This window comes from Canibacter oris (genome assembly GCF_014197205.1).
In the GTDB taxonomy this organism is placed as follows: Bacteria; Actinomycetota; Actinomycetes; order Actinomycetales; family Microbacteriaceae; genus Canibacter; species Canibacter oris.
The window spans coordinates 1-56,945 of the sequence record NZ_JACIFD010000003.1 but is presented as its reverse complement, the minus strand read 5'-3'; the positions used below and the strand labels follow the sequence as shown (position 1 = coordinate 56,945).

54 protein-coding genes and 1 tRNA gene (1 of these 55 running past the window's edge) are annotated in these 56,945 nt (G+C 58.3%); 37 read left to right on the top strand and 18 right to left on the bottom strand.

Translation table 11 applies throughout. The features are described from left to right. Together F5897_RS01850 and F5897_RS01845 are read right to left on the bottom strand one after the other, a co-directional pair. Positions 1-695 carry the 5' portion of a MurR/RpiR family transcriptional regulator gene (locus F5897_RS01850; protein WP_124825213.1) on the bottom strand. It extends 139 nt beyond the left edge of the window, so the window shows 695 of its 834 coding nt (coding positions 1-695); its start codon is at positions 693-695; its stop codon lies beyond the left edge, outside the window. Positions 696-890: 195 nt separating this feature from the next. Continuing rightward, complete coding sequence (locus F5897_RS01845) at positions 891-1,595, bottom strand: TM2 domain-containing protein (protein ID WP_183304270.1); 705 nt, start codon at positions 1,593-1,595, stop codon at positions 891-893. A 229-nt stretch (positions 1,596-1,824) separates the two neighbouring features. Here F5897_RS01845 and F5897_RS01840 point away from each other — a divergent pair, with 229 nt between their 5' ends. The 4 genes from F5897_RS01840 (at position 1,825) to F5897_RS01825 (ending at position 6,801) form a co-directional block, all read left to right on the top strand. Continuing rightward, positions 1,825-3,036, top strand: a complete 1,212-nt coding sequence (locus tag F5897_RS01840) for an MFS transporter (RefSeq protein WP_183304269.1) — start codon at positions 1,825-1,827, stop codon at positions 3,034-3,036. Positions 3,037-3,054: 18 nt separating this feature from the next. Beyond that, positions 3,055-4,515: an aldehyde dehydrogenase family protein gene (locus tag F5897_RS01835; RefSeq protein ID WP_183304268.1), complete on the top strand. Its 1,461-nt coding sequence runs from the start codon at positions 3,055-3,057 to the stop codon at positions 4,513-4,515. A 196-nt stretch (positions 4,516-4,711) separates the two neighbouring features. Beyond that, entirely contained in the window at positions 4,712-5,203 is a 492-nt protein-coding gene (locus F5897_RS01830; RefSeq protein ID WP_124825216.1) for an Lrp/AsnC family transcriptional regulator, read from the top strand. A 161-nt stretch (positions 5,204-5,364) separates the two neighbouring features. Then, positions 5,365-6,801, top strand: coding sequence for an ATP-binding protein (locus tag F5897_RS01825; RefSeq protein ID WP_183304267.1), 1,437 nt, complete (start codon positions 5,365-5,367; stop codon positions 6,799-6,801). Between the two features lie 192 nt (positions 6,802-6,993). Here the strand turns inward: F5897_RS01825 and F5897_RS01820 are convergent. From F5897_RS01820 to F5897_RS01810, 3 genes are all read right to left on the bottom strand, one after another. Beyond that, positions 6,994-7,067, bottom strand: a tRNA-Gly gene (locus F5897_RS01820). 59 nt (positions 7,068-7,126) lie between these two features. After that, positions 7,127-7,738 carry a response regulator transcription factor gene (locus tag F5897_RS01815; protein WP_221221247.1) on the bottom strand — a complete coding sequence of 204 codons (612 nt, stop codon included), beginning with the start codon at positions 7,736-7,738 and terminating at the stop codon, positions 7,127-7,129. Between the two features lie 5 nt (positions 7,739-7,743). Then, positions 7,744-9,150 carry a sensor histidine kinase gene (locus F5897_RS01810; RefSeq protein ID WP_183304266.1) on the bottom strand — a complete coding sequence of 469 codons (1,407 nt, stop codon included), beginning with the start codon at positions 9,148-9,150 and terminating at the stop codon, positions 7,744-7,746. 143 nt (positions 9,151-9,293) lie between these two features. Here F5897_RS01810 and F5897_RS01805 point away from each other — a divergent pair, with 143 nt between their 5' ends. The 3 genes from F5897_RS01805 (at position 9,294) to F5897_RS01795 (ending at position 12,418) form a co-directional block, all read left to right on the top strand. Further along, a complete protein-coding gene (locus F5897_RS01805) occupies positions 9,294-10,382 on the top strand; it encodes an FtsX-like permease family protein (RefSeq protein ID WP_183304265.1) in 1,089 nt (362 codons plus the stop codon). 103 nt (positions 10,383-10,485) lie between these two features. Further along, on the top strand, positions 10,486-11,661 hold the full coding sequence (locus F5897_RS01800) for an ABC transporter permease (RefSeq protein ID WP_183304264.1): 1,176 nt from the start codon (positions 10,486-10,488) through the stop codon (positions 11,659-11,661). A 55-nt stretch (positions 11,662-11,716) separates the two neighbouring features. Beyond that, positions 11,717-12,418 carry an ABC transporter ATP-binding protein gene (locus tag F5897_RS01795; protein WP_221221239.1) on the top strand — a complete coding sequence of 234 codons (702 nt, stop codon included), beginning with the start codon at positions 11,717-11,719 and terminating at the stop codon, positions 12,416-12,418. 158 nt (positions 12,419-12,576) lie between these two features. Here F5897_RS01795 and F5897_RS01790 read toward each other — a convergent pair whose 3' ends face one another. After that, the gene (locus F5897_RS01790) at positions 12,577-13,845 is read right to left on the bottom strand and encodes a serine hydrolase (protein ID WP_158608088.1); all 1,269 of its coding nucleotides are present in this window, start codon (positions 13,843-13,845) and stop codon (positions 12,577-12,579) included. Between the two features lie 122 nt (positions 13,846-13,967). Between F5897_RS01790 and F5897_RS01785 the strand changes: the two genes are divergently transcribed. Beyond that, positions 13,968-15,041 (top strand): biliverdin-producing heme oxygenase, encoded by a 1,074-nt coding sequence (locus tag F5897_RS01785; protein WP_343048738.1) that lies wholly within the window; start codon positions 13,968-13,970, stop codon positions 15,039-15,041. A gap of 91 nt (positions 15,042-15,132) precedes the next feature. Here F5897_RS01785 and F5897_RS01780 read toward each other — a convergent pair whose 3' ends face one another. After that, entirely contained in the window at positions 15,133-16,443 is a 1,311-nt protein-coding gene (locus F5897_RS01780; RefSeq protein ID WP_124824975.1) for an ATP-dependent DNA helicase, read from the bottom strand. Between the two features lie 208 nt (positions 16,444-16,651). Between F5897_RS01780 and dnaK the strand changes: the two genes are divergently transcribed. The 5 genes from dnaK (at position 16,652) to F5897_RS01755 (ending at position 22,084) form a co-directional block, all read left to right on the top strand. Further along, positions 16,652-18,490: a molecular chaperone DnaK gene (gene dnaK / locus F5897_RS01775; protein ID WP_124824974.1), complete on the top strand. Its 1,839-nt coding sequence runs from the start codon at positions 16,652-16,654 to the stop codon at positions 18,488-18,490. Positions 18,491-18,492: 2 nt separating this feature from the next. Next, positions 18,493-19,173, top strand: a complete 681-nt coding sequence (locus F5897_RS01770; RefSeq protein WP_183304263.1) for a nucleotide exchange factor GrpE — start codon at positions 18,493-18,495, stop codon at positions 19,171-19,173. Next, positions 19,166-20,119 (top strand): DnaJ C-terminal domain-containing protein, encoded by a 954-nt coding sequence (locus F5897_RS01765; RefSeq protein ID WP_124824972.1) that lies wholly within the window; start codon positions 19,166-19,168, stop codon positions 20,117-20,119. Before F5897_RS01770 ends, F5897_RS01765 begins: the two co-directional genes overlap by 8 nt. Before the next feature lie 188 nt (positions 20,120-20,307). Then, a complete protein-coding gene (locus F5897_RS01760; RefSeq protein WP_233574376.1) occupies positions 20,308-20,742 on the top strand; it encodes a heat shock protein transcriptional repressor HspR in 435 nt (144 codons plus the stop codon). 148 nt (positions 20,743-20,890) lie between these two features. Further along, the gene (locus F5897_RS01755; protein WP_183304262.1) at positions 20,891-22,084 is read left to right on the top strand and encodes a glycosyltransferase; all 1,194 of its coding nucleotides are present in this window, start codon (positions 20,891-20,893) and stop codon (positions 22,082-22,084) included. 209 nt (positions 22,085-22,293) lie between these two features. Here F5897_RS01755 and F5897_RS01750 read toward each other — a convergent pair whose 3' ends face one another. The 5 genes from F5897_RS01750 to F5897_RS01730 all read right to left on the bottom strand — a co-directional run bounded on the left by F5897_RS01750 (position 22,294) and on the right by F5897_RS01730 (position 27,288). Beyond that, complete coding sequence (locus F5897_RS01750) at positions 22,294-22,932, bottom strand: lipase (protein WP_124824970.1); 639 nt, start codon at positions 22,930-22,932, stop codon at positions 22,294-22,296. Between the two features lie 108 nt (positions 22,933-23,040). Continuing rightward, positions 23,041-24,603 (bottom strand): amidase family protein, encoded by a 1,563-nt coding sequence (locus F5897_RS01745; protein WP_183304261.1) that lies wholly within the window; start codon positions 24,601-24,603, stop codon positions 23,041-23,043. Positions 24,604-24,666: 63 nt separating this feature from the next. After that, complete coding sequence (gene dcd, locus F5897_RS01740) at positions 24,667-25,272, bottom strand: dCTP deaminase (protein WP_183304260.1); 606 nt, start codon at positions 25,270-25,272, stop codon at positions 24,667-24,669. Between the two features lie 30 nt (positions 25,273-25,302). Beyond that, the gene (gene lplB, locus F5897_RS01735; protein WP_124824967.1) at positions 25,303-26,358 is read right to left on the bottom strand and encodes a lipoate-protein ligase small subunit; all 1,056 of its coding nucleotides are present in this window, start codon (positions 26,356-26,358) and stop codon (positions 25,303-25,305) included. Next, entirely contained in the window at positions 26,359-27,288 is a 930-nt protein-coding gene (locus F5897_RS01730) for an alpha/beta fold hydrolase (protein WP_158608087.1), read from the bottom strand. Positions 27,289-27,444: 156 nt separating this feature from the next. Between F5897_RS01730 and F5897_RS01725 the strand changes: the two genes are divergently transcribed. The 4 genes from F5897_RS01725 to F5897_RS01710 all read left to right on the top strand — a co-directional run bounded on the left by F5897_RS01725 (position 27,445) and on the right by F5897_RS01710 (position 32,686). Next, positions 27,445-28,383, top strand: coding sequence for an NAD(P)-dependent oxidoreductase (locus tag F5897_RS01725; RefSeq protein ID WP_183304259.1), 939 nt, complete (start codon positions 27,445-27,447; stop codon positions 28,381-28,383). Between the two features lie 102 nt (positions 28,384-28,485). Next, positions 28,486-29,868: a glycine--tRNA ligase gene (locus tag F5897_RS01720; RefSeq protein WP_124824964.1), complete on the top strand. Its 1,383-nt coding sequence runs from the start codon at positions 28,486-28,488 to the stop codon at positions 29,866-29,868. 114 nt (positions 29,869-29,982) lie between these two features. Continuing rightward, a complete protein-coding gene (locus F5897_RS01715; RefSeq protein ID WP_183304258.1) occupies positions 29,983-31,266 on the top strand; it encodes a CPBP family glutamic-type intramembrane protease in 1,284 nt (427 codons plus the stop codon). Between the two features lie 49 nt (positions 31,267-31,315). Then, positions 31,316-32,686 (top strand): hypothetical protein, encoded by a 1,371-nt coding sequence (locus F5897_RS01710; protein ID WP_183304257.1) that lies wholly within the window; start codon positions 31,316-31,318, stop codon positions 32,684-32,686. A 175-nt stretch (positions 32,687-32,861) separates the two neighbouring features. Here the strand turns inward: F5897_RS01710 and F5897_RS01705 are convergent, their stop codons facing one another. The 4 genes from F5897_RS01705 to F5897_RS01690 form a co-directional block, all read right to left on the bottom strand. After that, entirely contained in the window at positions 32,862-33,644 is a 783-nt protein-coding gene (locus F5897_RS01705) for a uroporphyrinogen-III synthase (protein ID WP_183304256.1), read from the bottom strand. Between the two features lie 127 nt (positions 33,645-33,771). Beyond that, positions 33,772-34,032 (bottom strand): hypothetical protein, encoded by a 261-nt coding sequence (locus F5897_RS01700; protein ID WP_124824960.1) that lies wholly within the window; start codon positions 34,030-34,032, stop codon positions 33,772-33,774. Next, entirely contained in the window at positions 34,029-34,487 is a 459-nt protein-coding gene (locus F5897_RS01695) for a phage holin family protein (RefSeq protein ID WP_124824959.1), read from the bottom strand. The genes F5897_RS01700 and F5897_RS01695 overlap by 4 nt, the downstream gene beginning before the upstream one ends. A gap of 74 nt (positions 34,488-34,561) precedes the next feature. Further along, entirely contained in the window at positions 34,562-34,816 is a 255-nt protein-coding gene (locus F5897_RS01690) for a hypothetical protein (RefSeq protein WP_124824958.1), read from the bottom strand. Positions 34,817-34,963: 147 nt separating this feature from the next. Between F5897_RS01690 and F5897_RS01685 the strand changes: the two genes are divergently transcribed. After that, on the top strand, positions 34,964-35,419 hold the full coding sequence (locus F5897_RS01685; protein WP_183304255.1) for a 23S rRNA (pseudouridine(1915)-N(3))-methyltransferase RlmH: 456 nt from the start codon (positions 34,964-34,966) through the stop codon (positions 35,417-35,419). Positions 35,420-35,458: 39 nt separating this feature from the next. Further along, a complete protein-coding gene (locus tag F5897_RS01680; protein ID WP_124824957.1) occupies positions 35,459-35,818 on the top strand; it encodes a hypothetical protein in 360 nt (119 codons plus the stop codon). A 106-nt stretch (positions 35,819-35,924) separates the two neighbouring features. On the opposite strand, the gene F5897_RS01675 is transcribed toward F5897_RS01680, so the two are convergent. After that, positions 35,925-36,245, bottom strand: coding sequence for a helix-turn-helix domain-containing protein (locus F5897_RS01675; protein WP_124824956.1), 321 nt, complete (start codon positions 36,243-36,245; stop codon positions 35,925-35,927). Positions 36,246-36,884: 639 nt separating this feature from the next. Here F5897_RS01675 and nrdH point away from each other — a divergent pair. From nrdH to F5897_RS01585, 18 genes are all read left to right on the top strand, one after another. Further along, on the top strand, positions 36,885-37,115 hold the full coding sequence (nrdH, locus tag F5897_RS01670; protein ID WP_124824955.1) for a glutaredoxin-like protein NrdH: 231 nt from the start codon (positions 36,885-36,887) through the stop codon (positions 37,113-37,115). A gap of 68 nt (positions 37,116-37,183) precedes the next feature. Then, on the top strand, positions 37,184-37,615 hold the full coding sequence (nrdI, locus tag F5897_RS01665) for a class Ib ribonucleoside-diphosphate reductase assembly flavoprotein NrdI (protein WP_124824954.1): 432 nt from the start codon (positions 37,184-37,186) through the stop codon (positions 37,613-37,615). Then, positions 37,570-39,726, top strand: a complete 2,157-nt coding sequence (gene nrdE / locus F5897_RS01660) for a class 1b ribonucleoside-diphosphate reductase subunit alpha (protein ID WP_281375767.1) — start codon at positions 37,570-37,572, stop codon at positions 39,724-39,726. The genes nrdI and nrdE overlap by 46 nt, the downstream gene beginning before the upstream one ends. 100 nt (positions 39,727-39,826) lie before the next feature. Continuing rightward, the gene (gene nrdF, locus F5897_RS01655) at positions 39,827-40,807 is read left to right on the top strand and encodes a class 1b ribonucleoside-diphosphate reductase subunit beta (protein ID WP_124824953.1); all 981 of its coding nucleotides are present in this window, start codon (positions 39,827-39,829) and stop codon (positions 40,805-40,807) included. A 237-nt stretch (positions 40,808-41,044) separates the two neighbouring features. Then, complete coding sequence (locus F5897_RS01650; protein WP_183304254.1) at positions 41,045-41,440, top strand: hypothetical protein; 396 nt, start codon at positions 41,045-41,047, stop codon at positions 41,438-41,440. Positions 41,441-41,556: 116 nt separating this feature from the next. Then, positions 41,557-42,012: an excisionase family DNA-binding protein gene (locus F5897_RS01645; RefSeq protein ID WP_183304253.1), complete on the top strand. Its 456-nt coding sequence runs from the start codon at positions 41,557-41,559 to the stop codon at positions 42,010-42,012. A 168-nt stretch (positions 42,013-42,180) separates the two neighbouring features. Continuing rightward, a complete protein-coding gene (locus tag F5897_RS01640) occupies positions 42,181-43,428 on the top strand; it encodes a Fic family protein (protein ID WP_183304252.1) in 1,248 nt (415 codons plus the stop codon). Positions 43,429-43,527: 99 nt separating this feature from the next. After that, positions 43,528-44,382 (top strand): hypothetical protein, encoded by an 855-nt coding sequence (locus F5897_RS01635; protein ID WP_183304251.1) that lies wholly within the window; start codon positions 43,528-43,530, stop codon positions 44,380-44,382. Between the two features lie 11 nt (positions 44,383-44,393). Further along, entirely contained in the window at positions 44,394-44,639 is a 246-nt protein-coding gene (locus F5897_RS01630) for a DUF2997 domain-containing protein (protein ID WP_183304250.1), read from the top strand. Further along, positions 44,636-45,178 (top strand): hypothetical protein, encoded by a 543-nt coding sequence (locus tag F5897_RS01625; protein WP_183304249.1) that lies wholly within the window; start codon positions 44,636-44,638, stop codon positions 45,176-45,178. The genes F5897_RS01630 and F5897_RS01625 overlap by 4 nt, the downstream gene beginning before the upstream one ends. Next, positions 45,179-46,234, top strand: a complete 1,056-nt coding sequence (locus F5897_RS01620; protein ID WP_183304248.1) for a ComEA family DNA-binding protein — start codon at positions 45,179-45,181, stop codon at positions 46,232-46,234. After that, on the top strand, positions 46,227-47,900 hold the full coding sequence (locus F5897_RS01615; protein ID WP_124824946.1) for an AAA family ATPase: 1,674 nt from the start codon (positions 46,227-46,229) through the stop codon (positions 47,898-47,900). Before F5897_RS01620 ends, F5897_RS01615 begins: the two co-directional genes overlap by 8 nt. 31 nt (positions 47,901-47,931) lie before the next feature. Then, positions 47,932-48,654: a 4Fe-4S single cluster domain-containing protein gene (locus F5897_RS01610; protein WP_246332188.1), complete on the top strand. Its 723-nt coding sequence runs from the start codon at positions 47,932-47,934 to the stop codon at positions 48,652-48,654. 114 nt (positions 48,655-48,768) lie between these two features. Further along, positions 48,769-49,848, top strand: coding sequence for an NADH:flavin oxidoreductase/NADH oxidase (locus F5897_RS01605; RefSeq protein WP_343048732.1), 1,080 nt, complete (start codon positions 48,769-48,771; stop codon positions 49,846-49,848). Positions 49,849-49,880: 32 nt separating this feature from the next. Beyond that, positions 49,881-50,642, top strand: coding sequence for a LamB/YcsF family protein (locus tag F5897_RS01600; protein ID WP_124824943.1), 762 nt, complete (start codon positions 49,881-49,883; stop codon positions 50,640-50,642). Positions 50,643-50,664: 22 nt separating this feature from the next. Further along, positions 50,665-52,473, top strand: a complete 1,809-nt coding sequence (locus F5897_RS01595) for a carboxyltransferase domain-containing protein (protein ID WP_183304247.1) — start codon at positions 50,665-50,667, stop codon at positions 52,471-52,473. After that, entirely contained in the window at positions 52,470-53,966 is a 1,497-nt protein-coding gene (locus F5897_RS01590; protein WP_183304246.1) for a biotin carboxylase N-terminal domain-containing protein, read from the top strand. Before F5897_RS01595 ends, F5897_RS01590 begins: the two co-directional genes overlap by 4 nt. 163 nt (positions 53,967-54,129) lie before the next feature. Next, the gene (locus tag F5897_RS01585) at positions 54,130-55,215 is read left to right on the top strand and encodes a zinc-dependent alcohol dehydrogenase family protein (protein ID WP_124824940.1); all 1,086 of its coding nucleotides are present in this window, start codon (positions 54,130-54,132) and stop codon (positions 55,213-55,215) included. Positions 55,216-55,310: 95 nt separating this feature from the next. Here the strand turns inward: F5897_RS01585 and F5897_RS01580 are convergent, their stop codons facing one another. Then, complete coding sequence (locus F5897_RS01580; protein WP_183304245.1) at positions 55,311-56,618, bottom strand: D-alanyl-D-alanine carboxypeptidase family protein; 1,308 nt, start codon at positions 56,616-56,618, stop codon at positions 55,311-55,313. Positions 56,619-56,945 lie beyond the last annotated feature (327 nt).

The window sequence follows — 56,945 nt, the reverse complement described above, 5'->3', positions numbered from 1 at the left end:
CCTGTTACGACTTCCGCGGGAATAACCGCGTCAGAAAAACCGGTGATTGGGGAGAGCCACTTGTCTGTAAAAAGCAGGAGTTTTAACCCTTGATTTTTTGCGGCTTGTGCAATTTGCAGGGTGTGTTTACTGTATCTACGAACGTCATAGACGCAGAGAACGTCTCCTTTTTTAGCATCGCACAGTGCGGCTGCTGCCAAAACGGATTTAACCGGTAGCTCACTGACATGAGGCCTTAATTGGGTAAGTTGTAATACGAGATGTGCAGCAGCAATTTCTGAGTAGTCGCCACCCACCGCAAAAATTCTACGCTTTGCGTCACTTAAGTACTGGACGGCCTGATTTAAATCTTTTAACGGAATAGTGTTTAGTGAGGATGCGACTGCTGAAACGAGAGTTTGAGTCTGCGAGTTTTCCTTTTGGTGGGTGACTTGTTGCAGAGTGGAGGTTTCCCGTTCGCTGAGTTCAACTCTAAGCGCATCCTGAAAATCTTTAAAACTATTGAACCCAAGATCTTTCGTGAAGCGAATAACTGTAGGGCCGCTAACTCCCGATACCTCTGCCAATTCTGCGACAGTAGAAAGCCCCGCGGCAGGGTAATTAGCAAGCAGAGCTCGCACAATTTTTTGTGCGGAACGTGTAAGTTTTAGTTCGCCTGAAACTAGTTTCAACGCGATGTTCGAGGATTCGCTCACCTTATCTATTATGCCGTTTAAGTATTAAAATCTGTTCTACTAGGGAAAACTACAGTGCTGGTTGATGCTTGATTTGAGCTCCATATCACCAAGATAGGGTTGGTGAGTTAATAATATTAGGGCACCCCTCCTCGCACGGAAGGGGCGCCCTAGTTGTTGGCCGTGGATGCCGCTGCTGCGCAGCGGAGCTTGAGGCTAGTCTTGCAGTTCGATGCCTGCTGCGTCGCGGTGCCAGTTGTCACCCGGCTTTGAGACCAGGATGAGAATGCCCTCAATCAAGCCCCAGATTGCTGACACGAATGACAGCATGCCGATGCTCAGCACGGTAATCAACAACTGAGCTACTGCCTTGCCAGTGAAGCCGAGATAGAAGTTATGCACACCGAAGGTGCCGAGCAAAATACCCAGGATGCCGGCGACAATCTTAGACTTGGCGTTGCTCGCAGCGGGGGCAGTTTGCGCGTAGCCCTGAGCAGCTTGCGCGTAGCCCTGGCCAGGCTGCGCGTAACCCTGTGCCGGCTGCTGATACTGTGGCGCGGCCTGCTGATACTGTGGCGCGGCCTGCTGATACTGTGGCGCGGCCTGCTGATAGCCCGGTGCGCTCGGTGTTGTCTGCGGCTGTTGGTAGTTCGCCCCTGCCGGAGGTGCCGCGTACTGTGGCGCAGCAGGTGCTGCAGGAGGGGTTGGCGCAGCAGCAGGAGTCACTGGCTCCTCAGCTGGCGCAGCGGCGGCTGCCGCGGTTGTTGCAGGTTGAGCCGCTGCCGTGGTCCCGGTGGAAGCTGCTGCTGCGGTTTCCGGTGCCGCGGTTGCTGCAGAGGTAGCGACCTCCGGGGCTGTTGCCGCCGCTTTCTGTTTAGCCGCCTCAGCAGCGTCAGGGGCGTGGTTTTCGTTGACAGACATAAGAACTCCTAAAAAACTTATTACCCAGATTCTATCCCGTGAGTCTGGGTAGCGTAAAGGGCTCGGCGGCGCTGCGAAACTGTTGTCACAGCCCGCCTAAAATTAAGAAATCCACAAAATTTAATAAAAATGATTGACATATAAGCAACCATAGGAGTATCTTCTTAGGTAATTCAGCAAAGATTGCTGGATGGTGCTAAGCATCTTAGTGCAACCGAAGGATTCGACGATGAAAACAGTAAAACCCGCAACCAAATGGGTAATGCTCGCGATTTCCTACGTCATTCTGGTGACCTGCTTCGTGCCATACATCAGCTGGGGCTTGCACCTGACGGAGATCCAACAAGAAATCGGCCTGTCTGACTCACAAGCAGGCTTGCTCAACTCCATAACCGCGCTGTTTGGCGGGGTTATCCTCCCGTTCGCAGGCATGATTGGTGACCGCATCGGCATCAAGAAAATCATCCTGCTGGGAGTCGCAGCCGCGGCACTCGGGCAGTTAGTGTTCGCACTGGCACCCAACTTCGCGCTGCTGCTCACCGGGCGCGCCATCACCGGCATCGGTGTCGGGCTGCTGTTTGTTGGCCCCTACACGATGGCGGTTAATTGGTTCGAGCGTGAGCGCAAAAACGGTGTCGCTCTCGGCATCATGTTCACCAGCGACGGAGTCGGCACCGCTTTCGCGTTCTATATCTTCGCGCTGCTGCTGCTGGCGCTCGGGTGGCGACAGGGCGCACTCGCTGGCGCCGGCCTGATGGCGGTGGTCTTCATTTTCGCGCTGCTGCTGCAAGACGCGCCCAAATATGACGCGGGCGCTACAACAGAGCAGCTGTCTCTGCCGCAAATCTTTTCGAGCCGCAACGTGATTGTTGCGGCTTTGTTCTTTATCGGGGAGTGGGGCATCTTTGCGATGGTCGCCACCTGGATGCCGACAATTCTCACTGAAAATGCCGGCTGGGATGCCGAACTCGCCGGCCTCTTCTCCTCCCTCTACGTGCTCATCGGCATGATTACTGCAATCGGCTTCGGGCTGTTCTCAGACCGGCTCGGCGCCCGCAAAATGCTTATCGTCGCCGCCGGAGCTGGCATGACGCTGTTTATGCTGCTGCTCACCCTCGCGGTGCAGGCAGAAAACTACAGTCTCGCAGTAATCGCTTTGCCGCTCGTCGGCCTCGCCGTCTACACCGGAATGCCGCTCGCGCTGGCTCTCGCAGCTGAATCAGTGCCGCAGGGGCAAGCCGGCGGAGCGACCGGGGTGATCCTCGGTATCGGCTTCGTCGTGGGCGGTGTCGTGTACCCATACGTAATGGGCCTCATCAAAGAAACCACCGGAGAATTCACCATTGGTTTCTTCGCCATAGTCGCGGCAACGTTCGTGCTGAACTTCATCGCCGCTATCTTCGCTAAAAACACCAGGTTGCCGCAATCGCAGGCAAGCTAAACATCGAAGGAGATAACAATGCACACCACAATTCCTACCCCGGTAGAAAAACTGTTTATTAACGGGGAATACACCCTCGGTAAAACAACAGACCGTTACGATGTCATCAGCCCCGCAACCGGCGAACAAATCGCGGCGCTGCCGGTGCCAACCGCGGCGGATCTTGACGCTGCCATCACCGCAGCCCGCGCCGCGCAACGGGAATGGCGCAAACTCAGCGTCGCAGACCGCGCCAAAATCTGTCACCGCGTCGGCGATAAAATCGCAGAGCACGTCGCTGAGCTGGCGGCGCTGCAAACCCTCGAACAGGGCAAACCCCTCGCCGAATCAATCGCCGACATTAGCGAAGCGGCAGAGCTGTTTCACCTGCACGCGGAAGACGCGCTCAGGCTGTTTGGGGAAACCATCCCGTCGACTGATCCACAAAAAGTAATGTACACCTGGCATCAGGCGGTCGGCACCTGGGCGATTATTACGCCGTGGAACTTCCCGTTCCTGATGTTCGCCGAGTTTGCCGCGCCGGGACTCGCAACCGGCAACGCCCTCGTCGTGAAACCGCCGACGCACACCTCCCTCACCGTGCTTAAAGCCATGGAGCTGCTCGTGGAAGCGGGTGTGCCGGCAGGGCTCGTAAACATTCTGCCGGGCGAGGGCGATTTCGGTGCGAAGCTCGTTGCACACCCCGGCATTGACGCGATCGGGTTTATCGGATCCTCCGCAACCGGCGCGAAAATCCAGGCGCTCGCGGGGTTGAAACGTTCCGTGATGGAGTGCTCCGGCAACGGCCCGGTCGTGGTGCTCGAAGACGCCAACATGCAGCGCGCCGCCAAAGCCGCGGTAGACTCCGCTTTCTACTGCGGCGGCCAGGTGTGCTGCGCCACCGAGCGAGTCATCGTGCACAAAGACGCCCAAGATGCCTTCTTGGAGGCGGCAATCGCATACGCCACAGACACCGTCAAACTCGGTGACCCCTTCGGTGAGGGAGTGAACCTTGGTTGTCTCAACAACGAAGCGGTTGCGGCGAAGATGGATCGGCACCTCGCCGAGGCGCGCGACCGCGGCTTTGACATTGTGATGGGCGGGGGCCGCGCCGACGGTTTCGCAACCAACCTCTTCTACGAGTTCACAATCGTCAACAATGTCGCCGAAGACTCCCTGCTGTCACGGGAAGAATCATTCGGGCCAGTGCTGCCGATTATCGTCGCAGAAAACGACGATGACGCATTGCGGATCGCCAACGCCGACGCGCTCGGTCTGCAATCGGCGGTGTTCACCAACGACATCAACCGCGGCTTCCGCTTCCTGCAGGAGCTGGAAACCGGACAGGTGCTGCTAAATGAATCCAACGGCTGGTGGGATATCAACATGCCGTTCGGCGGTGCCGGTGGTAAAGGCACCGGCTGGGGGCGCATCGGCGGCATTCACACGCTGCGAGATATGACAGACCTGCGCACCTCCATCATCCATATTGGAGACTAGCAGCTAACGAGGCCGCCGCTGCGGCACAAGGCTACAGTGTTTGAGTGGGGCAACGCAGTAGCGCCGCAGCGGCTCAGCATAAAAAGTGTGGCAGGGAGGGGTCATCCCCCTGCTACGCTTTTTATGTACGAACCCAAACCGGGTCGGCTGATCCACACAATAATTACCCTGATTTACAACCCCGAAGCGTAAAACGATGAACACCCAGAACTATAAAACCGAGCCGCTCGCGTTAGACGAAATCGACCGTAAAATCATTGCGGCGCTGCAAAAAGACGGCCGTAAGCCGTTTAGCGTGCTCGCGGAAGAGCTGGGGGTGCCGGCATCGTCGGTGCGGTACCGGCTGCAGCGGATGCAAGACACCGGGCAGTTTCAGATTGTGGGCATCGCCAACCCGCTCAACATCGGGTTTGAGCGGCTCGCCATGCTCGGCATTAAGTGCGAAGCTGGCAAAGCCCCCGAAATCTGCGAAGAAATCAGCAAGTTTGCGGAAACCAGCTACGTGGTGCTCGCCAGCGGCACCTTCGACGCGATGGTTGAGGTGGTGTGCCGCGACATCGAGCACTTCACCGACTTCCTGTTTAACCGGCTGCAAAAAGTGCCGGGAGTTGTCGGCACCGAAACCTTCTTCGTGCTCAAAGCATACAAGCTCTCCTACGGCTGGGGAGTTGCGGATCAGCACGACTAAGCCAAAACAGCGGAAAATCAAGGTCTGCAGCCGAACTCCTCCAGGTAGTGACTACTAGTAGTGAGTAGGTAGTGACTATATGGGGGAGTTGCGGTATAGTTGTGTATACGGCATCGTGTTAGTCACCTTGAGTGATTGGTGAGGGCGTAAAGGAGAGTGCGATGCGGGCACAGGAAATCCAAGAACTGGTTGCACACCTGCGGTTGATTGGTAAAGATACCTCAAAAATCGAGGTTAAAAGCGGGGTTGGTAAGAGTATTCTAGAGACCCTGAGCGCTTTCTCAAATACCACTGGTGGGTTGATAATAGTGGGACTGAGCGAACATGACGGGTTTCAACCGGTAGCTGGGTTCGAGGCTGCAAAGGCAGAAAATCAGCTGCAAACAATGGCTCAGAAGTTGCATCCACCAGTGCACGCGGTGATTGAGAGGGCGGTGTTAGACGATGCCACAATAGTGGTGGCAGAAATCCCTGAAATGCCGCAGTACGATAAGCCTTGCTATGTGAGAGACAGGGGGATGTATGCTGGCAGTTATAGGCGCAGCAATGATGGCGATCAGCGCCTAACAGAGTATGAAGTAAACCGCTTAAAAGAGGAAAAGACACAGCCGAAATGGGATGAAGAGCCTGTTTTAGCGGCCGACATTGAAAAACTCGATGCGGCGGTTTTAACAATGTTTATGCGGCGGGAGCGTCGTGATCGCCCAAACACTTTTAAAAACGGTGACACGGTTGCGCTGCAGCGGTTGGGAGTTTTGCGGGAGGGGGCACCAACACTTGCAGCGCTGCTCGCGATGGGAGAGTATCCGCAAGAATTTTTCCGGCGCTTAACCGTGACCTTTGCGCTTTACCCGGGCACAGATCGCGGTGAAGTGCTTGCCGGGGAGAGGCTTTTAGACAGCAAAACCCTCGCCGGGTCAATTCCTGAACTGGTGGAGCAGACACTGGCGCTGGTGAAGCAAAATATGCGAGTTGCGGCGTATATGGAGAATGCACAGCGTAAAAATATTCCTGACTATCCGATGGAAGCAGTGCGTGAAGCGATAGTAAACGCCCTGATGCACCGTGACTATTCACCACAGGCGCGAGGGTCGCAGGTGCAGGTGGATATGTTTGTAGATCGCCTGGAAATTCAAAACCCGGGCGGCCTTTACGGCGCAGTTACGGTTGATCGGTTAGGCAACGAATCGGTTAGCTCAACCAGAAATCAAACGCTTTCCTACCTGCTTGAAAATATTAAAGACGCTGACAATCGCTTAGTTGCGGAGAACCGCGGCTCCGGCATAGCGGTGATTAACAGAGCATTGCAGGATTCACTCATGCCGCCCGCGAAAATTGAAAGCAATATTAGCTTTTTCAGAATCACTTTCTATAAACGGCGGGTGGCGCTAACCGAGCGGCGGGCAACCGCAAAAGACTATATTTTGCGACAGCTGGAAGAGCGTGCAAGTGTCAGTGTTGGTGAACTGCTGGCAGGTGGACAATATAGCCGCGGCGGCCTCCAAAAAGCACTCAGTGAGTTAGTGGCGGCAAAGGTGATTGAAAAAACCGAACCCAGCCGCAGCCCAAAACAGCGGTATCGCATGAAAACTAACTAGGCTACGGTGTTTGCGGTGCCGCTAAAGGCGCTTTGGCGCCGACCTGTTTTGCTGTGCCGTACTGAACACTTCGTAAAAGATGCAAAACCCAGGAAAATCAAGGTCTGCAACTGAACTCCTCCAGGTAGTGACTACTAGTAGTGAGTAGGTAGTGACTATATGGGGGGAGTTCACCTTATCACAACCAGTAAATGGAGCCGATGACGAGAATCGAACTCGCACTCTCAGCTTGGGAAGCTGATGTTCTACCACTAAACTACATCGGCGGGCTACCGTCACCGCTTCGCGCCGCAGCGCAACTGTGACCAGTAACTTAACCAGTGTATCAGGTAATTAAACCCAAGTCACGCGCCTTCACCAGCGCCGCGGTGCGGCTCGTCACTCCGAGCTTCGCGTAGATCCGCGCCAAATGCGTTTTTACCGTGGTCGCCCCGATAAACAACTGCGCGCTAATCTCCTTATTGCTCGCCCCACTCGCCAGCGCCCGCAAAACCTCCAGCTCCCGCTGCGTTAGCTCCGGTTGCGGATCACGCATCCGATTCACCAGCTTCTCCGCCACCAGCGGCGCAATCACCGAGCTCCCGCTCGCCGCTGCCCGGGCCGCGCGCAATAACTCCGCAGGCGCCGCGTCTTTCAGCAGATACCCCTGCGCGCCCGCGGCAATCGCCTCCACAATATCTGTGTCGTCGGCGTAGTTGGTGAGCACCAAAATCGCCGGTGGCTGCGGCAGGCTGTGTAGCTGGCAGATCGCCTCAACCCCGCTTAACCCCTCCGGGAAGCGCAGATCCATCGTCACGAGATCCGGCTGCAGCTCCGCCACGAGCGGGAGTGCGGCGGCGGCGCGATCCGCCTCGCCCACAACCTCGAAACCCGGATCCTGCGCGAACACCGCCTGCAGGCCGCTGCGCACAATCGGATGGTCGTCAACAATAATCATGCGAATCACAGTGAACCTCCAGTCTGCTCTGCCGCAAGTGGCAGCGTCACCGAAATCAAGCAGCCGGCACCCGGCTCCGTAATCACCGCCAGATTGCCGCCGAGCAACTGCACCCGGTCAGCCAAAAGCTTCAACCCCCAGCCGCCGTCAGGCTGCACCGCCGCGGTCAGCTGCTGATCGTAATCAAAGCCCACGCCATCGTCGTCAATCTCAAGGTGCACCTCGCCGTCACCCGCGGTAAGCCGCACCTCGCAGTGCTGCGCCGCCGCGTGCTGCACCACGTTTTCGAGCGACGCCTGGCAGATGCGTAGCAGTGTGGTGTCGTACGACATGGGCAGGGAGTGGCCGGTGAGGTCGCAGCGCAGTGTGAAAACTGTGGGTGTCGCCGCTGTCAGGGTACCGGTCGCCGCTGCCAGGGCGCCATCGGGCGCACTCGCGGCGCTGAGCGCAGTCGCGGTGGCCTGCGCGGCGCGGGCGGCGCTGTGCTGGGCGGCGCGATCCACCACCTGCTGCAATGCCGCGGGCAAAGAGTTACCGCTTAAATCAGCCGGAGCCTTCAGCTCGGAGATAAAGCTGCGGGTTTCGGCGAGGGAGTGTGCGGCGGCGGCGCGGGCGAGCTCGATGTTTTTGGCGGCGTGCTGCGGATTGCTCGCCGCCAGCTGCAGAAACAGTTGAATACTCGATAGCGACTGCGCCACGGTGTCGTGCAGCTCCGCCGCGATGCGACTGCGCTCGGCCAAAACCCCGGCACGATGCTCCGAATCGGCGAGCTGCTGGCGGGCCGCGGTGAGCTCCGCCAGCGCCCGAGATTTAGCGTCACCCGCGGTCAGCAGGCTGCGCAGCAAAACCGACAGCAGTGTGATAACCGCGAAGGCGATAAGTGGCCCGAGCAGGGTAAACGGCGACCAGCTGTGGTGCATCAGCTCCCCGCCAATGGTGCCGACGGTCAGCACCGCGGCCGCGATGAAACCCGGCACGGGCGGCAACAGCCAGTAGCTTTTCAGCACCAGCAGAAACAGTAGATAGCTGGCGTAGGGGCTGTCGGCAATCACCATGGCCCATAGCGAACTGAAGATTACGAGGTACACCACAACCCGCCAGTTGGTGCGGGTCGCGGGGCGCAGCAGCGAAACTCCGTTGCGCGTCAGCCAATAGCTGCCCAACAGGAGTTGCAGCGCGCTTAACAGTGAAAAGGTCAGGATTCTCAGGCGCTGTGGATCCGCCTCCACAAACGCTAGTACACTCGGCAGTGACAGCAGCGCCACCGCACACGCGAGCATCGCAATCTCCCGCAGCCGGGTCGCGGTGGCTGTTGTGCTCCCGGTAGCAGCGGTCGCTGCAGACGTGTTGCCTGCGATACCAGTGGCGGTTGCAGCTGCCGGAGCTGCTGTGCCGAGGAATCTGTGAGACATATTCTCAGCCTAGCTGGCTTGTAGTTGCAGTTGCCACCGTAAACAGTGCAAAAATCCTCCGTGAACCTGGAAATCACCCAAAAGTATGACGTTTTGCGCAATTTTGCGGGTATCCCGCAGCAAGCGCCCGGAAGAATTAGAGCATGTATTTAGCGCTGCGGGAATTTAAGTTTGCCAAGGGACGTTTTTCTCTGATCGTGGTTGTTGTTGCCCTGATGACCCTCCTGGTTGGGTTCTTGACCGGTATTGCCGGAGGGCTTGCAGGTCAGAACATTTCTGCATTGCTGCGCACCGGGGCCGACCAGGTTGTTTTTGCTGCTGCGACAGAGGAGCGGAAAATGTCGTACGCAGAATCAGTAATTTCTGCAGACGCAGCGAAGCAATGGGAGGAGATTGATGGCGTTCGGGCAACTCCGTTAAGCATTGTAAACGGTGCGATTGAGGCGGGCAACGCAAAGAAAGCCATCGCGCTGTTTGCGGGGGTGGATCCTGACGGCGCCGCGGTGTCTAAGGGCAGCGACATTGTGCTCGGCACTGAAACCGCCGCAGCGCTGGGGGTTGTCGTCGGTGACAGCGTGACCTTGGCTGGTGCAGAACTGCGGGTAGCCGAGGTGACCACTGATGAATTTTATTCCCATTTGCCGGTAGCCTGGGCTTCTCTAGAAACCGCTCAAGAGTTTTCACAGAGCACCCGCCAGGAAATTCCTTATGCAACCGTGATGCTGCTGCATCAAGAAAGTGACGCAGCTAATTCTGCGGTTGCGGTTGCTGACGTTGCTGCAGCGACTGAGACGCAAGCAGAGCCGATACTTTTATCACTGCTAACCCTTGATGCTTTTAAGGCACAGCTGGGGTCTTTGGGTATGATGATCGGCATGCTGATTGCGATTGCCGCTTTGGTGATCGGGGTTTTCTTCCTGGTGTGGTCAATGCAGCGGCAGCGGGACATTGCGGTTCTGAAAGCACTGGGAGCCAAAACCTCGTGGCTGGTGCGTGACAGTATCGGGCAGGCGTTGCTGGTGCTGGTGCTCGGCGTGCTGGTGGGCGCCGCAGCCAACTTCGCGCTGGGAGCCGCGGTTAGCAGCAGCAACATTCCTTTTGTGTCCGGCGTGCTGCCGGTGCTGATCCCCGGGATTTTAATGATTATTGCGGGTCTTTTGGGGGCGCTGGTGTCGCTTAGGCAGATTGTGAAAGCTGACCCGAATGCTGCTTTGCAGGCATCCGGCGGCTGAACGCAGATTGACGTGATCCACCACCAGATATCCTCCAAAAGGATGACCTTAAACCGGCCTTTTTGCGGTTTTCGGCAGCTTCGCACGCGAGCAAACTGGAAGTATGTTTCTAGCAATTCGTGAATTAAAGTTTGCCAAGGGTCGGTTTTCCCTCATCGTCACAGTTGTTGCGCTGATGACGCTGCTGGTCGGTTTCCTCACCGGACTCACAGGTGGTCTCGCCAGCCAAAACATTTCAGCCTTGTTGCGTACCGGCGCAGATCGCGTGGTGCTGAGTGCGCCGACCGCAGACAAAAAACTGTCTTACGCAGAGTCTGCGATTTCCGCTGATGCCGTCGCCGAGTGGCAGCAAGTTGCTGGAGTCGAGGTAACTCCGCTGAGCATTGTGAACGGTGCTCTAGAGGGAGAAACAGCTAAGAAGTCGTTGGTGCTTTTTGCGGGTGTGGATCCTGATGGCGCCGCAGTTGCCGCCGGCTCTGAAGTGGTGCTCGGTGAGGGCACCGCCGCCGAGCTCGGTGTTGCAATTGGTGACAGCGTGACGCTCGCCGGCACTGAGCTGACTGTGGCCGATATTACTCGTGACGAGTACTATTCGCACCGCGAAGTAGCTTGGGTGTCACTTGAGGCCGCGCATGAGTTTCAACAGCGCACTCGCCAAGATGCAGGTTACACCTCAGTGCTGTTGCTGCGGGAAACCGGGCAGGTCGGTGCGGTAGCAGCGGGCGTTGAAGTTGGTGATACTGCGGCTATCGACAGTGCAGCGACGCACTCCAGCGGCGCTGCGGCGCTCAGTGCTGACCAGGTTGCGACGCAGCTTGCCGAAACGCAGGCGCTCACCGCAACTCAGGCGGAGCCGCTGCTGATGTCACTGTTAGCTCTGGAGTCTTTCAAATCAGAAATTGGTTCACTGGGTATGATGATTGGCATGCTGGTGGTTATCGCTACCCTCGCGATCGGGGTTTTCTTCCTGGTGTGGTCAATGCAGCGGCAGCGCGACATTGCGGTTTTGAAAGCACTGGGAGCCAAAACCTCGTGGCTGGTACGTGACAGTATCGGGCAGGCGTTGCTGGTGCTGGTGCTCGGCGTGCTGGTGGGCGGCGTTGCAAACTTCGCGCTGGGGGCAGCGGTGAGCCAGAGTCTGCCGTTTGTTTCTGGGCTGTTACCGGTTGCGCTGCCGGCCGCGCTGATGGTGATAGCCGGGCTTTTGGGAGCGCTGGTGTCGCTGCGGCAGATTGTGAAGGCGGATCCAAACAGCGCACTGCAGGCTGCGGGAGCATAGGTCATCAACACTCAGGGTACAAACACCTCTTTACAAAATAAGAAAGAAGCATATAATGCTAAAGATTAAAGACGTAGAGCTAATCTACCCCGACGGTAACAGCGAGATTGTGGCGCTTAAGCGGGTGAGCTTGCAGGTTGCTGCAGGGGAAATGGTGGCGATTACCGGCCCGAGCGGTTCGGGTAAGTCAAGCCTGTTGGCGGTTGCGGCAACGCTGCAGCAACCAAACAGTGGCAGTGTCGAAATTGCTGGCATTGATACCACCGGGATGAGCAGCGCAGAACTGTCAAAGCTGCGCCGCGAACAGTTGGGTATTATTTTTCAGGCCCCGAACCTTATCCCGTCGTTGACCGTCGCGGAGCAGCTGGAAATTGCGGCTGAATTGCGTGGGGCGCAGCGCGGCACGGAGGCACGGGAAGCGGTGCGGGAGCGGATTGCGGAGCTGTTGCGGGCAGTGGATATGGCGGATCACGCCCGAAAGCGCCCGAGTGAACTTTCTGGTGGGCAGCGGCAGCGGGTGAACATTGCCCGGGCATTGATGAACTCGCCTAAGGTTTTGTTAGTTGACGAACCGACCAGTGCGTTAGATAGCGCGCGCAGTGAAGCGGTGATGGGTTTGTTAAAGCAGCTCACTGTGGACTTTAATCTCGCAACCGTGGTGGTTACTCACGATCGTGAGCAGCTGCACTGGTGTGACACCGAGTACGTCATGATCGACGGGGTGCTCACCCCGGCAGCGCAACCTGCAGCTGCCTAGCCGGGTATACGCGGCTTCCCGGTATGAATGCCGTGGCGCGGTGCTAACTCGCGTTATAGGTAAAGGGCAGGCATCGCGGCGCTTAGCGATTACCGCGGAAATGATTGGGGCGGCCCGCTTCGGGCCGCCCTTTTAGCGACTGAGGAATTTGGGTGAGCCTATTGGCAAACTTTCATGGAGTTAACGCGCTCACGTGCAACCTCAGCTGTCCACGGCACGGTGACCCCGGCATCGCCGAGCTCTGCAGCTAGCAGCAGCGCGGTTTCCCGGGCGTAACCGTCAGTGACCCCGGAGTTATTGAGCTGGATGCTGACAGTGAAATTTGTTTCTGGGTCGTGGAAAGTGGCGCCGACTGCGCCAGGCAGCCAGCTGGAACGGCCATAAAGCGGGCCAATCTTTTCAGCGGCGAGAGCTGTTTCGCTGTAAGGCACCTGACCCGGATCCGCAACCGGACCCTCCTCGGTGATGTTGCCCGACTCATCGCGCTTCGGATTTGCCAGGCTGTGCGGGGTGTTTAGCTCCGCAAACAGGCGTTGGTTACCATAGTGCCCATCAAATAATAGGGTGTAGAAGTTTTTCAAATCACCCACTGTGGTAATGGTTGCGCCAGCACCGGCGAGGAAGCTCGGGGAGACCTCGGTGAGCTGCTGCGGTTCAACATCGCAGCTAGGTGCGCCCGGGGCGCCCGGGTAAGCCAGCGGGGTGAGGCTCTGCTCTGGCAGAGTGGCGTTTTTCAGCTCCGGGTAGTAAGTGGAGTGCATGTTAGCTGGTTTGAAAATGCGAGTCTCGAGCAGTTCGCTGCTGGATTGTGAGCTCAGGGTACGTGCCAGCTTTAAGCCCAGGACAGCGTTGGTATCGCTCAGGTGATAGTCAAGACCAGCGTGCGGCACCGGGGAGTGCGCAGCAGACTCGGCAAGCAGCTCATTTTCACTCCACGGGCGAGCCGGGGTGTTTAACACCTGTGGCAGCAGCTTGCCTTTGTAGTCAGCGAAGCGGCTATTGCCGTCACACAGCTGGCGGTAGGTGGTGTCAGCCAGCAGAGGCTCCTGCCGTGGGGTTTTATCGGTGATTTTCTCGTCGAATCCGAACAGTTTATCGTTGGCGAGTTCTAACAACAGTGCGCAGGTCGCCGGGGCGGTTTGCTGCCCGGCACGAACCAGAGTTTGCGCGGAAACCCCCTCACCGTAGCCTCTCACATACGCGGTTCCGTCGGGGAGCCACACTCCTACAATTGCCTCGGTGGCGTGCGCCCCGGTGAGAGCGTCGTTCACAATCGCGTCGACTTTTTCTTGCACTGCGGCGCTCGCGGTGGTGACCTCGGCGGCGCCGGAAGTTTGAGCTTCACCATTGCAGCCGGAGAGAACCAGCGCGAGGGACGCGGCGCCTGCGGTGACCGCGGTGCGGATGGAAGTTTTCGCTACTGACACAATCTCGCCTCTTCTGAAACGTACATATTCTCACAAAATTCTACCCTGTAACCCTAGTAATTCGGCGTGTATTTCGTCAGATGATGCTGCGCTAAACCTAGCACCCTGGCTATTGTAGTTGTGTGGCAGTATTTTCAGACGAAATTGTGGAGCGCGTAACCGCGCATATGAATGACGACCACAGCGCTGACAACTTGCTGATTGTGCGCGCTAACGGATACCCGGAAGCAACCTCAGCAACCATGACCGGCCTTGACGAGCACGCGGCTTTTTGGCGGGTCACTGACGCAGCTGGGGAGCACGAGTTGCGGGTTGCGTGGCCGAACGGTCCGATTAGTGAGCGCCCAGAGATTCGGCGTGAGGTTGTGGTGCTGTTTGAGGCAGCAGCTGAGGCTTTAGGAGTAAAGGTGGAACCACGCGAAGAGCATGCACACGGCGAGCATGGAGCACACGACGGTCATGAGCATGGCGGTCATCACCGACATGGCGCGCATGGTGCAGCAGCGGGAGCTCCGGCAGATGGCAGTGAGCTGGCGGGGGAAAAGCCGTTTTCTGTGGTGATTCGCGAGAGCAGCTGGAGCGCGCACGGCGACAGCGAGGGCGCCGACTTTATGGCAAATATTATGCGGGGAGTCGCGCCGCTGGCAGATTACGAAGAGCTGGTCGCGCAGCACTACCCACTGTATGTTGCCCTGGAAGAAACCGGTGAGCTGTTGCTGCAGGACGAACGCACCGCAAAGTTTATGGCACCTGGCCTGACTAACCGCGCCGCGGCGCTGGAAAAAGACCTGGAGCACCTCTGGGGCGCCCAGTGGCGCGAACGCGTTGAGCCGGTGCAGTCAACCGCTGAGTACGTTGCGCGGATTCGTGAGATTGCCGCGGAGGGCTGGCTGCCGGGCATCGTGGCGCAGCACTACACTCGCTACCTCGGTGACCTCTCAGGCGGACAGATGATTGCTCGCCGGATGCGTAAACAACACGGCTTTGAGAGCGACGGAGTAGCGTTCTATGAGTTTGATGAGCTCGGTGATTTGACGGAGTTTAAAGAGCAGTATCGGGCTTGGCTGGATGAGCTCGGTGCGAGCATGGATGAGGAGGAACGGCAGCGCTTCTTAGCGGAGGTGCAGCTTGCCTATGACTTCAACACCCGCATGTTCATTGATCTGGCTGCGAAGAAAGCTGCGGCAGCAGAATAGCAGCTGTGGTGAGCGACAAACGTAAAGCTGCGTCGTGTAAGCGCACACGGTACTGCCGGCTCGGAGCATTGGCTCCGGGCCGGAGTGCGTTTTACGAGAGGCTGCGTTGGGGGATCTCGCCCTCTAGCCGAGTCAGATTTTCGCGGATAAACCGCTGCACGCTGGTGTCGATAATGATGTCGCGCGGCGCCAGCGGGCGGGTCAGATAGATGCCCTCCAGGCTGCGCACCCGACTGAGCGCCACATAGGTTTGCCCGGCTGAGAAAACCCGGGTGCCGAGATCAATAATGGCGCGGTCATAGGTGTGCCCCTGCGATTTGTGAATTGTCACTGCCCAGGCGAGCCGCAGCGGAAACTGCTCAAACTCCGCAACCACCTCTTTTTCTAGCTTTTTGGTTTCGGCGTCGTAGTGATACTGGTTTCGCTCCCAGCTGGTCGGCTCCACCTCGTGAATATCGCCGTCAACCTCAACCCACACGTTTTTATTAATGCGTGACACCACGCCCAGGGTGCCGTTCACCCACCGCCCCTCCGGGTCATTGCGCAAAAACATCACCTGGGCGCCGACTTTGAGCCGCAGTGTTTCGTCGGCGGGGTAGCTGTTTTCACTAAAACTCCCTGTGACCTCCGCTTGCGCCTTCAGCTCTTTACCCGGCAGCTTTGCGAGCTCGCGTTCATTGATTTCTTTCACCGCGCGGTTCGTCGTGGCGAGAGTTATGGTGCCCTCCACGGGCGCCGGTCGTGCCCCGGCCGCATTCAGCTCCGCTGCCATTGCAGAATCGACCTGGCCGATCCGCACCGCATTCAAAATTTCCTTAAAACGATCATCGCGCTGTCGCAAAATTTCGGTGAGTTCTACCACGCTAACCGGCGCGTCATGCCATACCTTGGCGTCAAAAAACCACAGCGACGGGTAGGTGTCTTTGTAGTATGCGATTTCGTGCGGATCGCGCGGCTGCACGGGCGGTAACTGGTATGGGTCGCCGAACATTACAATCTGTACCCCGCCGAAAGGGTCGAAAGGTTTTTTGCGAGCCTGACGCAGCGCGCGGTCGATGCCATCCATGAGGTCAGCTGAAACCATCGAAATCTCATCAATAACCAGGGTTGTCAGTGCTTGCAGCAGTTTCTTCAGCTCCCGGGTTTGAGTCAGTTCATGATCGGCGATAACCCCGGTCGGGAGTTTCAGCAGGGAGTGGATTGTCTGCCCGCCAACATTCAGCGCGGCGACACCGGTGGGGGCGCAGATTGCCAGGGTTTTACTGGAGTTTTGTGCGAGATGGTTAAGCAGCGTGGATTTTCCGGTACCGGCGCGTCCGGTGATGAAGAGGTGTTCCCGGGTGGTTTCGATGCGGTTGAATACGGCCTGCTGTTCGGCCGTGAGAGTAATTTTCTTCCGCATAGTGTTAATGGTAGCGCGCGGTGGCGAGATCCACACCCTAAAGCTTAAAGTTGAGTGAGAAAGGCTCAAGTTTTTGCCGCTCAAACTTGACACGGATTGACTCAAATGTGAGAATTGAGTGTGTAAGGCTCAACTTAGGAGCCCCGAGAGCACTCTCGGCCAGTAGCATTGGTCGCAGCGCGACCGCAGAGAAACAAGGAGAAAACACATGTCACGTGCAGTAGGCATTGACCTCGGAACCACCAACTCGGTAGTTGCCGTACTCGAGGGTGGCGAGCCAAAAGTAATCGCAAACGCAGAGGGCGCCCGCACCACCCCATCAATCGTGGCGTTCGCAAAAGATGGCGAGGTGCTGGTTGGTGAAACCGCAAAGCGCCAGGCCGTAACCAACGTTGACCGCACCTACGCCTCAGTAAAGCGCCACATGGGCACTGACTGGACCACCACCGTAGACGACAAGACTTACACCCCACAGGAAATCAGCGCTCGCACCCTGATGAAGCTGAAGCGCGACGCTGAAACCTATCTCGGCGACAAAGTCACCGACGCGGTTATCACCGTGCCGGCATACTTTAACGACGCCGAGCGTCAGGCAACCAAGGAGGCCGGCGAAATCGCGGGCCTGAACGTGCTGCGCATCGTTAACGAGCCAACCGCAGCGGCGCTCGCTTACGGCCTCGACAAGGGCAAAGAAGACGAGCTGATTCTGGTCTTCGACCTCGGCGGAGGTACCTTCGACGTGTCCCTGCTGGAGGTAGGTAAAGATGACGACCTGTCAACCATTCAGGTGCGCGCAACCGCAGGCGACAACCGCCTCGGTGGTGACGACTGGGATCAGCGCATCGTAGAGTGGCTGATTGCGCAGCTCAAGAGCAGCACAGGCGTTGACGTTTCCGGCGACAAAATTGCGCTGCAGCGCCTCAAAGAAGCTGCTGAGCAGGCGAAGAAAGAGCTGTCAAACAGCAGCCAGGCAAGCATCCAGTTGCCATACCTGTCAATGACCGCTGAGGGTCCAGTAAACCTTGACGAAACCCTGACCCGCGCAAAGTTCGAGGAGCTCACTCGTGACCTGCTGGAGCGCACCAAGAAGCCATTCCACGACGTTATCGCAGAGGCCGGTGTGACCGTCAACGACATCGCACATATTGTGTTGGTTGGTGGATCCACCCGCATGCCAGCGGTGACCGAACTGGTGAAGCAGCTGACCGGCGGCAAAGAGCCAAACAAGGGTGTGAACCCTGATGAGGTTGTAGCCGTTGGCGCGGCACTGCAGGCAGGTGTGCTGAAGGGTGAGCGCAAGGACGTGCTGTTGATTGACGTCACCCCGCTGTCACTCGGTATCGAGACCAAGGGCGGCATCATGACCAAGCTCATCAAGCGCAACACTGCGATTCCAACCAAGCGCTCAGAAACCTTCACCACCGCGGAAGACAACCAGCCGTCAGTATCTATCCAGGTGTTCCAGGGCGAGCGTGACTTCACCCGCGACAACAAGAACCTGGGCACCTTCGAGTTAACCGGTATTGCTCCAGCGCCACGCGGGATTCCGCAGATTGAAGTGACCTTCGACATCGACGCCAACGGCATCGTGCAGGTTTCCGCAAAAGACAAGGGCACCGGCAAAGAGCAGACCATCACCATCTCCGGCGGCTCTAGCCTGTCGCAGGAAGACATCGAGCGGATGGTGAAAGACGCTGAGGAGCACGCGGCAGAAGACGCGAAGCGCCGCGAAGCCGCGGAGAACCGCAACAACGCTGAGCAGCTGGCCTACTCTGTAGATAAGCTCATCAGTGAAAACAACGACAAGCTCCCAGAGGATGTCAAGAGCGAGGTTGAAGCAGATCTGGCGGCGCTGAAAGAGGCGCTCGCCGGTGACGACGATGATGCGGTGAAGACCGCGGCAGACAAGCTCGCAGAAAGCCAGGGCAAGCTCGGTCAGGCAATCTACGCAGCAGCGCAGGCTGAGGAAGCAGCAGCCGGCGACACCGCAGCGGAAGATGATGTCGTAGACGCAGAGGTTGTGGAAGACGACGAGGACAAGAAGTAAACATGTCTCACGAGGAACAGCGCCCAGCAGGTGACGAGGTTCCACAGCAGGGCGAGCCGGAGGTAAACACCTCCGGCTCTGCCGCAGCTGCGGAGGATCTCACCGTGGAAGATATTTTGGCTGCCGCACCAAACGCAGCGGCCAAGCAGCAGGATGCTGCGGAGCAGAGCGCCCCAGCGTCAGATACTGCAGACAGTGCAGCTGCCGGTGCTGCCGAGCCTGCAGCAGACGGCGCAGCAGACAGTGCCGCGGGCGACAGCGCCCAGGCGAACGTCTACCTTGAGGATCTGCGGCGCCTCACCGCCGAATACGCTAACTACCGCAAGCGCACCGAAGAGAACGCCGAGCTGGAAAAACAGCGTGCCGCGGCACGGGTTATCACTCCGCTGCTCGCGATTCTCGATGATTTCGAGCGTGCCGCAAAGCACGGTGACCTCCCAGAGGGCAGCGCCGTCGCGGCAATCGCACAGAAATTGCAGGATACGCTGAGCCGGCAGGGGCTGGAAAAATTCGGTGCGGTTGGCGAGGAGTTTGATCCACAAATCCATGAAGCAATCGCGCAGGTGCCAGCCCCCGGAGCTGAGCCAAACACCGTGCTTGACGTCGTCGAGTACGGCTATCGCTTAGGAGCCGTAGAGCTGCGCCCTGCCAAAGTAGCAGTGGCGGTGGCACAAGATGGCTAGTCAAGACTGGTTAGAGAAAGACTTCTACAAGGTACTGGGGGTTGACTCCGAGGTTTCGGAGAAAGAACTCACAAAGAAATACCACAAGCTGGCGCACAAGTATCACCCAGATTCAAACCCGGGTGATGCTGCGGCAGAGGCGAAGTTCAAAGAAATTAGCGAAGCGTACAGCGTGCTGAGCGACAAAGAGCAGCGCGCCGAGTACGACCAGATTCGCGCGATGGGAGCCGGCGGAGCGCGCTTTAGCGCGGGCGGCGGCGGTTTTGAAGACATGTTCGGCGGCTTCGGCGGGCAGAACATTCGCTTCGGTACCGGCGGCGGTGGTTTTGAAGATATCTTTAGTATGTTCGGGGGCGGTGGATCAGCCCACCCCGGTTTCGGCGGCTTCGGCGGCCCGCAACCGGGGCGTGACATTACCGCCACCACCACCGTCGATTTTCGCACCGCGGTGCTCGGCGACACCATCAGCGTGACCGGTCCGACCGGGCAGCTGAAGGTGCGCATCCCCGCCGGTATCGCAGACGGCAAGCGGATTAAACTGCGCGGCAAGGGAGAACCGAGCCCGCAGGGCGGCCCCGCAGGTAATTTGCTGCTCACCGTAAAGGTGCGCCCGCACCCGGTGTTTGAGCGTGACGGCAACAACCTCCGGGTGAAGCTGCCGGTGACTTTCACCGAAGCGGTTTTCGGCGCCACCGTGGAGGTCCCGACACTGCAGGGCAGCCCGGTGAAGCTGAAGCTCGCTCCGCACACCCCGAGTGGCCGGGTGCTGCGCGTGAAGGGTCGCGGAATTGCCACGAAAGCTGGCACCGGCGACCTCCTGGCGGAGGTGCAGATTGCGGTTCCGGCGCACCTGAACAGCGCACAGCAGGAGGCGCTGGAGGCGTTTCAGGCGGCGGAGCCAGACGAGAATCCGCGCGCTGATCTGTTGGCGCGGGCGCGAGTTTAGTGGCGGGTCCGGCGGGCCTCCGCTGCGCGGATCGGCATGCCGGCGGCAGCGGCTCACCCTGGGCTTCGCTGCCGTTTTGCACAGCGCCGTTGGGGGTTGGATTCGGGAGGCGGATCCACCCCCAGCACTCGCGCCGCACCCGGTAGCGGCGGAGTGCGTAATAAAATAAGTCTTAAGGAGGCAGCAAAATGCATGAACAGATGGACCGATACTCGCCTGTTTTTGCGATTGCGGCTGCCGCGGAACTAGCACAGATGCACCCGCAGACACTGCGGCAATACGATCGCATCGGACTGGTGAATCCGCAGCGGACCCGCGGGAACACCCGGCGGTATTCGCTGCACGACATTGAGCAGCTCAGGCAGGTGGCGCAGCTATCAAACGAGGGTCTGAGCCTGGAGGGTATCCGGCGGGTGTTGCAGCTGCAGAACGAGGTTGACCGCCTGAAGCTGCGGGTGCGGGAGCTGGAGCGGGCTTTCGCAAACAAACAGATGGCCGAAGATCGGCGGGTTTTTGCGGCCGGCGCGAGCGGCGAGGTTATCACTGTGGTGCGCGGCAAGCGGGTGCGGCGCAGCGGCGAAGTCATGGTGTGGCGTCCGACCCCGGACACCAGGCGACGCTAACCCCCTGTCTTTATTGAAGCAGTGTCACGGTGAATCGCGTCCGGGCAGTATTCCGCCGTGTGAGAGCTCATACCCTGGTTGGAAACTCTGCTGATACTGCGTTGCAGAACTGTTTTCTGTGGCAAACTCTAATAGACTCTAAGGTGCTATGACAGAACAGAAAACCACCAATGCAGCTCTGCCGGCGCAGCGCCCACTGCGTGTGATGCTAGGGGTTGACACTTTCACGCCTGATATTAACGGGGCTGCCCGTTTCTCAGAGCGTTTGGCAGCCGGTCTCGTGGAGCGTGGGCACGAGGTGCACATCGTGGCTCCTGCAGCTAATAGCACTGACACCGGAGCTATTTATGAGATTGTGGAGGGGCAGCGGATGCTGGTGCATCGTTTGCCGTCTGTGCGCTTTAAACCACACGAGTGGTTGCGATTTGTGTGGCCGTGGGTGTGCCGGGTGGCAACTCGTAAACTGGTGCGAGAGATTCAGCCTGACGTGATTCACATTCAATCTCATTTGATGATCGGGCGGATGCTCACGAAAGCTGTTAAAAACAACGGTAATGTGCAAAAAATCGCGACGAACCACATCATGCCAGAAAATATTGTGGATCTCGCCAATATGCCTCGCTGGGTGCGGGCGCTAGTGGTGAAGTGGGGTTGGCACGACGCTTACAGTGTGCTGCGGCACATGGATGCGATTACCACACCGACTCGCCGTGCCGCAGACTTTTTGGAGCGCTACACTCCGGTGCGGAACGTGTATCCGATTAGCTGTGGTATTGACGCCTTACAGTACACCCCTGATCTCACCCCGCGCGCGCAGCGGCGGGTGGTGTTTGTGGGTCGTATGACTCAAGAAAAGCATGTAGATGTTATTGTGCGTGCGCTGGCGCTGCAGGACGTTGATGTGCAGCTTGACCTGGTGGGTCCGGGTGATCAGGTGCCGCAGTTGCGAGACCTGGCTCAGCAGTTGGGCGTTGCAGATAGGGTTACCTTCCACGGTCGGGTGAGTGACGCGCAGCTGCGCGCGGCTCTGACCGGTGCGAGCGTTTTCGCGATTGCGTCGGTCGCAGAGCTGCAATCGATTGCCACCATGGAGGCAATGGCTTCTGGCTTGCCGATTCTCGCGGCAAACGCGATGGCGCTGCCACACCTGGTTGATGAGGGGGTGAACGGCTATCTTTTTGAGCCGGGCAACCATGAGCAACTGGGGGCCCAGCTGCGGCAGATTCTGGAGCTGCCGCACGAGGAGTTTGTGGCGATGCAGCGTGCTTCGCTGGAGGGTGTGAAGGCGCACGACATTAACACCACCCTTGATACTTTCGAGCGACTGTACCGCGGCGAGTAGTTGGTGCGCTGCGGCCCCGCAGCAGTTAGGTGCACGGGAGGCAACCTGGGGTGCTTAACGTGTGCGCGCGGCAAGACCGGATTCGACAGCGAGTGGCGCCGGCGGTGGGAACGCCTGGCAAACATATATTGGAAACGCAAAGGCGCGGTCTAGCCGCGCCTTTTAGTGCTGCAAGTTTTAGTTACAGTGTTAGCCACTACAGCATGGTTTTAGAAACGCCAAGCAACGGCCTGGAAACCGGCAGGAGGGGTAATCTTGAAGTTCAGCTCTTCTGTAACCAGGCCAGCCCCGCTAAAGTTTGAGTGAATGATGTGGTAGGTGCCGTCATCATTAACGCCTACAACCAGCATAGTGTGCACGCCGGTGGCCCAGCTGTCAGGGTAGGCGAGGTTTTCAAACTGAATCACATCGCCTGGCAGCGCAGCTGACAGAGGCAGACGTTTTGCCTGGCTGTAGGTGGTTACCGGTGAGCCACTGCTAACCCAGTTAGAACCGCCTGCGCGAAGCCAACGGTTGGCGCTGATCACGCATTCACCAGGCTGAGACCAGCCGGTCGGGCGGCTAGTACCAACTTCGCTTTTAGCCGCGGCAATTGCTGCGGCTACATCGAAGGTGTGAGTTGCTGCAACCGCATCAGCGGTGGTTGCGAGCGAGAGTGCATCAAGAGACTCAGTTGCAAGGTCGCTATTGCCAAGGTTTAGTGCTTGAGCGTTGGCTGCAAAAGCAGTGTAGGAAGAGCGATCTGAGAAATCTAGGGTAAAAGTTTGAGCGTGTACCGGGGTTGCTGCAAACGGGGTTAGCAGTGCTGCAACAGCGCCGATAATCAGCGCTTTAGTTTTTCCTAGCAATGCGTCTCCTTCAGAATTTTCCGATTTGTGCTGAGTTTGACCTAGTCAAAAGCTCCTTAATAATTATGCGTTACTTTTCTGTTACAAAGCAAATTAAAAATAACAATTTTATAAACTAGGCTCCTGACCAGGGATTTTATCTCCCGATAAGATGCTTTCGAGATTCGCTCCCAGGGTTAACAGCAAAGTTTCCTGACCACTTGGAGCTGCTAACTGCACTCCCACCGGAGTTGCAGTTGTGGGCGGATCCGACTCAAAAATATAGCTGTGAGTCGGCACCGGTAGTGCCAAAGCCGCCCACCCAGCAACGTTAAACACCGAGGTGTAAGGCATCGCTTCGCACTGTAACCGGAAATTTTGCGCTGGATCAGCCCGCTCAAAGAACCCCACCGGCCGGGGCGCAACATTCAACGTTGGTGTCAGCACTGCGTCAAATTCCTGCCACTGCTTTATCGCATCAGCCACAATCTTGCGCAGCCGTTCCGCAGCGGTCTGGAACTGGGTAACGGAAAGCTGCTGTCCGCGGCGATAACTGTGCTGAGCGTAAGGAGTAAATTCGGCGATGGCGCTCGGCGCGAAGGAAGCTTGTGCGAAATTCCACTGCCAAAAATTCTCGAAGGCCGGGTAGTAGCCGGATAGGTAGTCAAAATCTACGAACTGCACCCGATGTCCGAGCTCGCGCAGCGCGGCCGCGCAGTCGGTCACCGCCCGGATCACCTCAGGAGCAACCTGAATGTCGAGCTCCGAGGTGAAAACCGAAGCGAAACTTACGCCAATGCGCAGCGACTGCGAGCTCCCGCGACGCACCGCCCAGAGGTTTGCTTCGGTAGCATCTCCGAGCATAGCGTCGTACAGCATAGCCGCATCTGTAACAGAACGCGCTAGCGGCCCCTGCGCCGTTAGCGTGAGCGCCGCCGCTGCAGCCTGCGCAGCTGCCAAGCCTGTTTGAGCCGCTGTGCCGGCTTTAGACGCGGTAGCAGCAGGTTGGGCTGCCATCCGGACCGCAGCCATGTCTGCCGGGATACGGCCACGGCCCGGCTTCAAACCCACAATGCCACAGCAAGCAGCGGGAATGCGGATCGACCCGCCCGCGTCACTGCCCGGCGCAAACGGCAGCAACTGTGCCGCAACCGCTGCAGCCGCGCCGCCCGAGGAGCCGCCGGCAGTGTAGGTGGGGGCAGCCGGGTTACGTGCTGGATCCGCAATTAAATTCTCAGAGTGGCCAGACAAGCCGAACTCTGGCACCTGGGTTTTACCGAGACACACCGCGCCGGCGCGGTGCAGCTGCGCTACCAGCGGATCATCCTGCTGCGCCGGGGAGCTACCGAAAGCGCGAGAGCCGTGGGTTGTGGGCACTCCCGCAACATCCACCAGATCCTTGTGGCCCAGCGGCATTCCCCATAGCTGGTCGAGCGGCCGTGAGGGGTTTTGGCGGCGAGCCGTGTCAAGCGTCAAAGCCTGTTCAAGCGCGAGCTGGGAAGTGACCCGGTTAAAAGCTCCCAGCTGCGGATTCAGGGCAGCGATTCGCTCCAAATACCAAGTAGTGACCGCGGTCGCACTGCACGCGCCCGCTCGCAACAGCTGCCGCAGCTGCACGGCACTAACCCTTTCGGGGAACGGCTCGGGGCTCAGCGCCCGCGACGGTTGCGATGTCACAGAGTAACCAGTCACAGCTTAATCCAGATAAGACAGACACCGCACCCACCGGCCTATCCGGCCCGTGGCGCGCAGTGCTTAGTTGCCGCGCTCCCCGGCAGCGGTGATGGTGACATCGGCGCACTCCCAGTTAAGGTAGCTGCGGCTCGCTGTCGGGCCGCGCTGGCCGTGGTAGCGGCTGTTAGTGGCGCCGGCGCCGTAAGGCTTCTCTGCGGCACTAGAAAGTTGGAAGAAGCACAGCTGACCGATTTTCATCCCCGGCCACAGCCTAATCGGCAGCGTCGCCACGTTTGACAGCTCTAGGGTGACGTGGCCTGAAAAACCAGGATCGATAAAACCGGCGGTCGAGTGGGTCAGCAGCCCCAACCGCCCCAGGGAACTTTTACCCTCCAAGCGGGCCGCGATATCGTCGGGGAGCGTAACCATTTCGAAGGTTGACCCCAGCACAAACTCGCCCGGGTGCAGCACGAAGCCTTCAGCCGGGTCAACTTCCACCAGGCGGGTGAGATCCTCTTGCTGGCGAGCCGGGTCGATCTCAGAGTACTTGTGATTATCAAAAAGCCGGAAATACCGATCCAACCGCACATCAACACTGGAGGGCTGCACCAGGTTATCATTGCTTGGCTGTAACTCGATACGTCCCGCAGCTAGTTGCGCCCGAATATCTTTGTCTGAAAGTAACACTCTAAATATCCTATACTTTCGCGCGATTACCTATGCCACCCGGCTGCGCCAAGCAGGGGTGTCAAACTTTTCAGCAACCAGCCGCTCGGCCTCCGTCAGCTCTGCAGCGGTCACCGTAGACATCGTGCCACCGTGCCGCAGCTGAAACACTTTCACCAGGTGCTCGATAATCGCTTCACGGCTCATCCCGGTCTGCGAGCGCAGCGGATCCACCCGCTTCACCGCGCTCTTAATGCCCTTATCGCTGAGTTTTTCACGGCCAATGCGCAGCACCTCGGTCATTGCCTGGGCGTTCATATCGTACGCCATGGTGACGTGGTGCAAAATTCCGCCAGAACCCAAACGCTTTTGTGCCGCACCACCGATTTTTCCGGCCGGCCCGGTGATGTCGTTCAAGGGCAGATAGCGAGCATCAATGTCGAGCTGCTGCAGCGCCTCGATAACCCACTCGTCGAGGAAAGCGTAGCTGTCCTCGAAAGTCATGCCGCGCACCAGCTCCTCCGGCACGTGCAGAGCATAGGTGATGCAGTTTTCGGGCACCATATACATGGCGCCACCACCACTGATACGCCGTACCACCTGCACCCCCTGCGCTGCGGCGGCGGTGAGATCCACCTCATTCTTCAGCGACTGGAAACTGCCGATAAACACCGCGGGGGCAGTGCTCTGCCAGATGCGTAGCGTCGGTTTGCGGTTCCCGGAGCCCACCTGCTGCGTCAAAACTTCGTCGAGCGCGGCATTCAGCAGCGGGCTAACCGGCTCTCCGAGAATAATTTCCCACTCGAAATCACGCCAGCTCGCGGCGTTGGTGAGAGCCCGCCGCACACTCGTGCCGATAGCTTCCGGGGTGATACCGATCATCCCCGGCGGATGCGTCACTTCGGCGCGAATAGCCGTGGCGATATCCGCAATGGAACTTGCCGCGCTGAGCCCCGAAACTGCGGCGTTAATTTCCTGTAGCAGTGAATCTGGCTCCAGGAAAAAATCACCTGACAGCTTAAAATCAATAATCTTGCCGCCAACAACATCGAAGTCGCACACCACCAGCTTGCCGCCGGGAACCTTGTATTCACCGTGCCAAGACATTTATATCGCAGCCCCTTCCAGTAGTCGATCAGTTAACCAGGTGATCAAATCCGCAATCACCTCATCGCGGTTAATCTCGTGAATCAGCTCGTGGCGGGCGCCCGGATAAAGCTTCAAAGACACGTCTCGCACCCCGGCTCGACGATAGTCGTTAGCTAAAAGTGTTAAGCCGTTGTGCTTATTAAGAGCATCAGCACTGCCACTGGTAATCAGAATCGGCACCTGCGGTGCGAGCGGCGCTTTCGGCGTGCCGAACAGTTTTGCGGCATTCACCACTCCGAAGGTTTTTAAAACATCAACGTTGCAGTTCAACTCATCATTCTCAAAGTCGATTGCGACCTGCGGATTACGGCTCAACCAGTCGCGCCCGTGCGGCTCTCCGAACTCTTTGTTGAGATCATCGGCGTTCATGTGGCGTGGGGTGCGGTAGGCTGTGCCAGCCAAAATAACCGCGTCCCACATCGCAGTTGCACCAGCGCGCTGTAAAATCCGCTGCGCCATCAGCGACCCCCAGGAGTGGGCGAAAACAGCGAGCGGCAAATCCGGGTGGTGTTCGCGAATTAACGCGGTGAGTTTAGTGATGGCGTCTTCGGTGGCGCGCAGCCCGCCTTTGCCAAGCTTGCCGAGCTTCTTACGATTGCCCTCGTGCTGCTGCATTCCGGTCAGACCGTGGCCGCGGTGATCCTCCGCGTAGACAATAAAACCGGCAGCGGCAAGCTCCCGCGCAAAAGCATCGTAGCGACCGGAATGCTCGCTAATGCCGTGCACCAGCTGCACCACACCGAGCGCGGCATCATCCGCGAAGGAGGCACGGTCGCCGGCCACCGGCGCAGTAAAGCTCAGTGACTGCGCATCAGGCACCCACTTTTGGGCGTGAATCGTGATGCCGTAGTCATCAAGGTAAGTAAAGCGTTCATGCTGCACAGACATAGTTCTATTGTGACAGTTTTTAGCCAGATATCGCTGATATTGAGCTGACATGCTGGGCGCAAAATCAGCTTCCACGCTTAAAATTGGAGCAGTAACGCGAGTATTTAAGCGCCGCGGCAGTCGCCCGCGTGCAACACCCAAGAAGATGAGGCGAAGATGCGCAAAATCGTAGTTTCAGTGCCAGACGAAGAACTCTTGCAGAGTGTCAGGCAGCGGGTGGATCCAGCCACCGTCGAGCTGCTGCTGTGGGATATGCGAGAGGCGGCCCCGCGATCCACAATCGATATTGTGGTGCCACCCTATCTCAACGCGGAGCCGCTGCTAACCCGGCTCAACGGGGTTGCGACGCAGCTGGTGCAGTGGCAGTCGATTGGTTATAACGCGGTAGGGCAGTATTTGCCGAAGGGGCATCGGCTGGCGAACGCTGCGACTGTGCACGAGACCGCAACCGCGGAGCTGGCAGTGGGGTTAGCGATTGCGGCGCAACGGGAGTTACCACGGTTTGTGCGGCAACAAGGGCGCGGGCAGTGGCACGGCGGCACGACGCGGGCGCTCGCTGACCGCCGTGTGCTGCTGGTCGGCTATGGTGGCGTGGGTAAAGCGATTGCGCAGCGGCTGTGGGCTTTTGAGGTGGATCTCACCTGCGTCGCTAGCACCGCCCGGCTTGAGGAGCTGCCCGGCGGTGACACGGTGCAAGTGCACGGCATCACAGAGCTGCCGCAGCTGTTACCGGAGGCGGAAATTGTGATTTTGGCGGTGCCACTAACGACGCACACCCGGGGATTGTTGGGGGCTGCGCAGTTGGCATTGCTGCCGGATGATGCGCTGTTGGTGAATGTTGCGCGGGGCGCGGTGGTGCACACTGCTGAACTGCTTGCCGAATTGCGTACCGGGCGGATTCGCGCGGCTTTAGATGTGGTTGATCCGGAGCCGCTGCCGCCGCAGCATGAGCTGTGGCAGCTGCCGAATGTGCTGTTGACTCCGCACGCCGGGGGCGACGCAGACGTGATGCTGCCGCGAATCACCGCGCTTGTGGTGCGGCAAATCGCGGCCTTGCTTGCGGGGGAGCAACCAGAAAATATTGTGACACCGTAGAATAGTGTAGAGATGCCGGCCCGCTGCGCGTGTGCCCGGCAGCCTCGCGCACCGCCGGTGTGCGATCCAAAGATCCCCGGATGCACCTTGGAGAAAAAGAGAATGGCAACTGCGACACAGCTTGATAAGGTAATTTCGCTCGCGAAACAGCGCGGCTTTGTGTACCAGGCTGGCGAAATCTATGGCGGCTCCCGGTCCGCGTGGGATTACGGCCCGCTCGGCACCGCCCTGAAAGAGAACATTAAGCGGCAGTGGTGGCGCACCATGGTGCAGAAGCGCGCAGATGTGGTGGGGATCGACTCTAGCGTTATCCTCCCCAAGCAGGTGTGGGAGGCGTCGGGGCACGTTGATGTTTTCACCGACCCGCTGGTGGAGTGCACCAGCTGCCATAAGCGTTTCCGCGAGGATCACCTGTTGGAGGCTTTTGAGGAGAAGAAGGGTCGCGCCGCTGAGGGGATGACCGAGATTGTGTGCACCAACTGTGGCACTCGCGGGGAGTGGACTGAGCCGCGTGCGTTCTCGGGACTTTTGAAGACTTTCTTGGGGCCTGTTGATGATGAGGCGGGGCTGCACTACCTGCGCCCGGAGACCGCGCAGGGTATTTTCGTGAACTTTGCGAACGTGCTGCAGTCAGCTCGCATGAAGCCGCCGTTTGGCATTGGCCAGATTGGCAAGAGCTTCCGCAACGAGATTACCCCAGGTAACTTCATTTTCCGCACCCGCGAGTTTGAGCAGATGGAGATGGAGTTCTTCGTAGAACCTGGCACTGATGAAGAGTGGCAGGAGTACTGGATGAACGAGCGGATGGCGTGGTACACCGATCTCGGCATCGATCCAGAAAATTTGCGCTTCTACGAGCACCCGCAGGAAAAGCTGAGCCACTATTCTAAGCGCACTGTTGATATTGAGTACCGCTTCGGTTTCACCGGCGGCGAATGGGGCGAGCTGGAGGGCATCGCAAACCGCACTGACTACGATCTGTCAACCCACGCGAAGGCCTCCGGCAAAGACCTCAGCTACTTCGATCAGACCAAGAACGAGCGCTGGACTCCTTACGTGATTGAGCCGGCGGCTGGCCTGACACGCTCGCTGATGGCGTTCCTGGTTGATGCTTACCGTGAGGAGAGCGTCACCAACGCGAAGGGCGGCACCGATACCCGAGTGGTTTTGGGGTTGGATCCGCGGCTGGCACCTGTAAAGGCGGCCGTGCTGCCGCTGAGCCGCAACGAGAAACTCAGCCCGCTGGCGCGCGAGCTTGCGGATCAGTTGCGTGACACCTGGAACGTGGACTTTGATGACGCCGGTGCAATCGGCCGTCGCTACCGCCGTCAGGATGAAATCGGCACTCCGTTCTGCATCACCGTAGACTTTGATTCACTTGAGGATAACGCGGTAACAGTGCGCGAACGCGACACTATGGAGCAGGTGCGTGTACCGATTACGGAACTTTATGGCTTTATGGCGGAGCGGTTGCGCGGCGCCTAGTCGGTTTTGAAGCCCGGTGTGCAAATCTGCCCCGGGCTTCGTTTTCGCTACCGAGTATCGGAAGCAGCACTTGTTTTAACCACAGTTAGTTTTGAAGCAGGATAGAAAATTATCATGACTGAGCAGAATCTGAACCCGCAACCGCAGCCTGCGGCACAGCCACAGCCACAGTATGCGCCGCATCCCGCGTCGCCGCCGTCGCAACCGCAGTACGCTCCGCCGTCCGCGTCGCAGCCTGCGCAGTCACCGCAGTTTGCGGTGCCGCAGTCTGTGGCTGGGCAGCAGGCGACCGCGCCGCATCCGTATCAAGTAGCAGCTGCGCCAGCACTAGCGCCGATGGTGCAGCAGGGCGCTGCTTACCCTTGGGCTGTGGGTCCGGAGGTGTGGGTGCCGGAGCAGACCGAGCCGCTGGAGTACCACCGTTTGCTACGTGGAATGAAACGCTACGAGTGGTGGAAGCCGCTGGTGATGTCAATCACCGGTGCCGCAGTTTATCTGTTTGGTACCCTGATACTGTTTATGGCGGGGGCGCTAATCTTCCTCGTGATTGCGGGCCCGGAGGTGCTAGATGACCCGCTGTTCCAAGAACTCAGCGCAAATCCGGAGGCCGCTAACCAGATTCTGAATGATGCGGCTACCCACCCGGCTATTATTGCGATAATGTTGCTGAGCGTGATTACAATGATGCCGGCAGCCTGGCTCGCGATGCGAATTTTCGGGAAGGGCATCTTCAGCCGGGTGTGGTCTGTGGCAGCTCGTATTCGCTGGGAACTAATCCTGTGGTTTACTCTTGCAGCGCTACTGATTTACGCGGTTGTGCAGGGGGTGGGCTTGCTGCTCGGTACCGGCGGCGAGATGATTTATCAAGAGCCGCAGCAGTCAACCGGGATGCTACTGCTGACCTTGTTAGTGATTGTGTTGCTGGTGCCGTTGCAGGCTACCGCCGAAGAAGTCGTGTTCCGAGGTGTGTTGCTGCAGACTTTCGGGTCTTGGCTGCGCTCCCCGGTGCTAGCGGTGATTGTGACGTCTATGCTGTTTGGAGCAGCTCACGTACAGTACAACATCTGGGGCATGTTGGTCACTGGCATGATGGGTTTGTGTATGGCAATCTTAACCATTCGAACCGGCGGTCTGGAGGCAGCGATGGCATTGCATACCGTAAATAATGTGGTGGTTTTCACCATTAACACCTTCGGGTTTGTTAGTGATCCTGACCAGATTGGTCCATTCTCACTGCTCTCAGAACTGGTGATTCTGCTGCTGTTCACCGCGGCTGTGGAACTTATTTGGCGCCGCGGTAAAGCCCGCGGTAAAGCCTGGTACCGGCACCGCATCGATTGGATTGAGGTGCGCCGCCCGCTGGCCACCGTCCAGGGCATGCCCTTGCCCACTGCTTAAGCCCTGAGTGCCTGGGCGCTGCCCTAAACCCGTTGAGAGAGAAGCTGAGATGACGCACCAAGCACATCGTAACCAATCCGGAACGAAGATTGTCATCGCGGGCTCCACCCCCGCAGTTTTGCAAGCGGCGCTTAGCTTGGCGCAGGTAAATCTTGCGGTGGAGCTGTGGGTGGATCACGCCGCCCACGCAGCCCACACTGCGTGGCCCTTGACCGCGGCCGCAGATCCGGAAAAAGCCCTCGCGAAGCTGTATCAAGCGGCGGCAGAGGTGGTGCACAGCAAGGCGCTGCAGAGCGTCGACGTTGCTCCCGGGAAAACCTATTTTTGGCAGCCGGGCGGGCTGATTCAGTTGCCTGAACCGCAGCTTGCTGGCATCACCGCCGCTGCCCTCGCGCCGCAAATGCAGCAGCTCTTGGGATGGCCGGCGAGTATTCGCGCGTACTGTGATCGGCTGCTGCCGGTGCTCAACATTGGCAAGGTGAAATCGCTTGCTGCGCTAGTAACTAAACGGCAGGGGGCCACCGCCGCAGTGCTGCCTGAGCTCGTGAATCGTGCGCGCACCGGGCAGGCGCTCGCGGAGCTTAAAACCGCGGCCGTGGTGCCGCACCTTAATGAGGGATTAACTAAAACCGGCTCACTCAGCGGCGCTATCGCGTGGTTGGCTGCGGATCGGCCCGCCCTCAGCTATCCACAGCAGGGCGCAGTGGCGGCGCGAGACGCGGTGCTGCGGGCACTGCAGTATTACGGGGTGACCGTGCAGTTTGGGCAGGCTCCGGCTGATGCTTACGACACCGCCGCGCTGCTCCGTCTCGCCGCGGGGGAGGAGACTGAATACGCCGCCGGTGCCCCGACCGCGGACGATGCCGCGCTGCACGGCACCGCAGAAACCGCCCCCGCTCCGGCTGCTGGCGCCTCGGCACCGGCTGTCTTGGCTGCGCCAGTTCCACCTGTCACTGCCGCAGCAGTAGGGAGCAGCGTTTTAGCGACTCTGGCAGATACGCTTGCGGTGCAGCCGGGTGATGAAATCGTGTTGCCCTTGACCGCGGCCGGCGAGGTTATCGCGCTGCGCGACAAGCAACGCCCCGCACCTGCCGATACCCGCGTGGTGCACGCCCGTGTGCTGCACCCGGCAGAAGTAGCGGCGCTGCACCAGGCAGAGCTGTATCAAGCGTTGCCCGCCGCGGCGGAGAATAACGGACAAGTTGCTGTTTTGAGCCTGCATTACGCTGATACGCAGCCTGGCAGCGGCGCGGAGGTGTTGCGGCAGGCCGCGGCGCAGCTGGGAGCCGCAGTGGTCACGGAGATCCAGGCGTTTGTGCTGGCTGATCCACAGTGGCAGCACGCTGCGGTGCAAGAACTACACGAAATGCAATTGGCGTTAAAGCCGTTGCGACGGAAACTGTTGGGTTTTGAGGCGTAGCATTTATTTGCGCGAGCACTACAGGCGGGGAGCTTAGGGCATCTGTGGCTAGTGCCGCGGTGCGCATTGCGTGTTTTTTGATGTTGAACACGGGTGCGGTGTGAAGTGCGTGTGTGGTGGATCAACCCGCCGTGGCAGCTGGCAGCCGTTGGCAGCGCGAGAAACTTAAACTTGATTAGTCGAGCATGTCGGCTGGATCAAGCGTGCCGAATACGGTCTGCACCAGCTGCTCGCACAGCTCAGCAGATGCCGCTGGGCCGCTGGTAAGCCCCAGCCGTGCGGCTTCTTCCTGCGCAGCTTCGCCGATGCACGCCACAATCGTGGTGTCAGGGCGGTCAGCGAACTGCGTTGCAACCTCACGCGCAATCTGCGGGGAGGTTACTAAAATCGCGTTGATGTCACCCGCGGTAACATCTTCACGGGTGTGAATAGAGGCGCGCACGCCAACGGTGCGATACGCCACAACCTGCGTCACATCGTGGCCGCGCTCCAGCAGACCGAGGGTTAGCACTGGCTTTGCCGCGTCTGAACGCAGCGTCAAAATGCGCAGCACATTGCCGCTGTCAATCTCGGGCCACACCTTCAGCAAGCCGACAGTGGTGGTGTCAGCATCTTCGGTTGTGCGTGCTACCTCGTAGCCTGACTCGATAAAAGCCTCATAGGTTGCTTCACCTGCGCACGCTACCTGGGTACGTTTGGCAATTTTGATGTTGTGGTGATTAAGCACATCAACAATTGTGGAGTTGGTGGCAGTGACCCAATCGAAATAGCCGGCCTCAAGCTTCTCCAGAGATTCGCGGAGACGATCTAACTCGCTGGTGTGTGCGAAATCAACAAGCGGTGATACAGCAGTGGTAGCGCCTTGCGCTTTTAGCGCCTTTGACACCACCTTGCCCCAGACCCCGCCGCGTGGCACAAGCACGCGCAGACCTGAGAGCGGGGCTTTCAATTCGGACATAAACTCCACTCACTGCCTGTTTACAACCGTTTTAAACAAAGGGCGGTTGTAAATTTTCCTGCGTCTATTTTCGCCTAATATCTAGCTAAATGCAAATAATCAATATAGCAATGCGCAGCCGGCTGCCTTAGAGAGACTTTATAACTGCTGAAACAGCCGCTGCGGTTGCCAAGCCAACCACCGCGCTCGCAGCTCCTACAACGGCAAAGAATAGCACGGGGTTGCGGCGTCGCGTTTCCTGTACCCGAGCCTTGCCGCGATCCACCGCCGCATCAATACGGGCGGGGTAGTCGAGCTTGTATGCCAACTGGTTGAGAGTGCTGTGCAACTGCGCGTGCGCCTGCTGTGCCGCTGCTACGCCTGACTTTGGTGTGTTTTCTGCGTTCATTCCCATACTCCTGACTCGCCCGGCTTGGTGCCCTTCTTGCCCGGCTGCGCGCGCATCTTATTGGCACCGTTCTGCATTTCAGCGGCAGCCGCAAAGTCTGCTTTGACGCGAGCGATAGTTGCAGACGGAATCGGATTGCCGCGCTTCGCCAGTGCGATGCCCGCGATAACGCAAATGATAATCACCAGCAAACCGCCGCCTGCCACAATCAGCGCCGCCAGCCATACCGGCAGCGCTTCAGCTATGCCGGCAATTGCTGCGGTGAGCAGCACCGCGATTGTCCAGTAAAGAATAATGAGCGCCACCACGAACAGGACTATGGCGATCACGAGGTTTTTGATCCGCCCGCCAACTTCCGCTTTGGCGTTAGCCAGCTCAACATCGGCAACCTGCTTAATCTGTTTCGGCAGGCGAGACAGCAGCGCGAGGGTGCTAGGAGATTTTTTCTTAAACACTTGGCGTCCTTATGGTTCTGTTGCAGTGCACTAGAGAGCGGCGGAGCAGATGCCCCGTAGCTTTGGGTGAGCCGCTAGTTAGCAGTCTTTTTCGCTGAGTTTTTCTTCCCGGCAATAGCGGCGCCAACTTTGTCGCCAACCAGCTCGCGAACATCATCGTAACGGTCGCTCGCGAAATCTGAAACTGCGCCCACGCCGCCCTGTACTACCGGGGTGTTCCAGACTTTGTTAGCAATTTTGCAAATCTGGTGGTAGCGGTTGCGACCGGCACGTGCGCCGAGGAAGTAGCCGAGTCCGAAGCCGAACAGGAGCGTAAGCTTGGTCTTCATAAGTGCCTCTATTCTGTAAACAATAATCTTAAAACTATTTATAGCCTACCGGTGCTGGCTGGGTAACAAGTCCAAAAATATTTTTGGGTGTGAATCAGGAAGTGTGTAACCCCGCTGTGGTTTTTAGTAATCGGCTAGGTTAGGGGTATGACTTTGCGGATTTTAGCTGTCGGAAAGAAGCACGAAAGCTGGGTTGCCGAGGGAATCGGTCGGTACGAAAAGCGCCTGCGCAAGCCTTGGCAGGTGCAGTGGCAGTTGCTGCCCCACTCAGCGCAGCAGGAGGAACAGGCGCGCACCGAGGAGTCAACGCGCATTTTAGGGAAGCTGCAGGATGCAGAGTTTGTGGTTTTGCTTGATGAGCGCGGCAAGATGCTGAGCTCCCCGAAACTGGCGCAGACGCTGGAGCAACAGTTGCAACGGCGTAATGCCACGGTGATTATTGGCGGCGCATACGGGGTTGATGAGCGGGTGCGACAGCGTGCAGATTTGGTGTGGAGCCTGTCGGATCTGGTGTTCCCGCACCAGTTAGTGCGGCTGATTTTGGTGGAGCAGATTTATCGTGCTGGGGAAATTGCCGCGGGGCGGCCTTACCACCACGTTTAACCAGGCAAAGTTGTCATACCCGGTCTTTAGACTGGGGGCATGAAACTAAAGCAATTATGGGTGCGCTTAGCGGCGCCACAGGTAAAATTTTGCGGGGCTAAAAACAGCAGTGCTCGTGGCCCGACTGAGGCTGTAACGCTGGTGCCGTGGGCGCCAATCCGCGATGGTACGGGAAGGCTGCGTGGGGTGCGGCACGCGGGTAAGTCTCCTGCGCGTCAGGTGCGGGTACTGCTAGCCGGTGACGGGGTTTTTGCTCAGTCTCTGCCGGTGCAGTTAGAGCCTGGCGAACGGCTGCTTTTCAGGGTTGGGGCTGCTGCAAGAGCAGAGCAACAGACGATTGTGGTGCGCTGGTTAGATAGCGCGGGCAGGGAGTTATTATGGTCAGTTCCGGTTCTCTAAGCAGCGATAGGTTGGTGGCGTTGCGACCGCTAACGCTGCGGCTGGCCCCAGACCGGTGTGTGGAGCAGGTTATGCTGTGCTGCTTGCTGCGGCCTGGTTGCGTTGCTTAGAGCCAGCGGCTCTGCGGGCGGCTCTGTCCTGCTTTCCGTGCCGCAATAAAATCTCGTGCTGTAAGGGTGCGATCTGTATCAGGCACATTGTCGCCAGTGATTTCGCTGGTTAGTTCGGCAACAGTGGTGTCGAGCGCGGTTGCGATACGGGTTAGGGTAGTGAGGCTGGGGTTTGCTTCCCCGCGTTCAATTTTGCCGAAATTGCTCACGTCTATATGTGCCAGGTAGGCAGCATCGTTTTGGCTAATGCCGAGCCGCAGACGAATTTCTTTAAGCTTCTTGCCAAGTGGCACGGTAGGCGGAACAGCAGAGGTCATACTTTCTATAGTCACTAGAACCGGGTTTCTGACGCCAGATGTTAATGGCACCCGGGTTTATAAACCCGAGGTGTTTATACCCTAATTTAGGAGGTGCGCTTGAGATTATTCAAAGAAAGCTTGCTCTGGGAACACTCGAACAAAGCTTGCCCCAAGAGTACTTGCAGAAAGCTTGCCCCAAGGAAAACCGGCGGAACCAAGCTTGCGGGACAGTCGCCATAAACGGCGGCCGTGGCTTACGGCAGAGGGTTTTGTGTCAGCTTTGTATCAGCAACGGCGCGATTTTGGGCGGTGTAGCCGCGCTTTCGGGTGGTGTAACCACGGGAGATAGCGAGCTAAAATTGAGCACCACTAACTGTTGTGGTGTGGTTACTTTTGGCGCCCTATATCTTGTGTTTATCGACACGCCCAAATGGTTTTCCAAACAAAAATATTTTCTAGTTTTGCACCGCTGTGGATAACTGCATTACATGCTTGTAATTCCGCGAAACTTTTTCAACAGGAGGGGTTAAAAACCGGTGCTTATCTTGTTGATAATTACAACAGTGCAATTACATCATCTAGTGTTGGCGGAAGTTGTGGTTCACTAGATGTAGTGGTTTTACACAAATCTTGAATTTTTAAGATTGGAAGAAGAAAATGGCAATTACGGTTTATACAAAGCCTTCATGCGTACAGTGCACCGCTACCTACCGCGCGCTTGACAGCAAGGGTATTGAGTACAACGTGCTGGATCTGTCAGAAGATCAGGACGCCCTGCAAACCGTAAAAGAGCTTGGATACTTGCAGGCTCCGGTTGTTGTAACTGATGAGGATCACTGGTCAGGCTTCCGCCCAGACAAAATCGAAGAGCTGGCTGGCCGTCTCTAGCCAGCTACCCGGAACCCCGCTTGCGCGGGGTTCTTGTCATAAAATCCATCCGGTAAAGGCAGGACACCGTGGGAAGCATCGTATATTTCTCAAGTGTTTCCGGTAACACTCACCGCTTTATTGAAAAGCTGGGGTTGCCGGCACAGCGGATTCCGTTGCGCCGCACAGATGCGCAGTTGCAAATCACTGAGCCCTACGTCCTGATCTTGCCGACATACGGCGGCGGCCCGGATACTAAAGCGGTCCCGAAACAGGTCATTAAATTCCTCAACGACGCACACAACCGTGGTTTACTACGCGGGGTGATTGTTGCGGGCAATACCAACTTCGGGGAAGCCTACGGCTTAGCGGGTGAGATTGTAGCCCGCAAATGCCAGGTACCGCTGCTTTACAAATTTGAACTCTTTGGAACACCAGAAGACGTAGTACGCGTCAAACAGGGATTGGAACGGTTTTGGAAACAACAGCAACCCAGCCAGGGCACGACTCTTCACGCGTGAGCGAAACTGACTATCACGCGCTAAATGCCATGCTGAATCTGTATGATGCAGACGGCAAAATTCAGTTTGATAAAGACCGCGAAGCGGCCCGACAGTACTTCTTGCAGCATGTTAACCAGAACACCGTTTTCTTCCACGACTTTGATGAGCGGCTGCGTTTCTTGATTGAAAACGAGTACTACGAGGCTGCGGTGCTGGAGCAGTACCCACGCGGTTTCGTAGAGGAGCTCACCAACTACGCTTACAGCCTGAAGTTCCGCTTCCCGACCTTCCTGGGCGCGTTTAAGTTCTTCACCTCCTACGCGTTGAAAACCTTCGACGGGAAGCGCTACCTGGAGCGCTTCGAGGACCGCGTGGTCATGGTCGCGATCGCGCTGGCGCAGGGCGACCAGGAGCAGGCAAAACGCTACGTTGAAGAAATCATCTCTGGTCGTTTCCAGCCGGCAACCCCAACCTTCCTCAACGCCGGCAAGGCACAGCGTGGTGAGTTTGTGTCTTGCTTCCTGCTGCGGATTGAAGACAACATGGAGTCAATCTCCCGTGGCATCAACTCTTCGCTGCAGCTTTCAAAGCGCGGCGGCGGCGTTGCTCTGCTATTGAGCAACCTGCGCGAAACCGGTGCCCCAATCAAGAAGATTCAAAACCAGTCATCCGGCATCATCCCGGTGATGAAACTTTTGGAAGACAGCTTCAGCTACGCAAACCAGCTCGGTGCGCGGCAGGGCGCTGGCGCGGTGTACCTCTCAGCGCACCACCCAGACATCCTTAACTTCCTCGACACGAAGCGTGAAAACGCGGACGAGAAGATCCGCATTAAAACCCTGTCGCTTGGCGTTGTGGTGCCAGATATTACCTTCGAACTGGCTAAAAAGGGTGAGGATATGTACCTCTTCTCACCTTACGATGTGGAGCGTATCTACGGTGTGCCTTTCGCAGACATCTCAGTAACCGAGAAATACTACGAGATGGTTGATAACCCGAAGATTCGCAAGAGTAAGATTAATGCGCGGCAGTTCTTCCAGACAATCGCAGAGCTGCAGTTTGAATCGGGCTACCCATACATCGTGTTCGAAGACACCGTGAACCGCGAAAACCCAATCGCGGGCCGCATCAACATGTCTAACCTGTGCTCTGAGATTCTGCAGGTAAACACCCCAACCACCTACAACGACGACCTCAGCTACAACGAGATTGGCAAAGACATCTCTTGCAACCTGGGCTCCATGAATATTGCCAAAATGATGGATGGCCCAGACTTTAGTGGCAGCGTAGAGGCCGCGATTCGGGCGCTCACCGCGGTCAGCGACATGAGCCACATCAGCTCTGTGCGCTCCATCGAAGATGGTAACGATAAATCACACGCCATCGGCCTGGGGCAGATGAACCTGCACGGCTTCCTGGCGCGTGAGCGGATTTTTTACGGCTCTGAAGAGGGCGTAGACTTCACCAACATCTACTTCTACACAATCCTGTTCCACGCCCTGAAAGCGTCAAACAAGATTGCGATTGAGCGAGGCACCGCGTTTGAAGGCTTCGAAAACTCTAAATACGCTTCCGGTGAGTTCTTTAAGAAGTACATAGAGCAGCCGTGGGAGCCGGCAACCGCTAAGGTCCGGGAGCTGTTTGAGCGCTCCGGCATCGCTATCCCAACCCAGCAGGACTGGGAAGAGCTGAAGGCCAGCGTGATGGCGCACGGCATCTACAACCAGAACCTGCAGGCGGTGCCACCTACCGGCTCAATCTCGTACATTAACAACTCGACCAGCTCGATCCACCCTATTGCATCGAAGATCGAGATCCGTAAAGAGGGCAAGCTGGGCCGTGTTTACTACCCGGCTCCGTACCTCACCAACGACAACCTGGAATACTACCAGGACGCCTACGAAATCGGGCCAGAAAAGATCATCGACACCTACGCTGCAGCGACTCAGCACGTGGATCAGGGTCTGTCGCTAACCCTTTTCTTCCCGGACACCGCAACCACCCGCGATGTCAACCGCGCACAGATTTACGCATGGCGTAAAGGCATCAAAACCATCTACTATATCCGACTGCGACAGATGGCGCTTGAGGGCACCGAGGTTGAAGGCTGCGTCAGCTGCATGCTGTAAGGCGTGCGGGGGTGGATCAGCCCTCGCGGCCTTGCCTCACCGGCGCCGCAACTGAGACGCTAAGCTAAAAGAAACAACGCGATTTGAAGGACACAGAGCAATGACACCGCATGAGCCACTGCCGCTTGTTGAAAACGTGCAGGCGATTAACTGGAACCGCATCGAAGACGAAAAAGACGTTGAGGTGTGGAACCGCCTTGTGAACAACTTCTGGCTGCCAGAAAAGGTGCCGCTGTCTAACGACCTGCAGTCATGGAACACCCTGACCGCGGAAGAAAAGCAGCTCACCATGCGGGTCTTCACCGGGCTCACCCTGCTTGACACAATCCAGGGCACAGTCGGTGCGGTGTCGCTGATTCCAGACGCGATTACCCCACACGAGGAAGCCGTGTACACCAATATTGCCTTTATGGAGTCGGTGCACGCCAAGAGCTACTCCTCAATCTTCTCAACCCTGTGCTCAACCACCGAGATTGATGAAGCATTCCGGTGGTCAGTAGAAAACGAAAACCTGCAGAAAAAAGCGCAGATTATCGTTAGCTACTACCACGGGGATGACCCGCTGAAGCGGAAGGTTGCCTCCACTTTGCTAGAGTCATTCCTGTTCTACTCCGGGTTCTACCTGCCAATGTACTGGTCAAGCCGGGCAAAGCTGACCAACACTGCTGACCTGATCCGCCTCATCATCCGCGATGAAGCAGTGCACGGTTACTACATCGGGTACAAGTTCCAGAAGGGGCTTGAAAACGCCAGCGAAGAGCGCAAGCAGGAACTGAAAGATTACACCTTCGGGCTGCTCTATGATCTCTACGAAAACGAGATTAAATACACCCAGGATCTTTACGATTCCGTAGGGCTCACCGAAGACGTTAAGAAATTCCTGCACTACAACGCTAACAAAGCGCTGATGAACCTCGGCTACGAGCCGATGTTCCCGTCAAGCGTCACCGATGTGAACCCGGCTATCCTGTCAGCGCTGTCACCAAACGCAGACGAAAACCACGACTTCTTCAGTGGCTCCGGGTCTTCATACGTCATCGGTAAAGCCGAAGCCACCGAAGACGAGGACTGGGATTTCTAGTTCCTGAAGGGGTGTTGTGACTGAGCAGACATATCGAGTCTTGCTGGACGCTAACATTTTATATAGCCGAACGCTGCGCGACTGGATATGCCTGCTCAGTTATGAGACCGAAAACCATTTTTCCAGCTCTGCAGCTCAGAGGATATTATCATCGAGGCGGGGTATCACTGGCGGAAAACACACCCGGACAAGAGCGGATTTGCGCAAGAGCAAATCTTCAATGGGATCCGTGGGGCAATGTATGAAGTTGCTTCCAGATACGGTACAGACAAGCCGCCAAAGTATCCTGATCCGGGTGATTATCATGTGCATTCAGCAGCTGTAGCATGCGAGGTAGACGCATTGGTTACAGCTGACAAGAATCTGCTGGAATATGCCCAATCATCGTATGGTGACGAGCTGCCATATGAAACTTTAACTGCGGATGAGTTCTTAATGCAGCTAACTGAGTATGTTCCGCTGTCAGTGTTTGTGAAAGTTTTCACTGACCAGGAAGAATACTGGAGCAACCCCAAAAATAACCGCAAGCTTGACGCTGAAGGGGTCGATTTGCCCCGTGCTTTGGTCAAAGCGGGTGCACCTAACTTTGCCGAATTCGTGCGCCGCAGAGTCATTCCTGAGTTGCGAGATTAGGTTTAAAGTTCCACGGCAGGGTTTGTGTTCCATGCGGAACTTGATACGATTAAGTGCAATAAGTGAAACACAATAAACTTATTGCACTTAATCTATTGCGTGGCTGAAGGAAAATCATGACTGCCGTCGAACTGTTAGAGAGGGCTACTGTAAAGGCTCCGCTTGCTGCCGTTAAAGAGGCAGAGCGGATTATGCAGAGCGCTGAGCGTGAACCGGATATTTCAATCCAACTCAGTGTTAATGGCGCTGCTGCGAAACAAATTGGAGAAGAGCTGCAAAAAGTTATCACAGATGCTTTGCGTATTATCAGCAAGGGTGAAACTCCAAAGATTATTGCGGAACCGGCAGACCTGACAACGACTGTGGCGGCGAAGAGAATTGGAGTTTCTCGGCCCGTGCTGATGAAGCTAATTAGGGAGGGCGAGATTAAGTCACACAAGGTGGGCTCTCATCATCGCATTAGTGTCGCTGAAGCTGATGCTTTCCGCAGCAAAATGCTGCAGCAGCGAGCAGCTGAACAGCGAGCCGCATTTGAGAGGCTGCGTAACCTAGAGAGCGAACTGGATCTGTAGCGTAATTTCAGCTTCACTAGGGGCGCTGGCGAGGGCAGATTACTGGCGCTAGCGCAACGCCATAAGTGTTGGTAGCAGCAAGAGCTTACTAACACTTATGACGTTAAGTGTTGGTAACGCGGGACTTTACCGACATTTATGCTCCTTATCTGTCGTTATAGTTGCCTTATGAGAATAACTGTTGATGGGCTTAGAGTGCCGGTTGAACCCGTCTCATGGCAGGAACTGTCGTGGGAACCGTGCACGCCAGAGCCGCGTTTAGACCGAGATGTCGCGAGTCAAGCAGGCAGCTACCGGGCAGCGATTCCAGCCAAAATTAGCGATATGCGGTTACAGCTGTCGGAAAGCGACGCCGCTGTTGTGGATTACGCGCTACGCAGCCTTTACATCTTTGACGGGTATGTGGCATTGAACCTTGTAAGCTTCCGTGGAATGCTTGAGCCGGCGGAGGCGATTATGTTACGTGCGGAAGCCTATTTTAGCTCGCAGCTTGAGCAGCTCAAAACTACTCCTAAGCAGCTTTTTTGGGAGGAGCTGACGCCAGGCATTGACAGCACCGCTGCTGCGGTTGTTGGCAACTTGCGGGCAATGGAAATCGCCCAGCAGTTATCGCACACAATCAGTGTAGAAAACATTCTGAGCATACACCACGCGTTGCTGCACCAGCAGACTGCAATTGAGCCAGAGTTCGTCGGGCAATTTAGAAAACAGCAGGTGTGGATCGGCCCCGACAATTCCAGCCCGCTCACCGCTGATTTTATACCTCCGCATCACGATCTTGTAGCTTCTGCGATGACAGATTTGCTGGAGTTTATGCGGCGAGACGATCTGCCACTTGTGGCACAGTGTGCAATTGCCCACGCGCAGTTTGAAACAATCCACCCATTTGCTGACGGTAACGGTAGGGTGGGCAGAGCGCTAATGTATCTATTTCTGCGGCACAAAGGTGTTGTTAAGCGGACCACGGTTGCGCTCTCTGGTGGGCTGTTATTAGACAAAGCTGAATATTTTGCCGCTCTCGACAGCTATCGTGCTGGTGATGCCGGGCCAATTATTAGAGTCTTCGCACGGGCAGTTGACTCTGCTTCATGTATTAATAATGGATTGGTGCATAGGCTCCGGGGCACTTATGCTTTTATGAGACATTGGCTTACCGGGGTGAGACGTGATGCGACGGTGTGGCAGTTATTGCCGGAATTGATAGAACAGCCTGTTCTTAACAGCGTCTCTCTACGAGAAAAAACAGGCCTTAGTGAGAGGGCGGTTTTGCGTGCCTTAAAAACTCTGACCGAGACGGGCTTGCTGACGGAGATAACTGGAAAATCTCGTAATCGTATTTGGATGAACCGCAGCTTGTTTGACGATTTTAAATACCTAGAACGGGCTATGGATCGTCGGATAGCTGGGCTCTTTTAATGTCTACCATACTGGCAAAAACTAATGGGTGAAGTGCGGTATTTGTTGCATAAACGGTATTACGCCCTAAAATAACGCATCACGCTATAAAATCAAATTATGACCATCAACCCTATCAACCAGCGGGTGCAGCGCTTCTCTATTGTTTTAAGCAGCGCTGTCGGTATCGTATTAGCGGCGCTGGTTGCCGGGCAATTGGTTTTTTTCGGGCGGATTTTCCCGTGGTATGTGCAAACTGCTGAAATGGCCGCGCAGCTCGCCGCCGAGCGGAAACTCGCCGCGGAAACCGCGGAGATAATCGATGACACCACCTACAGCGGCGACACGCATCGCGAAGTAGTGCCGTTAAGCGCGGAGGTGAAGGGCGCGGAGCTTTTGCAAATCACGCTGCTGGAGTCGGCTGATGACACCGTCAGCTTGCATATCTACGAGGATGAAGCGAGATCGAAAACTTCAAGATTTACGCAGTCAATGTCACTCGCTCCGAATCGCAACTTGCTGGTGCTAAGAATGCTGCCGGGAGAATTGCTGACGGTATATGGGTCCAGCTGGAAAATCAAAGTTGAGCCGGTTGCGGCTCTTAAACCACAAACTGTTTTTGAGAATCTGCCCATTTACGCTGAATGGCAAAGCTCCGGGACGGGGTCTTTCTACTATTACGGCCCGGGAGAATATCTTGAGGTGCAGCTCGCTGATGCGGCAGGTGAGACAATTGCCTACTGCGCCGCGGGTGGCTGCTATTATAACTCCGATGAAGGCAACGGGGTAGGGATTTACCTTGGCGAATACACATCCGATCACAACAGCTACACCGCCGGGCAGGTGCGGGGAATTGTTGTGACCGTGCACGCGAGGCCCGGGCAAACCTGGCGCGCCTGGGTGCAAGATTCTGACTATGATGAACGGGACGCTGCAATACAACAAGAAATTGAGCGGCAGCGCACAGCGCAATAGAGGAGAAAGAAATGACTAGCCCCCAAGTCATAATAACTGTGGCGCAAGACGGCACTGTGCAAGCAAAAACCATGGGTGTCACCGGGCCAGACTGTCTTGACTATGTTGCAATGTTGGAAGATTTGCTTGCCGCAACCACCGTTACCTCAGAGTTCACCGCCGACTATCAGCGTAGTGTCACCGCGGCAAGTCATAACTACGCAGTCGCCACCACCGCGTCCGGCCAGGAGGTCACCGAGCAGGAGGTTGCAGAATGAGCGTGTCGCTATTCTTGGTGCCGATGGCACTAACCGTGACCGCCGGGGTGATGACCACACACAAAACCCAGCAGGCAAAAGAGAAAATCACCGACAGCGCGGTTACTTCACAGCCGGTGCACGAAACTAACTCCCCTGAGACAACGGTGTTGCAGGTGCAGACCAGAATGCGCGACACCGGGTTGCTGGTACGGGCTTTCTCCGAGCTCGGCGCAACCGTTCACGAAGCGGCGGAGGACATGGTGGTGGCTGAGCTGCAGCACACCCTTTTCACAATGCAGCGCGACAGCACCGGAGTGTGGGCAGCACACGCGGAGGCGGTAGCTGTGGGGCGCGGCCGGCAACGGCAGGTGACCGCGGAGACGGCGGCTGAAATGTTACGGCAACTAGATGCCACATACGGCAGACTCGTGCAGCAGGCAGTGGTGGAGCGGATCCACGCCCAAGCGGCAAACGTGGGGATGCAGGTGAGTTCGCAAACGGTGGAGGAAGATCAGAGCATCCGCATAGTGTTAGACACGGTGAGTGTGGAATCGTAAATGGCACACAGCACCGCAGCTCAAAAAACATCGCGCAAAACAGCGCAGAACCCGCCGGAAACCCCGCCGGTAGGGTGGATGCTGCGTCGCAGTATGTGGATTCTGCCGGCGCTATTGGGGCTTGGCTATCTCAGTTTTGTGTCGTATTTTTGGCTCGCCAAAAAATGGAACAGCGTCGGTCTGCGGGGCATGGCGCTGGTGCTGCTGGGCCTGAGCTTGCTTTACCTGCCTTTGACTTTCTTTGACTATGAAGCAGCTGAAACTCCGGCTATGCATTTGCTGTTGTGGATCGGCCCAACGCTTTTGGGGCTCTACCTGAATCCTGCATATTTGCGTAGCACCTGGCGGCAAGAAGTGCTTGGGCAAGATGTCGCGACGGTAGCCGCACCGCTGTGGTTGCGACTGCGTAACATTAGTGACAATGACTTAAGCGGCGCTGATGTCGATAGCGGTAGCATCCCGCAGCGAGGCCGGAAAGGGCCGCGCCCGACGCAGCAGCGAGCGGCACAAAATGGTGACGTGCGAGATCAGGGTTACACTTTCCCGCCGTTGCCGGCAGATGAGCCATGGCAGCAGCCGGAATCTTGGCGCCGCACTGCACCGCGCCCGGAACCGCGCTATCGCAGCTGGGATGAGATTGATACCCAGCGTACTTTCGGCACCGTGGGGTTGGTGAATCTTGCCACCGCGACCGTGGATGAGCTAGAGGTGCTGCCGTTTATCAGCAGGTCGCGCGCCGAGCAGCTGGTGGCGCTGCGTGACCGTGGTCGGCTGCGGGATATCACCGATGTGATTGCGGCGCTGCAGCTGCAGCCGCACGAGGCCGCCCAGATCCGCGCCCGCCTCGCATTCGGGCAGCCTACTGGTGCAAATTCGCACACCGGCGCTGCGGCAAGCGGCGTGACACAGGGCGGCGCACAGTCCGGCACCGCGCGCGCCGCCGGTAAGACTGCGCGGCGTGGCCGCAAACAAACTTCTGCCCGCACCCCGGCAGGGCAGCAACCCAAGCCGGCGGCATCCGAGCCGCCGCGACAAGGAAGGATCCTCGATGTCTGAGCAGTCACGTTTCCGCAGGGAGCTTGCCCAGCTGATTAAAGCCCGCTTTCCGGTGCTGTTGATTGAAACACACGAGGAGCAGCGGGTGCTGCGTGAGATTACCGCGGTTGCAACCGATGCTGCCGCGGTGCGCACCCCGCGAAAAATCTACCGCTGGTCGCTCACTGACGGGCTGCTCGACAGCGACAACAGCCCCATCGGGCACACCAAAACCCCGCTCGACGCGCTGACTGAGATTCTGCAGCGACAAACCGAGGCCGCGGTTTTTGTGTTTGTGGATCTGCACGCCTCACTCGGTGATCAGCGGCGCCCTGCTGACCCCACTGTGGTGCGTGCGATTCGTGACATCGCGGCTGCTTTCCAAAACGGCGAGGTGGCACGCACCCTGGTGATGGTGGCGCCGAGCGTGGAGCTGCCCATCGATCTGCAAAAAGACGTCACTATTGTGGATTTCCCGCTGCCGGAAGCTGCCCAAATCGGGGAGGCGCTGGACGGCATCATCGCCGCCAATGCGCACTCGGGGCGGATCGCTATTGACCTCCCGGAGGCCGACCGGGAGCGTCTAATTGACGCGGCGCGTGGTTTAACGTTGCAAGAAACCGAAAACGCTATCGCCCTGGCGATTGTGGAAGACGGTAAACTCAGCGCCAAAGACGTCGATATTATCACCGCGGAAAAGCAGCAAACTATTCGCAAATCCGGGATGCTGGAGTTTGTTGATGCACAAATTAACCTGGAGGATGTGGGGGGTTTGACGAACCTGAAGCGGTGGCTTGGCAAACGCAAAAACTCGTGGATGGCGGAGGCCGCAGCCTATGGCCTGCCGGCGCCGCGCGGGGTTTTGATTACCGGCGTGCCGGGCTGCGGTAAGTCGCTGACCGCGAAGGCGGTAGCGTCGGCCTGGCAGCTGCCGTTATTGCGTTTTGATATCGGGAAGGTGTTTTCGGGGCTGGTCGGATCCAGCGAACAGAATATGCGCACCGCGATTCAAGCGGCCGAAGCTGTGTCACCGTGTGTGCTGTGGATCGATGAGATTGAGAAGGGCTTCTCAGGAGTGATGCAGTCGCATGATTCAGGCACATCGTCGCGTGTTTTTGGCTCCTTCCTGACCTGGATGCAGGAAAAGAAAGCCCCGGTTTTTGTTATCGCAACCGCCAACAACATTGACGTGCTGCCGCCGGAGCTGCTGCGCAAGGGACGTTTTGATGAGATTTTCTTTGTGGATCTGCCCACCGCCGTGGAGCGTGACGTGATCTGGCGGCTGCACCTTGGCAAGCGGCTCGCGAACCCCAAGGTGCTGCACGACATTGATATTAACGAGAACTTAACCGAGCTGGTGAACCTCAGCAAGGGGTGGTCTGGTGCGGAGATTGAGCAGGCCGTGGTGGCCGCGATGTTTGACTCTTACACCGGGCAGCGCAAGCTCACGATGGAGGATCTGCGGCACGCCGCCGACACTATGGTGCCGCTCGCGGTGACACAGCCGGAGCAGATCGCGAAACTGCGCGCCTGGGCAGATGAGCGGGCAGTTGCGGCAACCTCGCGGGAAGATCGCGCTGGTTACGCTACCGCGGCGGAGTCTGCTACCGCGGCGCCGCTGCAAGATACCGCGGCGAAGGCGCAGCGTAGTGATGAGTCGCGCGGCGGGCGAATCGTAGACTTTTAATGACTGCGACTTTTAATGACTGCGACATTCAATGACTGAGCTGCCGTTCCCCAGACTACGGCAAGACGGGGCGCCGCCGCTGATGCGGGCTGCGCCGGCGGCGGGAGCTGAGCAAACCCCGGCGATGGGGCAGCCGCCGCTGATTCGGGTTGCCCGGGTGGTGCCGGAAACGGTTGCCGAGGGGCCCGGCACACGGTTTGCGGTGTGGGTGCAGGGGTGTACAATCCGCTGCCCGGGCTGTTTCAACCCGCAGTACTGGACAAGCCGCGGCGGTAAGCTGATGAGCGCGGCCGAGCTGTTTGCTGAGATTCCGCAGCAGCAGGTGGAGGGCGTGACTTTGCTCGGCGGGGAACCGTTTGAGCAGGCTGCGGCGCTGGCGCCGTTTGCACGGCTGGTGCAGCAGGCGGGACTGTCGGTGATGAGCTTCACGGGGTACATGCTGCAGCAACTACGCCAGCGCGCCGCCGCGGGCGACACCGCCACCGCGCAGCTCCTGGAAGCAACCGATCTGCTAATCGACGGGCCTTTTGTGCAGGAGCAGCTCGATCATGAGCGCCCTTGGGTGGGGTCACGCAATCAGGGCTTTCACACCCTGACTCCGCGCTATCAACACCTGCAGGGATCCTGGAGCGAAACCCCAGATCGACTTGAGATTACGGTGGCGACTGACGGGCGCGTCGCGGTTAATGGCTGGGCCGATGCGGAAGCTCTGGATGCGCTGTTTGCAGAGATGCGCCGCGCCAAGGAAGGCTAAAATTGGGAGCATCGCAGCGCCTCACCGCTGCTGTATCCCGGGCTGCGGCAGCTTGAAGCAGAGCGTGCATGAGATAATTTTGCTACTAATACTATTCGGGGAAAGGCGACCACTGTGAGTATTTCGGCTGCGCCACCGCACCTGTTCAGTCCGCTGCGATTGCGGGGTTTAACCGCACCTAACCGCCTGTGGGTTGCGCCGCTGTGTCAGTATTCAGCGGTGGATGGCTTTGTCACCGACTGGCAAACTGTGCATTTGGGATCTTTCGCGGTGGGGCGCGCCGGGTTGATTATCGCCGAGGCGACCGCCGTGGTGCCGGAGGGGCGCATCACCCCGCATGATGCCGGTATTTGGAGTGACGAGCACGCCGCAGCCTGGAGCCGGGTGCTGAGCTTTACCGCGGAACAGGGCGTTCCCGTGGTGGTGCAGCTGGCGCACGCCGGCCGCAAAGCCGCGGTGCGGGCGCCGCACGAAGGCACCGGGCCGGGGCCGGCGCTGCAGGGCGGCTGGGAAACGGTGGCGCCATCTGCGGTGGCGTTTGAGCCGCTGCCGGTGCCGCGAGAGCTCACCGTGGCGGAAATCAAGCAGCTGCAGCAAGACTTTGTTGCCGCGGCTTTGCGCGCTGTTAAAGTGGGGTTCGCCGGGGTTGAGTTGCACGCCGCCCACGGCTATCTGCTGCACGAGTTTTTGTCGCCGCTAACCAATCACCGCACTGACCAGTACGGCGGTTCTTTCGCTAATCGCAGCCGTTTCCTGCTGGAGCTCACTGCGCAGGTGCGTGCGGCGCTGCCGGCTGACTATCCGCTGTTTGTGCGGCTTTCTGCCAGCGACTGGGTGCCTGGCGGCTGGGATATCGCTGAGACTGTGCAGCTGTGCCGGGAATTAGAAGCCCTCGGTGTAGACTTCTTAGACATTTCCTCTGGCGGGAATGATCCACACCAGCAAATCAATATCGGGCCAGGCTACCAGCTGCATTTTGCGCGGGCGGTGCGTGAAGCGGTGCAGATTCCGGTGGGGTGTGTGGGGCTGATCACCACGCCGCAGCAAGCGCAGCAGGCGTTGCAGGATGGCACCGCGGATGTGGTTTTGGCGGGCCGCCAGTTTATGCGCGAGCCGAGTTTTGCGTTGCGGGCTGCGCACGAACTGGGGCAAGAAATTAGCTGGCCGCGACAGTATCGGGCAGCGCGGCGATAGCGCTGGTTGAGGTATGAGCTGAGGGAAAAGCGATGCTGAGTCTTGACCTGAACAGTGATCTCGGTGAAAACAGTCCCGAGCGGCCGGTTGCTGACGACGCCGCGATGCTGGATTTAGTAACCAGCGCCAACGTGTCGTGCGGGCAGCACGCGGGCACCCCGCTCGGCATCAAAGACACCCTCGCGGCCGCTGCTGAGCGCGGGGTTGTGGTCGGTGCGCACCCCGGCTACCGCGACTACGCCAATTTTGGGCGCCGCGAGCTGCAGCTGAGTGCACGGGAGCTGCAGGCAGAGGTGGAATACCAGCTGGGGGCGCTGCTGGGTTTGGCGGCAAGCGTTGGGGTGCCGGTGCGATATGTGAAACCGCACGGTGCGCTTTACAATACGATTGCGGCAGATGCGACGCAGGCGCGCGTGGTGGCTGCGGCGGTGCGGGCGGTGGATCCGCGTCTCGTGGTGTTGGGTCTTGCCGGCAGTGCGGGGCTGCGTGAGTGTGACCGGGCGGGTCTCACGGTTGCGGCAGAGGCTTTCGCGGATCGCGCCTACACCGCGGCAGGAACCCTAGTGCCGCGCGGCACTCCGGGAGCGGTTTTGAGTGACCCGGAGCGGGTTGCGGAGCAGATGCTGCAGCTGGTGACCACGGGCACGGTTACGGCGCTTGACGGGAGCACCGTGGCGGTGCGGGCGGATTCGGTGTGTGTGCACGGCGACAGTCCGGCAGCGGTGCAGCTTACCGCCACGCTTAGAAAGCGACTGGCGGCGGCCGGAGTGAGCTTCAAGCCGTTTGTGAGCTAGTCAGGTTGGGAATGCGATTACCGTGAGTGGACAAAACAGCGCCGCAGCCGGGGCACCGCAGCGGATTCTGCCGTGCGGCGAGACCGCGTTGCTTTTGGAGTATGTGGATCTGCCCGCCGCCCTCGCGCACTACGAGGCTTTAGCGGCGGCCCAGCTTCCGGGTGTGCTGGAGTTAGTGCCGGCGGCACGGACGGTGCTGGTGTTGTTTGATCCGGGATCCACCACCCTGCAAGCACTGCTCGCAGCGATTCGGGGCACTGCCGCGGCGACTGGCGGAACGCAGCGGGAGGGCCGTGAGGTGGTGCTCGATGTGGTTTACGATGGCGCTGATTTGCGGGAAGCTGCTGCCGCGACGGGGTGCAGTGTCGCGGAGCTGGTGCGCTGGCATGAGCAGAGCGAGTGGCGGGCGGCTTTTGCGGGTTTTGCGCCGGGTTTTGTGTACTGCATTAACACCACGCAGCCGTGGCAGTTTCCGCGGCGTGACACTCCGCGGCCGCGGATTCCGGCGGGCGCGGTTGCGGTTGCAGGAGAGTTCGGGGCGGTGTATCCGCGACAGTCTCCCGGGGGATGGCAGCTGCTCGGCACAACCACCGCTGAGCTGTGGGATACTGGGCGCGAGCAGCCGGCGCTGCTGCAGCCGGGAGATCGGGTGCGGTATCGGGCGGTGCGGGCTGCGATTGTGGCGGGTGCGGCGGCCGCACAAACCCGGCGCGCCTCGGGGCAGCGGGCAGAACAGGCTGAACGGGCCGAAATGCAGCGGGCCGCTGCTGAGCAAGCCGAGATCCAGGCGGTAGCCGCGACGCAAGCCAGCGCGACAGAAACCGCTGCACAAGGGGTTTTTGAAGTGGTGCGCCCGGGGCTGCAGTTACTATTGCAGGATGCGGGGCGCCCGGGCTATCGCGGGCTCGGGGTCGGTGCTGCGGGAGCCGCTGACCTGCCGCGGTTACGAGCGGCAAACCAGGCAGTCGGCAACGATCCGCACGCCCTTGCCCTGGAGGTGACAGTCGGCGGCGCGCTGCTTCGCGTGAAGGTGCGCACCCTGGTGAGCTGGGCGGGAGATGACACCGCGGCGATGCTGCTGCGTCATGACACCCCTGCAACGCCGGAGCGGTTAGCGCCCGGGCGCGCGTACACTGTGGAGCCGGGCGACGAGCTGGAAATTGCCGTGTTCACCGCGGGGCTGCGGGGGTATTTGGCGGTGCGCGGCGGGTTTCGGGCGGCGCGGCTGTTGGGCAGCGCGGCGACAGACACGCTGGCGGGGCTTGGCCCGGCACCTTTGCAGGCAGGGGATTTTGTGGCGGTGGCGGATCCACCAGCCGCAGGAATTGTTGCACCGGTAAAAAGTGCCCTGCCAGAGCTACCCCGAGCCGGGGAGACTGTGGTTTTGCAAGCCGTGTTGGGGCCGCGTGATGACTGGTTTACCGCCGCCGCGATAGCTGATTTTGCGGCGCAGAGCTGGGAGGTCACCGCTGCGGCTGACCGGGTTGGGGTGCGGCTGCGGGGCAAGACTGCGCTTGAGCGGCGACTGGTGCAGGAGCTGCCGAGTGAGGGAGTTGTGGCGGGCGCGATTCAGGTGCCAGCTGACGGGCAGCCGGTGGTATTTTTGGCGGATCATCCTGTCACCGGCGGGTACCCCGTGGTGGCGGTGCTGACTCCTGCCGGGCTGGCGCTGGCGGCGCAGTTGGCGCCGGGGATGCGGGTGCGCTTTGAGCTAGTGCCTGCTGCTGCCGTGGGTGCGTCGGAGTCGGGCGCGGGGGTGCCGGGGAGGATCGCGCAGGAGCAAGTGCCGAACACCGCAGCCACTGAGTTAGGTGCGGAGGTGACGCAATGAGTAGCACGCATCAGGGATCTGTGTCGCACAGCAGTGCAGCGGAGCTTGGTGAGACAACGGCACATCGCGGGAGGTTGCTGGTTGCCGCGCGCGGGTTTGCGGCGGCGCAGCTGTTGCGTGCCAGCCGCGGTGCTGGGTGGCAGCCGGTTGCGGTTTACGCGGACCCAGATTTTGACAGTCTGCCGGTGCGTCAGGCGGATTTCGCGGTGGCGGTGCCGGGAACCACTGCGGCTGAAACTTATGAGAATCCGGTTGCGGTTGTTGCCGCGGCGGTGCGCGCTGAGTGCCAGGCGATTCACCCGGGCTTTGGGGAGTTAAGGCATAACTTGCAGCTGCGACAGCTGGCTCAGATTGCTGGGATTAAGGTGCTGTGGCAGGGTGCTGCCGCAGCAGAGCCACTGTCACAAGGTTTTGCTGCGACGGAGGCGCTGCCGCGAGGCGCCGCCGCGCCGGAGTCTCTGTCAGACAGTGGCGCCCCTGCTCCAGGCGGGAGTATGGTGCCGAGTTACACCGGTGTGGCTTTTGTGCGCAACCAAGAGGTGTGGTTGCTGGGTGCCGCACAAAACCTGGTGGCCGTGCGCCGCGAGGTGCTGCTGGCGCTGAGCATGGCTGATTTGAGCTCTGTTTTTAGCGCCACACAGCTAGATGCGCTGCGGGCTGCCGTGGCTAAGCAGTGTGTGAAGCAGCAGCTAACGGGTTTTGTAGCCTTCGATTTTGAGCCGACCGCAGCCGATGTTGCGGAGCCGCGAATCTCGCAGGTTAGTGCTGGACTGCCCGCTACTCACAGTGTTTTTAGCGCAGCGCTGGGCGTAGATTTGTTGCGGTTGGCGCTGCAAGACGTGGCCGCTGCCAGGGGTGAGGTTGCGGCGGTTCTGGCGGCAAAGGTTGCGGCGGTGGATCCGCGCGCGGCGGCGGTGACCTGCCGGGTGCTGGCTGCTGATGCTAGTTTGGGCTTCGCACCGCAGCACGGCGAGCTCATCGCTGTGGCGCCTCCGGCCGGGCCGGGCACCACCTGGGAGCCGGGCTATGCCAGCGGTGACCAGGTGCCGTGGGATTGCGACGGGGTGCTTGCCGCCGTTACGGTGCGGGGTGTGGATCGCGTGGCCGCGTGGCAACAGCTGGCGGCTGCGCTACGGGGCACAGTTTTGCGTGGGGTGCCGACAACTGCTTCGGTAACGGCTGCGCTTGCGGCGGAGTTGGCGGGCGGGGCGCGAGAGTCCCTGCGCGCGGGTGTGGCCCAGGTCACAGCTGCAGCTCCGGCAGCCGCGTCGCAGCAGCTAGAACTGCTAAAACGGCTGCAGCAACTTGCGATTTCGCAGCAGCTGGTAGCTCCGCAGCTGCGTCCCGCGCTGCTGCCGGAGCGAGGCCTGATACGCGACACTGTGCGAGTTGGTGGGCGAGAGTTCACGGTGGGATTGCCGGATGCCGTGACCCCCGCGACGCTCGCTGTGATTGCTGCGATTGCGGCAAACACCAGTGCAAACTCTGGCTAAAGCAGCTTAACTCCGCCTAATATGGGGTATGCAGACATTAATGAGAATAATATCTATTATCAAATAGATAAGCAATTGCTAATATGTGCGGCGTTTGTGTTGTGCCGGGGGTAAAACCAGTTTATTCTGTAGGTGTCAATGTTAGACAATCGAAGGAGAAGTCATGACTGAAACCATGCGTGCGATTACCTACTACGGCGATCACGATGTGCGTTTTGAAGAGCGTCCAAAGCCGCAGATTATTGACCCAACCGACGCCATTGTGCGCGTCACCAAGACCACAATTTGCGGCACCGACCTCGGTATCTACAAGGGTAAAAACCCAGAGATTGAGGCCACTGCGCTTGAGAAAACTGGCGAGTGGAATGGTCGAATTCTGGGTCACGAGGGCATCGGCATCGTGGAGCAGGTTGGCGACAGCGTCACCAACATTAAGGTTGGCGACAAGGTGATTATTTCTTGTATCTCCCGCTGCGGCTCTTGCGATAACTGCCAGAAGCAACTGTATGCGCACTGCCGCAACGGCGGTGGGTGGATTATGGGTTACATGATCGACGGCACCCAGGCAGAATACGTGCGTACCCCGTTTGCTGACAACTCACTCTACAAACTTCCAGAAGACCTCAATGAGGATGTTGCAGTGTTCCTCTCAGACGCACTTCCAACCGGTCACGAAATTGGAGTGCAGCGCGGTCAGGTAGCGCCGGGTAAAGATGTGCTGATTGTGGGTGCGGGCCCGGTTGGAATGGGTGCACTGCTCACCGCGCAGTTCTATTCACCGGCATCAATTATTGTCGCTGACATGAACGAAAATCGCCTCGAAATGGCTAAAGCTATGGGTGCCACTCACGTGGTAAATCCTGCTAAAGAGGATTTGCAGGCGGTAATTGCAGAGGTGACGGCCGGTCGCGGCGTAGACACTGCAATTGAAGCCGTCGGTTTGCCAGCTACCTGGGATATGTGCGCGGCAAGCGTGAAAGAGGGAGGCAATGTTGCGGTTGTTGGCGTGCACGGCAAGCCAGTAGAAATGGAGCTGCAGAAGCTGTGGATTCGCAACCTCACAATTACCACCGGTTTGGTGAGTGCAAATACCACCGGAATGCTGCTTAAAGCCGTGCAAAATACGGCTGTTCCAATTGAAAACCTTGCCACTCACCATTTCACCTGGGACGAGTTTGAAAAAGCTTGGGATGTATTCATTAATGCAGACGAGCACAAGTCAATGAAAGTTATTATCGACGCTGCTTAAACAGTTGAGGCGCTGATGAAGTCAGCGCAGCGAAAACCTCGCGGTGCGGTCCGAACTAGTTTAGTCCGGGCCGCGCCGTTTGTTTCCTGGTGAAGCTACTCACCTGTTAACTCCGCAAGCCACCATTTGAAAACCACCGGGTGGGTAATCCGCCACCATAAATCTGGCTCGGTGATAGGCTCGGCTGTGACGACGGCGACCTGTGCGAGCTCCGCAGTTTCGGTCCCTGCGGTGATCGCGCCGTGAGCAGTGACGGTGCCCAGCTGGGTGCCGGCCGGCACGGCGGCGGTTACCGGTTCGAGCGCGGCGTCTAGGCTCGGCTGCGCCGAAGGTAACAGTTCTGCGGTGAGGGGAGCGGCGGTGACCAGGGTCACGGTGTCTCCCTGCCAGGTTTCGATTGTGCCGACGGGTTGGTCCGCAGCTACCAGGGTGTCTGAGCTGTGGCGCATCAGTGATGCCAGTAACAGGCGGCTGTCTGCATCGCGCTGTTCCTTGTTGGGGCGCTGCAGCACCACGGTGATGGCGGTGTAGGGGGCGTCTTGGTGGGTGCCGGCGGCCGCCGCAAGAAGGTTGTAGTATCCCTCGTCGCGGGTGCCGGTTTTGATGCCGCGATTATCGGGATTGTTACTGAAAGGGTTGGTGTTTTGGAAGGTTCCGATGCCCGGAATTGTCACTTCAGTTTTGCGAATCACGGCAGCCACGGTGGGGTGCTCGAGAGCTATTTGCCCGAGTCTGATGAGGTCGGCGGTGGTTGCCCTGTTGGCAGGGTTCAGCCCGCTGGCATCAGCAATTTCAGTGTCGGTGAGGCCGTGGCGCTGCAGCCAGTCGCTTGCCGCAGCGAGAAACTGGGCGTCTGACCCAAAAACTTCGCGGGAGTAAATCACCGCGTAATTATTTGCGGAGGCGAGCAGGGTGGCGTCGAGCAGCTCGGCTGCGGTGACGGTGCTGCCCTGCGGGGTTGGTGCAACAACGCCGTCAAGCTCCGCGATTTCTGCGGTTAGTTGCTCGTCTGCGGCATCGAAGGTGTGCGTGAAATTGTGCTGCGGCAGCGGTGCTTGCTCCAGGCAAACCAGCGCCGTGACGATTTTCGTGATGCTCGCGATCGAGTGTTTTTCGGAGTCGTTGCTGCGGATTTGCGGATCATGCAAGTATCCCACCGCGCTCGGGTGCGGGAGATTAGCCAGCACCTGCTCGACGTTCGCGGCGCTGCTAGGAGCGAGGTGTGGGTTGAGCTCGGCGATAGCCGGTTGCAGCTGCGGCAGCGGTGCGGTCGCGGCTAAGCCGCCGTAGGTGCCGACGAAGCCGCACCCGGCAAGCAGCACTCCCAGCAGTGCCCGGCCACGGCGCCGTTTACGTTGCGGCTGTTCCGGTGCAGTTGTGGTGTGTTTTGTTGGTGCGGCCATGCCTTAATTTTAGTGCCGCTGCTGTGATTACTGTTGGCACTGCCAATTGTTAAGACTGCTGCTCGCGCGGCTTGTGCTGTTTTGCGGCGCGCCCGAGCTGCGAGGCGACACGGACATCTAACAGTAATTTGCTTTAGTGGGTTTGGAAGGGAGAAAGCACGGCGGCGTGATCCACACCTCATAAATAATTAGACGAAGTCGGGTTTTAATGGCGCTGCACAGGGGGATGTGGAATAATCATCTGTTGATACTAAGTTGCATGTTAGAATCATCTGATTTACCCGTAAGCTTGTGAACAAAGGAAAGAATATGCGAAAAAGGTCAGCG

What these genes read in the sequence shown, in the direction of transcription:
- F5897_RS01845 (WP_183304270.1), bottom strand. Translation starts at nt 1,595, where the DNA reads ATGTCTGTCAACGAAAACCACGCCCCTGACGCTGCTGAGGCGGCTAAA.
- F5897_RS01840 (WP_183304269.1), top strand. Translation starts at nt 1,825, where the DNA reads ATGAAAACAGTAAAACCCGCAACCAAATGGGTAATGCTCGCGATTTCC.
- F5897_RS01835 (WP_183304268.1), top strand. Translation starts at nt 3,055, where the DNA reads ATGCACACCACAATTCCTACCCCGGTAGAAAAACTGTTTATTAACGGG.
- F5897_RS01830 (WP_124825216.1), top strand. Translation starts at nt 4,712, where the DNA reads ATGAACACCCAGAACTATAAAACCGAGCCGCTCGCGTTAGACGAAATC.
- F5897_RS01825 (WP_183304267.1), top strand. Translation starts at nt 5,365, where the DNA reads ATGCGGGCACAGGAAATCCAAGAACTGGTTGCACACCTGCGGTTGATT.
- F5897_RS01815 (WP_221221247.1), bottom strand. Translation starts at nt 7,738, where the DNA reads ATGATTATTGTTGACGACCATCCGATTGTGCGCAGCGGCCTGCAGGCG.
- F5897_RS01810 (WP_183304266.1), bottom strand. Translation starts at nt 9,150, where the DNA reads ATGTCTCACAGATTCCTCGGCACAGCAGCTCCGGCAGCTGCAACCGCC.
- F5897_RS01805 (WP_183304265.1), top strand. Translation starts at nt 9,294, where the DNA reads ATGTATTTAGCGCTGCGGGAATTTAAGTTTGCCAAGGGACGTTTTTCT.
- F5897_RS01800 (WP_183304264.1), top strand. Translation starts at nt 10,486, where the DNA reads ATGTTTCTAGCAATTCGTGAATTAAAGTTTGCCAAGGGTCGGTTTTCC.
- F5897_RS01795 (WP_221221239.1), top strand. Translation starts at nt 11,717, where the DNA reads ATGCTAAAGATTAAAGACGTAGAGCTAATCTACCCCGACGGTAACAGC.
- F5897_RS01780 (WP_124824975.1), bottom strand. Translation starts at nt 16,443, where the DNA reads ATGCGGAAGAAAATTACTCTCACGGCCGAACAGCAGGCCGTATTCAAC.
- dnaK (WP_124824974.1), top strand. Translation starts at nt 16,652, where the DNA reads ATGTCACGTGCAGTAGGCATTGACCTCGGAACCACCAACTCGGTAGTT.
- F5897_RS01770 (WP_183304263.1), top strand. Translation starts at nt 18,493, where the DNA reads ATGTCTCACGAGGAACAGCGCCCAGCAGGTGACGAGGTTCCACAGCAG.
- F5897_RS01765 (WP_124824972.1), top strand. Translation starts at nt 19,166, where the DNA reads ATGGCTAGTCAAGACTGGTTAGAGAAAGACTTCTACAAGGTACTGGGG.
- F5897_RS01760 (WP_233574376.1), top strand. Translation starts at nt 20,308, where the DNA reads ATGCATGAACAGATGGACCGATACTCGCCTGTTTTTGCGATTGCGGCT.
- F5897_RS01755 (WP_183304262.1), top strand. Translation starts at nt 20,891, where the DNA reads ATGACAGAACAGAAAACCACCAATGCAGCTCTGCCGGCGCAGCGCCCA.
- lplB (WP_124824967.1), bottom strand. Translation starts at nt 26,358, where the DNA reads ATGTCTTGGCACGGTGAATACAAGGTTCCCGGCGGCAAGCTGGTGGTG.
- F5897_RS01730 (WP_158608087.1), bottom strand. Translation starts at nt 27,288, where the DNA reads ATGTCTGTGCAGCATGAACGCTTTACTTACCTTGATGACTACGGCATC.
- F5897_RS01725 (WP_183304259.1), top strand. Translation starts at nt 27,445, where the DNA reads ATGCGCAAAATCGTAGTTTCAGTGCCAGACGAAGAACTCTTGCAGAGT.
- F5897_RS01720 (WP_124824964.1), top strand. Translation starts at nt 28,486, where the DNA reads ATGGCAACTGCGACACAGCTTGATAAGGTAATTTCGCTCGCGAAACAG.
- F5897_RS01715 (WP_183304258.1), top strand. Translation starts at nt 29,983, where the DNA reads ATGACTGAGCAGAATCTGAACCCGCAACCGCAGCCTGCGGCACAGCCA.
- F5897_RS01710 (WP_183304257.1), top strand. Translation starts at nt 31,316, where the DNA reads ATGACGCACCAAGCACATCGTAACCAATCCGGAACGAAGATTGTCATC.
- F5897_RS01705 (WP_183304256.1), bottom strand. Translation starts at nt 33,644, where the DNA reads ATGTCCGAATTGAAAGCCCCGCTCTCAGGTCTGCGCGTGCTTGTGCCA.
- F5897_RS01700 (WP_124824960.1), bottom strand. Translation starts at nt 34,032, where the DNA reads ATGAACGCAGAAAACACACCAAAGTCAGGCGTAGCAGCGGCACAGCAG.
- F5897_RS01690 (WP_124824958.1), bottom strand. Translation starts at nt 34,816, where the DNA reads ATGAAGACCAAGCTTACGCTCCTGTTCGGCTTCGGACTCGGCTACTTC.
- F5897_RS01685 (WP_183304255.1), top strand. Translation starts at nt 34,964, where the DNA reads ATGACTTTGCGGATTTTAGCTGTCGGAAAGAAGCACGAAAGCTGGGTT.
- F5897_RS01680 (WP_124824957.1), top strand. Translation starts at nt 35,459, where the DNA reads ATGAAACTAAAGCAATTATGGGTGCGCTTAGCGGCGCCACAGGTAAAA.
- F5897_RS01675 (WP_124824956.1), bottom strand. Translation starts at nt 36,245, where the DNA reads ATGACCTCTGCTGTTCCGCCTACCGTGCCACTTGGCAAGAAGCTTAAA.
- nrdH (WP_124824955.1), top strand. Translation starts at nt 36,885, where the DNA reads ATGGCAATTACGGTTTATACAAAGCCTTCATGCGTACAGTGCACCGCT.
- nrdF (WP_124824953.1), top strand. Translation starts at nt 39,827, where the DNA reads ATGACACCGCATGAGCCACTGCCGCTTGTTGAAAACGTGCAGGCGATT.
- F5897_RS01650 (WP_183304254.1), top strand. Translation starts at nt 41,045, where the DNA reads ATGTATGAAGTTGCTTCCAGATACGGTACAGACAAGCCGCCAAAGTAT.
- F5897_RS01645 (WP_183304253.1), top strand. Translation starts at nt 41,557, where the DNA reads ATGACTGCCGTCGAACTGTTAGAGAGGGCTACTGTAAAGGCTCCGCTT.
- F5897_RS01640 (WP_183304252.1), top strand. Translation starts at nt 42,181, where the DNA reads ATGAGAATAACTGTTGATGGGCTTAGAGTGCCGGTTGAACCCGTCTCA.
- F5897_RS01635 (WP_183304251.1), top strand. Translation starts at nt 43,528, where the DNA reads ATGACCATCAACCCTATCAACCAGCGGGTGCAGCGCTTCTCTATTGTT.
- F5897_RS01630 (WP_183304250.1), top strand. Translation starts at nt 44,394, where the DNA reads ATGACTAGCCCCCAAGTCATAATAACTGTGGCGCAAGACGGCACTGTG.
- F5897_RS01625 (WP_183304249.1), top strand. Translation starts at nt 44,636, where the DNA reads ATGAGCGTGTCGCTATTCTTGGTGCCGATGGCACTAACCGTGACCGCC.
- F5897_RS01620 (WP_183304248.1), top strand. Translation starts at nt 45,179, where the DNA reads ATGGCACACAGCACCGCAGCTCAAAAAACATCGCGCAAAACAGCGCAG.
- F5897_RS01615 (WP_124824946.1), top strand. Translation starts at nt 46,227, where the DNA reads ATGTCTGAGCAGTCACGTTTCCGCAGGGAGCTTGCCCAGCTGATTAAA.
- F5897_RS01610 (WP_246332188.1), top strand. Translation starts at nt 47,932, where the DNA reads ATGACTGAGCTGCCGTTCCCCAGACTACGGCAAGACGGGGCGCCGCCG.
- F5897_RS01600 (WP_124824943.1), top strand. Translation starts at nt 49,881, where the DNA reads ATGCTGAGTCTTGACCTGAACAGTGATCTCGGTGAAAACAGTCCCGAG.
- F5897_RS01590 (WP_183304246.1), top strand. Translation starts at nt 52,470, where the DNA reads ATGAGTAGCACGCATCAGGGATCTGTGTCGCACAGCAGTGCAGCGGAG.
- F5897_RS01585 (WP_124824940.1), top strand. Translation starts at nt 54,130, where the DNA reads ATGACTGAAACCATGCGTGCGATTACCTACTACGGCGATCACGATGTG.
- F5897_RS01580 (WP_183304245.1), bottom strand. Translation starts at nt 56,618, where the DNA reads ATGGCCGCACCAACAAAACACACCACAACTGCACCGGAACAGCCGCAA.